We start from the raw sequence: 44,132 nt of genomic DNA, 5'->3' as shown, positions 1-44,132 counted from the left end.
GCCCATCGCCAGCTTCCAGGACCGGCCCTGGCCCTCGAACGTGCAGGCGAAGACGGTCTTCGACTTGAACGGTCACGTCAAGGTCCCGCCCGTATCCAGGAAATTCTCGAATTCCATTTCCTTCCACCGCACGCCCGTGGCGCAATGGGCCGTCCAGGGATCGTCCCCCGCGGCCCGGAGGGTGAACTCGTAGGTTTGCTTGGACTTGCCGCTTTCGAAGCCGATGAAACGCCAGGCCGTGGTCCGGGTCCAGCCCCGGCGGACCTTCTCGACGCGGTAGGTTCCGAAATGAAACGACTCGTCGAAGCTGAAGGTCTTCTTCCCCTCGACCGGCAGGGCGGCCGCCGAGGCCGGCAGGTCGGGCGGCACGGCCATCCGGGCCATGGTGCAACCCGTCCCGCACGCCGCCGCCAGGACACAAGCGGCCGTTGAAATCGATGGGAACCACTTCATGGAATTCTCCTGGTATTTCGGGCCGGGGCGGAGCGGAACTCACCCCTTCAGCAGCGCCATCGCGAGCGCGAAATCGGACGCCGACCGGATGCGCATGTTGCCCGCGGGCGATTCCACGAGGCGCACCTCCGCGCTCACCAAGTCCAGGGCCGAGGCTTCGTCATCCAATTCGACTTTCTTTTTCGCGGCGGCCTTCAGACCCTTCTCCAGCAGGTCCCGCCGAAACGCCTGGGGCGTCTGCGCGATCCAGTACGCGCCGCCCGTGACGGATTTCGCCACCGTCAGTCCCTTGCGCGTTTCCTTGACCGCGTCCGGGATCGGCTGGGCCGCCACGCCGGACCCATACCGCTTGGCGATCTTGATGACTTCCGAAATCAGGTCCGGCTTGGTGAACGGGCGCGAACCTTCGTGAACCACGATCAGGTTCGCTTCTTCATCCAGCGCCTTGAGCGCCGACTGCATGGAAGCCTGCCTCGAACCGAAACCGCCGACCACCTTTTTCACTTTTGACAAACCGAACATCTGGGCCATGCCCTGCACGCTGTCGATCCGCGTTTTGTCCGCGACCACCAGCACACCCATGATGTCGATGCAGTGCTCCAGCGCCGTCAGCGCATGAACAAGAATCGGCTTGCCGCCCAGATTGATGAAAGGCGTGGTGGTTTCCGGCGTGAACTGCTCGTCCTTGCCGCAGGCCAGCACAACACCCCAACTCGTGTATATCATCGATCCATCCCGCGGTTTTTCCAAACCAACTGTTCCAACCGATACTGCAAGGGCGGCAAATTTTCTGCTTGATGATTACCACTCTTCCGCCTGATGTCAAGAATCCTTTTGTTTTCAACCACTTATAGATTATGTTTTGACACAATCAGGAGGCCGACACGACATCATTCCGACTTGATAATCGTATCATATTGATTATGAATATAATATGGATCAAGTTTTACGCATACAGCGAAAACGGAAAGGAACGGGTGTGCCGAAATGGCGCGCTTAAGCCTGCAGCGAAGCCGCTTTGTCACGCAAAAGCGCGATTCTGGACATGATGAGATCGCCAATGGCTTGGTAGGATTCCTTTCCTTCTCCAAGCCCGCTGATCTCGGCAAAGCTGATCGGGCGACCGTAGTAAACGCACACTTTGCCACGCTTGATATGTTTGGCACCTTTGGGAAACGCTTCGAAGGTGCCGCCGACGTAAATCGGCACGACGGGTACGCCGGCCTTGGCGATCAGGAAGCCAATGCCGCCCTTCGCGGGCTTCAACTGGCCGTCCGGCGAGCGCGTGCCTTCCGGAAATAGTCCGAGGACCTCGCCCTCCTTGAGGAGTTGTATTCCCTTGCGGAGCGCCGCCACGTCGCCGCGCGTGCGGTCCAGCGGCACGCACTTGATCCCATGGAAGAACCAATTCCGGAACCGTCCGGCAAAGAGCGTGTCACGGGCCATGAACCGAACGACGCGGTGTTTCAACCCGCAAGCGACGATCGGCGGATCGAGATAGCTGGCGTGATTGGAAGCGAGGACACATCCGCCCGAGGCCGGGACATTTTCCGCGTCGTGTGATTCCAGATGCAGCCAGATCTTCAGCCAGATCCGGGTGGCCCCGCTGACCACCCTGTACATGAAGTATCCGCCTTTCATGCTCCCCGCGCGGCCCGCACCTCGGCCACGATCTGCGCGACCACTTCCTCGATGCTCATGGAGGTGGAATTGATCACGCGGGCGCCCAGGGCGATCTGCAGCGGGGCCGTCTTCCGAGTGCTGTCCTTTTTGTCCCGGCGTTTGAGCGAATCCAACACCTTGTGGACGTCCCCCACCCCTTCCATGCTCTTGAGCTCGAGGCTGCGGCGGCGGGCCCGCTCCTCGGGATCGGCGTCGAGGTAGTATTTGAACGGCGTTTCCGGGAAAACGACGGTCCCGATATCCCGGCCTTCCATGACGATATCCCCGAACCGGACCATTTCCTGCAGCCGAGCGACAAGGAACGCCCGGACTTCCGGGATGGCCGCTATGTCGGCCACGTTTTCGCGGACGGGTTCGGACCGGATCTGCAGGCCCGGATCCTCACCGTCGATGGTGAAGAGGACTATGCAGTTTTCCGCGTAGAACTCGAATTGCATCCGGTTCATCAGGTCGACGACCTGATCGGGCCGCGCGATCTCGACGCCCTCGCGCAGGGCCTTCCAGGTCATGCCCCGGTAGAGCGACCCCGAATCCACGTAGGTGAACTTCAGTTCCTGGGCGACCCGCTTGGACACGGTGGATTTCCCCGACGCGGAAGGCCCGTCAATGGCCACGACGCTGACTGATGGATTATTCGACATGTGCCCCCAATGCAATGAGATGGTCCCAGAACGCCGGATACGAGGTCAAGACGCAGGCGATATTGTGCACGCACACCGGGCCCTCGCCATACAGCCCGAGCACGGCCAGCGACATGGCGATGCGATGGTCGCCGTAGCTCTGGATGCCGGCCACCGGCTGGAGCCGGGCCGGGCCCCGGATGACCATGCCGTCCTCGCGCTCCTCCACGTCCACGCCGAGGATCTTCAGGTTGTTGGCCATGCAGGTGATGCGGTCGGACTCCTTGACCCGGAGCTCGCGGGCATCGCGGATGACCGTTTCGCCCTCGGCCAGCGCGCCCAGGATGGCGACGAGCGGCAGTTCGTCGATGAGTGCCGGGATCTCCTCCCCGCCGACCGTCGTGCCCTTGAGCCGGGCGCCGGACACCGTCACGTCGCCGAACGGCTCGGCCTCGTCGGGCCGGCTGCGGACGGCCACGTCGACGCGGGCGTTCATGCGCCGGAGGACGTCCAGCAAGGCCGTGCGCCGGGGATTGAGCCCGACGTGCGTGACGGTCACGGACGAATCGGGCCGGGCCGCCACGGCGGCCAGCGCGTAGGCGGCGGACGAGAAATCGCCGGGCACCTCCCAGGCCCGCGCCTTCAGCTTCGGGCCCTTGGCCCCGTGGCCCTTCATGCGGACGCGCAGCCCCTCGACTTCCAGGGCGATGCCGGCCATCCGAAAAAGCCGCTCGGTATGGTCCCGCGTGGGCAGGACCTCGGTGATGGTCGTGGTTCCCTCCGCGAAGAGCGTCGCCAGCAGGATGCACGACTTGACCTGGGCGCTGGCCACGGGAATCGCGTAGTCCATGCCTTTCAGACCGCCCCCGCGGACCCGGATGGGCGGACGGCCGCTTTCGCCGAGCAGTTCGACCGAGGCCCCCATCTTTTCCAAGGGCTCCTTGATGCGGTTCATGGGGCGCGAGCGGAGGGATTCGTCCCCTGTGAGCTCGGCGGTGACCGGGAGGCCGGCCAGCAGCCCGGCCAGCAGCCGCATGCCCGTGCCGGAATTGCCAAGGTCCAGCGGGTCCACCGGCTCCAGGAACTTGCCGCCGGTGCCCTGGACGGTCAATTCGCCGTCGTCGGTGAAAAAAGACCGGGCACCGAGCCGCTCCATCGCGTGCAGCGTGTTCAGGCAATCCTCGCTCTGGAGGAAGTTCTGCACCTTCGACGTCCCCTTGGCCAGGGCCGCAAGCATGGCTACGCGGTGGGAGATGCTCTTGTCGCCGGGAACAGCCAGCGTCCCGCCGAGCCGGCTCGCGGGGTTGATCAGGACGGACTGTGATTTCGGGATCATATATCAGCCTTGCGTATCCTCCCCCGCCCGGGCACGCGCCAGGATCCGCCGTCGCTCGCGGGCCTGCGCCAAGAATCGCTTTATGCTGTCGAACTGTCCCTCTTCAATCAAGTTTGAAAGTTGGACCGCTTCGTCCGCAAAGGCCCGCAGTTCGCGGGCCACGTCGGCCGCGTTGGTGCGCAGGATGTCGTGCCAGACCTCGGGCGAGCCCTCCGCGATCCGCGTCGCGTCGCGAAAACCCGTCCCGCAGAACTCGGCCTGGCGGGCGGAATCCTTGTCCCGCCCGACCGTAGAAGCCAGCAGGGCCGCCGCCAGGTGCGGCAGGTGGCTGGTCCGGGCCAGCACCCGGTCGTGCTCCTCCGGATCCAGTACCCGCACCACCCCGCCGACCCCTTCCCAGAACGCCTGCAACGCCCGCAGGGCTTCCGGGGGCGCCTCCGGGCCGGGCGTCAGGACGACCGTGGCTCCCCGATACAAGTCTGCGCGGGCGGCGCCGAGGCCCTGCTGCTCCGAGCCGGCGATCGGGTGGCTGCCGATGAAAACGGAGGTCGTGCCCCGCAGGCGGGAACCGATCTGGGCGGCCAGATAGGCCTTGGTGCTGCCGACATCCGTCAGCAGGCAGCCCGGCGCGAGGTGGGCGCGGGCGTTGCTGACGAGCGGCGGAATAGCGAGGATCGGCGCGCAGAACACCGCTAGGTCCGCGCCCTCCACCGCCACGCCCGCGTCGTCGAAGGCCTCGTCCGCGACGCCCCGCCGCAAGGCCTCGTCGCGGGTCTCCGCCCGGCGCGCGTAGCCGCGGATCTTCCCTGTGAAATTGGCGGCCTTGAGCGCCAAGCCCAGCGAGCCGCCCATCAGGCCCAGGCCTATGACCGCGACCGTCTTCATAGGGTCCGTCCCACGGCCTGCGCGACGGCCCGCAGATCCTTCATCATCTTTTCGAAGGTCTTCGGCAACAGCGCCTGCGGTCCGTCGGAGAGCGCCTGCTCGGGATTCGGGTGCACCTCCACCATGATCCCGTCGGCCCCGGCCGCCACGGAGGCCATCGCCATCGGCGAAACCAGCGGCCAGACTCCCGTGCCGTGGCTCGGGTCCACGAAAACCGGCAGGTGGCTCTCGCGGCGGATCACCGGCACGGCGCTGATGTCCAGCGTGTTGCGCGTCGCCTTTTCAAAGGTCCGGATGCCGCGCTCGCACAGGATCACCTGCCGGTTGCCCTCGCTCAAGATGTACTCCGCGCTCATCAGCAGCTCCTCGATCGTCCCGGCCAGCGCGCGCTTGAGCAGCACGGGCTTGCGGCAGCGGCCGACGGCTTTCAGGAGGTTGAAGTTCTGCATGTTCCGCGCGCCGATCTGGAGAATGTCCGCCACCTCGGCGACCATCTCGACGTCCCGGGTGTCCATCACCTCGGTGATGATCGGCAGCCCGAGTTCGGTCCGGACCTCGGCCAGGTAGCGCAGGCCCTCGACACCCAGGCCCTGGAACGCGTACGGCGAGGTGCGCGGCTTGAAGGCGCCGGCGCGCAGGAGCCCGGCGCCGGCGCGCTGGATCATCGCCGCCATGTCGAAGAGCATCTCGCGGGTTTCCACCGAGCAGGGGCCGGCCACCACCACCACGGACGGACCGCCGATCTCGACCGGTGTCCCGCCCGGCTTGACCGGCGGGATCGTGATCCGCGTGCGCTCCGGCCGGAATTCCAGGCTGGCCAGCTTGTAGGGCTTGAGCACGGCCATGACCGACTCGACGCCGGGGATGGCCTCCAGCGGCTTGGACCGGATCGTCCGCTCGTCGCCGATCACGCCGACGATGGTCCGCTCCGTGCCGCGGCTCAAGTGCGAGTCCAGGCCCCAGGCCTTGATCGTCTCCACCAGGTGGCCGATCTGCTCCTCGGTGGCGTCGCGCCGCAAAACGATGATCATGCCGCTCCCCTTTCGGCCAGGACCGCCTTCAATTCACGCAGGAAGAGCTCGTTCTCGGCCTTCAGGCCCACGGTGACCCGGACGTGATCGGGCAACCCGTAGCCGTCCATCGGCCTGACGATGACCTTCCGTCGCTGGAGGGCGTCGAACACCTCGCGGCCGCGCCCGACCTTGACCAGGATGAAGTTCGCGACCGAGGGCACGTATTCCAGGCCCATGCCGTCGAAGGCGGCCTCGAGTTGCTCGATGCCCTCCCCGACCATCTTCCGGGTGCGCTCCACGTACTCGTCGTCCTCCAGCGCCGCGCGCGCCGCCTCCAGCGCCATGGCGTTGACGTTGAAGGGTTGCCGAACCCGGTGCAGCAACTCGATGCCCTGCTTCGGGGCCACGGCGTAGCCGACGCGCAGGCCGGCCAGCCCGTAGGTCTTCGAGAAGGTCCGCAGCAGGTACACATGGCGCCCCTCCCGGACGTATGTCAACGTGTTCGGCTGCCGCTCCGGCGGCAGCAACTCGATATACGCCTCGTCCAGGCCGACCACGACATGTCCCGGCACGCGCTCCATGAACCGGTCGAGGGCGGCGCCGTCCACCATGGTCCCGGTCGGGTTATTCGGGTTCGCGATGAAGACGATCCGAGTGGCCGGCGTGATGGCCTCCAGCATGGCATCGAGATCGTGCGTGAAACGCCGCATCGGCACGCTGATCGTCTCCGCCTGCAGGGCCGCGGCGATGAGCTTGTAGACCACGAACGCGCGGTCGGCCATGACGATGTTCGAGCCGGGCTGCAGGAAGACGTGACCCATCAGCTCGATGATCTCGTTGCTGCCGTTGCCGACGAGGATCTCGTCCATGTGCACGCCGAGCTTCCGGGAGAGGGCTCGGCGAAGGTAGAAAGCGCTGCCGTCGGGATAGAGGTGCATCCGCGGCGCGGACTGGATCATGGCCTGCACGGCCTTCGGCGACGGGCCCAGCGAGTTCTCGTTCGAGGCGATCTTGACGACCTCCTCGATGTTCGCGAAGCCGAGCTCGCGCGCGACCTCCTCGATCGGGCGCCCGGGCTCGTACGTGCCGAGGCCCTGCACCCACGGATTGGCGATGTGTTTCATGGCGGAGGTGCTCCTATGCATCCGGGCCGGCGGCCCGCGGGTAGGCGCCGAGGACGGTCATCAGCGTGCAATGCTCGCCGAGGTCGGCCAGCGCCTTCTGGACCGGCGGATCGTCCGCGTGCCCCTCGAGGTCGACGAAGAAGTAGTACTCCCACGCCTTCGTCTTGCTCGGACGGCTCTCGATCTTGGTCATGTTGATCTGGTACCGCTTGAACGCCGACAGCGCGTCGTAGAGGGCGCCCACGCGGTGCTTGACGGCAAAGAGCAGCGAGGTCTTGTCCCGGCCCGTGGCCGCCCCGTAGCGCGGGCCGATGACGAGGAAGCGGGTCGTGTTGCCGCCGAGATCCTGGATATCCTGCTCCAGGAGATCCAGCCCGTACAGGTCCGCCGTCAGGGCGCTGGCCAGGGCGCCGCTGCCCGGCTCGCGGGCCGCGGTCTCCGCCGCGCGCGCGGTGCTGGACGAGGAGATCAGTTCGACGCCGGGCATGTTCTCGTGCAGCCACCGCCGGCACTGCCCGAACACCTCGGGCTTGCTGTACAAGCGCTTGATCCCGCCCTTCGGGCACTTCGCCAGCAGGTTGTGCGAGATGGGCAGGTAGATCTCGGCGCAGATCTTCAGCGGCGTGTCCGTGAACTGGTCCAGCGTGTGGGTCACCGCCCCGTCGGTCGAGTTCTCGATCGGCACGACCCCGTAGTCGGCCGACTTCTTTTCGACGGCGGCGAAGACCTCGCCGATGGTCTCGCAGGGGGCGTACTGCACGCTCGCTCCGAACCGGCTCCGCGCGGCCTGGTGCGTGAACGTCGCCGGGGGGCCGAGGTACGCGATCGCCACTTTCCGTTCCAGGGCCAGCGACGCGGACATGATCTCGCGGTAGATGGCCCGCATCGATTCGGCCGGCAGCGGCCCCGCGTTCAGGGTGTCCACCCGGTCCAGCACCGCCTTTTCGCGGGCCGGGACATAGACTTCCTGCGCCCCGGCTTCCTTCACCCTGCCGATTTCCAGCGCGAGGCGCGTCCGCTCGTTCAGGAGGCGAACCAGGTCGGCATCCAGCCCGTCGATTTTCCCGCGGAGATCGTCCAGGCTCATGGCGCCTCCCCCTCTTCCTCCTCGTCGTCGTCCTCTTCGTCCTCGTACTCTTCCTCATCCTCTTCTTCGAATTCTTCCTCGTCTTCTTCTTCCGGCGGCATCCCGTCCGCGGACGATTCTTCGGGGGCGGCCTCCGCGGCGGGGGCGCCCTCCGGTGATTCGCCGGCGGGCGCTTCCGCCGGGGCCGACTTGCGGATCTGCTCGGTCTCCAGGCGCCGCAGTTCCTGCACGCTGGGCAGGTCGTCGACGTCCCGCAGGCCGAAATGCTCCAGGAAGCGCTGGGTGGTGCCGAACAGCCACGGCCGGCCCGGCAACTCGCTGCGCCCGGTGATCCGGATCAACTGCATTTCGAGGAGATTGCGGATGATCTGGTCCACGGCCACGCCGCGGACTTTCTCGATGTCCGCCCGCGTGCAGGGCTGGCGGTACGCGATGATCGCCAGCGTTTCCAGCGCCGGGCGGGACAGGCGGGAGGGCCGCCCCTTTTCCAGGAGGTGGCGCAGCCACGGCCCGCAGAGCGCGTTGTTCTCCATCCGGAACCCGTTGGCTACCTCGTTGATTTCGAGGCCCACCCTTTTTTCGATCAGATCCACCTTGAGCTGCTGCAGCGCCGCGCCCAGGTCGGCCTCGGAGGCCTTCGCGTAATCCTTCGTGATCCCGCCCTGGGTTTCGGCCACCTGGCCCATCACGCGCTTCAGGTCGGCCAGCGTCAGCGGCTGGCGCGCCACGAAGAGCATCGCCCCGATGATTTCCTTGAGTTCGGGCAGTATGTCGACATCGCTCATGGTGTTCCGACCTTTATCACAGGCCCTCGGCCCTCAACAGAACGATTTCCTGGAACGACGACTCCTGCCGGGCGACCAGCTGCCGGAGCCGGATCAGTTCCAGCAGCGCCAGGAAGGTGCAGACGATCTCGTGCCGGGAGGCCATGTGCGCGAACAGGCTCCCGAACGATATCTTTTCCTCGACCTGCAGCCTCCGTACGATCTGCTCCATCTTCTCCGCCACCGTGAAGCGCTCGGAAAAGATCTCCTTCAGTTCCTCCGTCTTCACCCGCTTCAGCACGTCGCCGAACGCCGTAATGAGGTCGAACAGGCTGACGTCGTGCAGGGCGATCTCTGGCGCGGGCCCCAGTTGGACGTGCTCGCCCTCGCGCGCGAAGACGTCCAGCCGCTGCTCCTCCAGCGTCTCGAGGTGCAGGGCGGCGTCCTTGAACTTCTTGTACTCCACGAGCTGGCGGACGAGGTCCCAGCGGGGATCGTCTTCCTCTTCCTCCTCCATTGCGGTCCGTTCCTCGACGGGCAGGAGCATGCGGCTCTTGATCATCATGAGCGTGGCGGCCATGACGATGAAGTCGCCGGCGATGTTCAGGTCCAGCATACGCATCAGGTCCAGGTACTGCATGTACTGGGTCGTGATGCGCTCGATGGGGATGTCGTAGATGTCCAGCTCGTCCTTCTTGATCAGGTAGAGCAGGAGGTCGAGGGGCCCCTCGAAGACATCCAGCCGGACTTTATATTCTTCCTGCGGAGGCATGCGCGTTCCCTCGGGCGGCTATTCCAGACCCACGGCCTGGCGGGCGCGGCGCAGCGTGTCCCGCGCCACGGCGGCGGCGCGCTCCGCGCCGCTCCGCAGCACGGCCTGCACGTGGTCCATGTTCTTCTGCAACTCCGCGCGGCGCTGCCGCAGCGGGGCGAAGTGCGCGTCGAACATCTCGAAGAGTTGCTTCTTCACCTCGCCGTACCCCAGGCCACCCGCCCGGTAGCGCGCCGCCATCTCCTCGCGCTGCGCATCGGAGGCGAACAGCCTGTACAGGGCGAACACGTTGCACTGGTCGGGATCCTTCGGGTCGGCCACGGTCTTGCTGTCCGTGACAATCCGCATGATCTGCGCCCGGGATTCCTTCGGGTCGCCGAATATCTCCACGGTGTTGCTGTACGATTTCGACATCTTCTGCCCGTCCACGCCCGGCACCACCGCCACCTCGTCGCGGATGGACGGATCGGGAAGGGTGAAGACCTCGCCGTAGACGTTGTTGAACTTGATCGCGATGTCCCGGGTGACCTCGACGTGCTGCTTCTGGTCGCGCCCGACGGGGACCACCTGGGAGTGCATGATCAGGATGTCCGCCGCCATCAGCACCGGGTAGGCAAACAGGCCGTGCGTCGCCGGCAGGCCCTTGGCGACCTTGTCCTTGTAGGAGTGGCAGCGCTCCAGCAGGCCCATCGGGGTCACCGTGGACAGCAGCCAGGTCAGTTCCGTCACCTCGGGGATGTCGCTCTGGCGATAGAACAGGGTCTTCTCCGTATCCAGGCCGCAAGCGAGGAAATCCAGGGCTACATCCATCGTGCCCTGGCGCATGGCGCGGGGATCGGTCACCGACGTCAGGGCATGGTAGTCCGCGATGAAGAGGAAGACCTCCCCTTCCTTTTGCAGATCCAGGATGGGCTTCATCATCCCGAAGTAATTCCCCAGGTGCAGCTTCCCCGAGGGCTGTATGCCGGACAGAATTCTCATGGTTCGGTACCTTTTTTCGTGCGCGGCGAGGTTATCGGAACCGCCCCCCGGCATCAAAACAAAATTCGGGGCCCGCCGGGCACGTTTTTCTTGAATAAAGGGGCGGACTGGGCGTCCAATGAATGAAGGAACGCAGTCGGTTTTGCAACCACGGGAGGAACGGACATGAAGAGAATCGTGGGGATGGCGGCGGTGATCCTGGCCCTGGCAGCGGGCGGGGCGCAGGCCAACAATGGCTGGGGCTTGTACGGCGCATGGTGGGAGGGCGGCGACGCGTTCGGGCCGGGTTTCAAGCTCACGTTCGAGCTGGTGCCGGCGCTGCAGTTCGACTTCCATGTCGCGTATTTCAACGACGCGGGCGAAGGCGACACGGGAATCTCGGTGACGCCGCTGGAATTCGGCCTGGCGATGAACCTGCCGGTCTCGGAGAAGTTGAAATTCATGGTGGGCGGCGGGCCCAGCTATAACTTCATCGAGGATGGCGACGACGACGAGATCGGCGGCTACATCGGGGGCGGCTTGGAATTCGCGCCGTACAAGGACGTGGCGCTCTTCCTCGAAGCGCGCTATATCTTCCTCGATGTCGGGGACGAGGACCTCAATGGCCTCGGCCTCAACGCCGGTCTGATGGTGACGTGGTAGCCTGGGCCGCCCCCAGCCCTACAACGTTCAACCACGCCCACGCCGCCGCGGGAACCGGGAGACTCCGGCGGCGGGGCGGCGTCTTCGGGCGGCGTGTCTTGATTCCGCCGGTCGGCCGGACGGCACAGGCGGCCGCCGAGCCGGAAACCAAGCCCCAGCGCTCAAAATCCTCCCGCTCCGGCCCGCCCGCGTCTTGTTCTTCTCGAAGGTACATGACGCTCCTTTCCTTCCATTCGCCCCAAGACTCCGCGTCCTGTGTTGGGCCCCGGTGCGCGGGACGTGAGTTCTGCGTGAAAAAGGATGTTGTGCCCCCCGCCGGCCTGAAATGCTCATGGGGACAAAACAGCAGGCTCGTTGCGCCTGCTGTACCGCGGGGGCTACGAACCCGCTGCGCCAAGGCCTTTCCGCACGGATCATGGCCCCGCCTGCGATGTTGACACGCCACGGCGGCGCGGATAGAAGACTCCCACACACACGGGAGCGCCAACATGCTGGTTACCGGATTCCGCGTAAAACTGTATCTGTATCGGGCTATGCAGGCGGTCTACCGCCTGATCGAAGTGGGTCAGATCCATCCCGTGCGGGAGCTCAAGCTCCGCGCCCTCCAGCGGACCACGGACTACATCGAGAAGAACGCCCTGGACGCCGTCGGGCTCGACACCCAGCGCGACCTCATCGACTACAGCCTGCGCGAGGTCAAGGCCCAGGGGCACTACGTGGAATTCGGCGTGTTCACCGGCGGCACGATCCGGCACATGGCCAAGCAGTTGCCCGCGGGGCAGATCATCCATGGCTTCGACAGCTTCGAGGGGCTTCCCGAGGCGTGGAGCGGGTTTGACCTCGGCAAGGAGACGTTCAACCTCAAGGGCAAGCTGCCGAAGGTGCCCGCCAACGTGACCCTTCACAAGGGCTGGTTCAAGGACACGATCCCCGCGTGGAAAGCCCAACATGCGGGCCCGCTGGCCTTCGTCCACATCGACTGCGACCTGTACTCCTCCACGGTCGACATCCTGGAGGGCCTGGCCGACCGCATGCAGGCGGGCACAGTCGTCCTGTTCGACGACTACTTCAATTATCCCAACTGGGAAAACCACGGCTTCAAGGCCTGGCAGGACTACATCAGGAAAAACGGCGCGCGCTACGAGTATATCGGTTACGCCCGTCAGCAGGCCGCCGTGCGCATACTGGATCCCGGACCGGCGCGGTAACCGCCCCTCCCGCCCGGGCCCCAGGGCAGGAATGGCATGGACCGGACGGCCGCCCGGGGGTAGCATTCCGCCGTGCATGGATGAGAATCCATCCTCGCCGGGGAGGCGCCTATGAAGCGGATTTTGGTTCTTGCAGCCGTCCTGCTGGCCTGCGGGCTCATGCCTTCTCACACCCGGGCAGTCATGCCGCGCGATGGCGCCGGCGGGCCCGTCGCCTTCTCGGAACGGGACCAACCCAACCCGGCGGAGGTCCGCCGCATCCGGGAGAGAGACCGGCTGGTCGACGAACTCCGGCGGCAGCAGCGCTTGCCGGCCGGCCGCGGGCTCGCGGCCCGGGAGGCCGCCCTGCAGGCGGCGATAGACCGGCTGAAACTGGCGGCCGACGACCGGGTGCTGGTGATCCTGGTCGAGTTCGCCGGCACCAACATGTTCCCGTGGACGGCCGGCGTTTCCACGTGGGATCCCCTCGGGCGCTGCGAGCGCACGGAATACGACGGCGTGAATTACGGCAACACCAACGCGTCCGCGTTCTTCGCCGCGAAGTACGGCTATGCCGGCACCAGCAATTTCACCTACTCCGGGCCGCTGCACAACCAGATCCCCCGGCCGCTCTCGGCCGAGGACGCCTCCGGCGAGACGATATGGACCGAGGATTTCTCGCCCGCCTTCTACAGCAACATCATTTTCGGGGCGGGCTGGACCTTCTCCTACCTGCGGGAAGACAACTCCCCGGTGAACGCCGATTTCTCCGGCAAGTCCGTCCGCGACTACTACCTGGATTTTTCCGGCCAGGCCTACGAAATCGCCGGCGACGTGGTCGGCTGGGTACAGGTCACCAACTCCACCTGGTGGTACGGCGCGGACGCGGTGCCCGGGCGCCGGTCCGGCGCCACGAGCGCCGCGAGCAGCGGGGGCATCCCCGGCGCCGGCGATTCGCGGCAACTGGTCATCGACGCCCTGGAAGCCGTCAAGGCCGCCTACCCGGCGTTCGACTGGGCGCCGTACGACACCGACAGCGACGGGATCATCGACCGGCTCTGGATCATCCATGCCGGATACGGCGAGGAGGACGACCAGATCCTGCTGAACCGCACCGCCTACGGGGAGGGCGCGCTCTGGTCGCACTCCTGGTCCCTCGCGACCCCGTACGAAATCACGCCCGGGGTGTCGGCCTCCACGTACATCATGATGCCGGAGAACTGCGGGATCGGGGTTCTGGCCCACGAGTACGCGCACAACCTCGGGGCCATCGACCTGTACACGTACGGCGACGGCAACACATCGGTGGGGTTCTGGTCCCTGATGTCGGACGACTGGACGGGATTCCCCCTCGGGTTCCAGCCTCCCGCCATGGATCCCCTGCATCTCGACCAGTGGGGCTGGCTGGATCCGCTGGTGATCAGCGACACCGCGCAGGTGTACACGGTGACCCTCGGGCAAGCCAGCGGGTTCCCGGGCGGGCCGGACGTCCACAGGGCGGTCAAAATCGAACTGCCCGACCAGGTCGAGGCGCTGCCGGTGCAGCCGCGGGGGCAGTACCAGTGGTGGGGCGGCGCGGACTTTGACGCCAATGCCACGATGATTCTAAGCTCTTCGCTCGCGATCCCGGCGGCGGGGGCCTCCCTGCGCTACGACGCGGCCTACGACACGGAAGCCGGTTATGATTTCTTCTCCGTCTACGTTTCCACGAACAACGGGGCCGGCTGGATCGAGATCGCCAGCTACGACGGGACCAGCGCCGGGTACCCGGCCTACCGCTCATGGACCAACAGCCTCAACGCCTACAGCAACAAGAGCGTCCACCTGGCCTTCCAGTACTGGACGGATTACTCCGTCCTGGGCGATGGGGCGTTCGTGGACGAGGTGCGGGTGGTCTCGGGAGTTTCCACGCTCCTGTACGACAACGCGGAGACCGACACGGGCTACTGGCAGTACACGGCGCCCTGGGCCCGCAACACCGGCGCGCGCATCACACCCCACGGGTACTACCTGCAATGGCGCAACACCTCCGCGTCCGGCGGCTACGACAGCTGCCTGGGCGGGGACGCCTGGCGGTTCGGCCCGGTCGGTTCGGGCCTGCTGGTCTGGTACGACAACCCGCGCTACTCGGACAATGAAATCGCGGACTATCTCGCGGACGGGCCCTCGTTCGGCCCGAAGGGGCGGTTGCTGGTCGTGGATGCCCATCCCGCGCCCTACCACGATCCCTGGTGGCTCCAGCAGGGGTACACCGGGGAACAGGCGAACATCGCCAGCCGCTGCCTGATGCGGGACGCGCCGTTCACCCTGTCGAACACCCCGGCCTTCTGGCTGGAGCCGGCGTTCATCCAGGCGGCCACCGGATTCCCGGGGCGGCCTGCCGTATCCTTGTTCAGCGATGCCCTGGGCTACTATCCCGGCCTGGAAAAGGCCGCCATGGCCGGGGACACCAGCCGCTGGATGACGGCGCAGTGGGATGCCAGCGTGGTCATCCCCTGCGTCAGCAACTACGGGCCCAAGGCCACCGGGTACCCGGGCCACTCCAATTTCTGGTACATCGTCCAGGAGCGTGTGACGGAAGGCACGACGGTCTTTCAGCAGTACACCACCAACCTCGTGAACGGCGGCACCTCGGCGGGCGGCACGGGAAACCCGGGAGCGAGCGCGCCGGCCTACGGATGGAACGTCCGGCTCATCAGCGATGCCGGCACGCAGGCGACGGTGCGGATATGGAACGGCAGTCCCGTGGAGGCCGTGTGCCTGCGCCCGGCGGCCGGATCCCTGCTGGCGGTCTCCTGCGAAGCGGTGGCCGAGCGCACCCTCTCGCTCCAGGCCGCTTCCAACCTGGCCGCCGGCAGCGGGGCGTTTGCGAACGTGACCAACTTCCCCACCGCGAGCAACGTAACGGTGCGAATGGACGGCGCCTTGCAGTTCTATCGGATCGGGATACAGTGAGCGGACACACCTCCATGCGAATCCTGAAGGACATGCTCGACTCGCTTCCGCACCGGGATCATCCGGTCCGTGCGGTCTGGTCCTGCGCGTTCTGGACGCTCGTCACCACGAAGCATTCCGGCCTTTCGTCCACCGTTCGAGGCGAGGACCGCCAGCACAGCGACCACGCCGACATCACCGTCCCCGACGCCGGGCAGCTGCTCGAAAAAACGGCGGGCGAACTCGCCGCCTACGCGCTCTCGGAAGACACGGTGGCCGCCTCCATCGGCATGGCGGCGGTCAACTCCATGCTCGAGGTGGACGAATCGAAGTGCGTCGAGCGCGGCGCGGTGGACCTCTTGATGGAAAAGGGCCGCGGCCGCACGATCGGGGTCGTCGGCCATTTCGGTTTCATTCCGAAACTGCGTGAAGCGGCTAAAAAGGTGTACGTGATCGAGCAGCGGCCCCGGCCCGGCGACCTGCCGGACACACAGGCGGCGGAAATTCTGCCCTCCTGCGATGTCGTTTGCATGACCGCCTCCACGCTCATCAACCACACGATCGAAGCGCTGCTGCCCCTCTGCGCGGAAAGTTACGTGGTCCTGACCGGCCCGACGGCCCCGCTCGCTCCGATCCTTTTCGATCACGGCATTGATGCGATCTGCGGAACGCGCGTGACCGACGCGGAGGCGGTGCTCCGCCACATCAGCCAGGGAGCCTGCTTCAAGCAGGTGCGCGGCCACGGGGTCCGCCTGTTGACGAGGGTCCGGGATTTATGATGGAACGAATGCTGCGGGATACTCTATGGGTGTCGGGCCCGCTCACCGGGGCGGAGTTGCTGGAACGCGCGCGGATGGACGTCCTGCCCCTCTGGCGCGAGTGCCGCCGGATCCCGGCGCTGCGGCGGATCCTCTTCGGCCGCCGGTACCTCCGCCTGGATCGCGCCGTCGACGGCTACGCCCGCCTGTCCCCGTCGATCCGGCGCGAATTCCTGACCTACACGGTCCTGGGGCTCAAGGAGCAAGCCACGCTGGCGGCAAAGAGGGCCGAGGACCTGCGCCGCGCCGCGGCCGCGATCAGCCAGGATAAAATCAGCCTTGCCCGCGAGGTCGCCGTCTCCGCCCTGGCGGAATTGAACGACGACACGCTGGCGGAGCGCTTCTGCTTCCTGATCGCCGGCGATGTCATGTACAACATGGCCCACCGCGTGCCGCGCCCCGAGAAAAGCACCGGCGAGATGGTCCGCGGCTCCGACCTCGACATCGTCGTCGTGGCGTCGGACGACCTGCCCGCGGATGCGATCCAGGCCCTCGACGCCGCCATCTACAGGAAAAAGCATTACCTGCTCGTTCACCCCGACTACCGCGAGGAGGTGGACTACCTCGTAAAGGGCTTCCACCGCGTCCGGGAGCAGACGAACTTCGACACGTTCGAATCGATGGTCGCCTGCAAGATCATGGACGAAAGCCGCCTGCTGTACGGCAGCCGCGCGCTGTTCCAGCAGATCAAGGGCCTGCTGCACGAGCGCCAGGTCCCCCAGCGCCTCGTCCATCTGGAGGCCGCCGCCGTCAAGGAACGCGAGGAGGCCGAGCAGGCCCTCCTTGCGCCGGAGGAACGCTTCAGCGCCGAGCAGTACAACCACCTGTTCTTCACCCAGGAAGAGGGCGAGGAAATCTACTAGCCCATCAACCCGGTCTGCGGATTGCGGAAGAACTTGAGATCCTCGACCCGTCGGGCGGCGACGCCGCTGCTCAAGTCCTCGATCTGCACGCCGCGCGCCCGGATGGCGTCCCTCTGCTCGAACACGCCGGCGGCAGCTTCGCGATCAATGACGTAGATCATCTCGCCGCCGCGTTTCGCGAAGACCTGCCCGTACGAGATCGGCACGGCATCGGTCGGATCCTGCGCCAGCGACGTGGCCACCGGCTCGGACTTGCGCTTGCCCATGGCGATGAGCAGCACCTTGCGCGCCTCGTAGATCAGCTCCGCGCCCATGGAAACCGCGTACCGCGGGCTTTCCTCGATGCGCCGGAAATGCCCGTCGGTGACGGCGTTCTGGATCGTGTTGTCGTCCAGTTTGACGACTAGGACCCGGCTGCCCGCGAACGGGATGCCGGCTTCGTGGAAACCCACGTGGCCGCGCCCGCCCACCCCGACGATGTGCAGGTCAATTCCGCCCATCCGCTTGATCTTGGCCTCGTACGCGTCCAGGATCTCGCGGCGAACCCAGCGCAGGTACTCGGACTTCGCGTCCGCCTTGATGGCGATCGAGCGCCCCTTGTCCTTCCCCTGCTCCGTCCAGTCTCCCGGGTTCGCCTTCAACTCGGCCATGAACTTCTCCTGGTCGATCAGGCAACCCCACGGCACGTTGGTTTCGCGAAACTTCTTCTGAAGGAGCCCGAAGAGCTCCTGGATCATGAAGAAGCTATAGCTCTCCGGGTGCAGGGCGCGCTGCTGCGGATTCTCGCCCGGCAGGCCGATGTACTCGTCCAGGTTGAAGCTCCGTATCCGGGAGCTGTCGAACGCGCCGCCGTTGGCCGTCTTGGCCAAGTCCTTGTACAGGCCCGACGGCGACATGCCCGTGGCCAGGCCGATCACGTATTCCTCCCGCGCGGCCAGCACGTTGCGTATATCCGTCGCCACGCAGCGGGCGGCTACTTCGCTGGCATGATCGAAATCCCGCGTAATGATGACCTTGCAGGGCATGCTCCTTCTCCTTTTTCGAATCAGCCGATGCTCTTCTTGACCTGGTCCGCCAGCGTCTTCGCCAATCGATTGACGGTTTCGTCGTTCGGACCTTCCACCATCACGCGGCACATGGACTGGGTGCCGGAATAGCGGACCAGGACCCGGCCCTTGTCCCCGAGTTCCGCCTCGGCCGTCTTGATCGCGGCCTGCACGTCGGGCAGTTCCTCCAGCGGCGGCTTCTTCGCCACGTCCACGTTGATGGTCTTCTGGGGGAACAATTTCATCAGCGTCGCCAGTTCGGAGAGCTTGCGGTCCTGGTGGCGCATCGCGGTCAGCAGTTGCAGCGCGGACAGGATCCCGTCGCCCGTGGTGTGGTGCTCGAGGAGGATGATGTGGCCGGAGGCCTCGCCGCCGAGCACGGCGCCCTTCTGCTGCATCATCTCGAGCACGTACCGGTCGCCCACCTTGGCCGCCCCGTGCTGGATGCCCAACTCCTTGAGCGCCAGCCCGAACCCGAAATTGCTCATGACCGTCGAGATGACGAGGTTGTTCGTCAGCCGGCCGCTCTCCTTGAGCATCTTGGCGCAGATCGTCAGGATGTGGTCGCCGGTGATCTCCTCGCCGTTCTCGTCCACGGCGATCAGCCGGTCGCCGTCGCCGTCGAACGCCAGGCCGACATCCGCCTTCATCTCCCGCACCTTGGCCGACAGGTCCTGCGTGTGCTGCGAGCCGCAGTTCGCATTGATGTTGGTGCCGTCAGGCTCGCAATGGATGGCCGTGACCTCCGCGCCCAGTTCCCAGAAAATGATCGGCGCGACGCGGTAGGTGGCCCCGTTGGCGCAGTCCAGCACGACCTTCAGCCCGTCCAGGCTCACGTCCTCGGGCACGGTGTTCTTGCAGAAGACAATATACCGCCCCATGGCGTCGTCGATGCGATGGGCCTTGCCGATGTCGTGGGCCGTGGCGCGGATGTTCTTGATCTCGCCCGAGGTGATCAACCGCTCGATCTCGTCCTCCTCGGCGTCGGGCAGCTTGAAGCCATCCCGGGAGAAGATCTTGATGCCGTTGTCCTCGAAGGGATTGTGTGAGGCGGAGATCACCATCCCGGCGTCCGCGCGCATGCTCTGTGTGATGAACGCAATGCCCGGCGTCGGCATGGGCCCGACCAGCAGGACGTCCACGCCCATCGAGGTGATGCCGGCGGTCAGGGCGGTCTCCAGCATGTAGCCGCTGACCCGGGTATCCTTGCCGATCACGATGCGGTGCGGGCCCGTCTTCTTGTGCCGTTTACATACGTAGGCCGTGGCGCGCCCGAGTTCCAGCGCCATTTCCGCCGTCATGGGGTAGACGTTGGCCACCCCGCGCACGCCGTCCGTCCCGAATAGCCTTGCCATGGTCGTTCTCCTGGGTTGGGTCTAGTCTTTCCACAAAGCCGACATCTCGTCCACCAGCGCCTGCAGCCAGGCCGAGCCGGCGCGGCGCGCGTTTTCCGGCAGCGCGGCCACCGCCTTGAGATAGCCCGCGCCCCGATCCGCGGCGCTCCACACCTGCAGGAAGGCATCGCGTTCCGCGGCGCCGGTCCCCTCCCCCGGCCCCCGCTTCAGGACGCCCTCCCACTCCGGCCAGCGCTCCATCAGCTCGCGCTGGCGCGCCAGCACGGGCTCGGGCAAGGAATCCTTCTTCGCCAGTTCCAGCGATTTCGCCATCCGGCCCGCCAGGTCGCCCAGGCGCTTGACGCGCTCCTCCAGCACCTCGTCCAAGCGCGCCACGGCGCCCTCGTAGCAGGCCTGCGCGATCGGGTCGCCGGTCATCCAGGGTTTCCGGACCTGCTCGTACCAGCGCCGCAGCGCCCAGATATTCCCGATGTAGATCATATTATTTCTCACCACGCGGGTGATGCTGCGATACATCTGCGCGCTGTACGGCCGCAGCCCGCCGTCGCCGGAGGCGGGCGCGCCCGCGTAGAGCCGGCTTTCCTCGAGAATGTCCCGCCGGCAGATCTGTCCCGCCGGGATCACCGTGCCGAAGGCGATCCGCACCGGGCCGACCAGCCCGCCCTGCCCGCCCAGGAAGATCGCCGGCCGGTCGAGCATGACGCCGCGCGGCACGTCGCCGATCAGCGACGGCGTGGCCTTGTCCTGGTGCGGCGTGAAGTTGAAATGAATGTACGACGAGCCGATCTCGCTGTGATTCTTCCGGCTGGTGCCGCCCGCCATCAGCGCGTCGCAGAAATTGATCAGGCTGCCGGCCGTGACGTAGGGGAGGAAGATCGTCTGCTTGAGGCCGACCGCGTGGGCGCCGTTGGCCTCTTCCTCCAGCAGCGTGCCCGGCCGGACGTGCGCCGCGCTGCCCATGTTCGCGCCGTCCAGGAACGTCGCGCCCGAGAAATAGCCGCCTTTCAGCGCCACTTTCTTTCCAAGCTGGCAATCCTCCACCGTCGCGGGCGCCTCGCCGCCGATCACCGAGCCGGCGCCGATCGCCGTCTCGGCGCCGCGCACGGCGCTGCCCGCATGAAGCACGACACCCGGAGCAATGCGCTCCGGGTGTACATCGTCGCCGACCTCGACCGCGGCCGGACAGGGCATGACGACGCCGCGTTGCAACAGGTTTTTTACCGCTGGGCTGGGGTCCATGGGGTTCTCCAAAAGTGTGAGTATTTTAAAGGCGGCCGGGCCGGTATCTCAAGCAGAATCATGCCTCCAATCGCCCGAACATTTCCGCCAGGTCCCCGTGCAACACCACGTCTGCCGCGCCGTCCAGCGGGGTCGGATCCCGGTTGACCACGATCAGGGCGGCGTCCGGCCCGCGGTAATCCGGCAGCGAGGCGGCCGGGTACACCGCGAGGCTCGTTCCGATCACCAGGACCAGGTCCGCGCCGCGCATGGCCTCGACCGACCGGTTCCACGCAGCCTCCGGGAGTTGCTCGCCGAAGAACGTGATGTCGGGTTTGAACACCCCGCCGCAGCCGCAGCGCGGCACGCGGCCCGCCATGATCTCGGGGACCAGTTCCGACGTGCGGCGTGCGGCGCCGCATTCAAGGCACGTGCTGGTCTCCACCGTTCCATGAACCGGATAGACGCGGGTCGAACCCGCGCGCTGGTGCAGGTCGTCGATGTTCTGCGTGGCGACATGGACTTCCTTCCCGGCCTGTTCCCAGGCCGCCAGGGCCCGGTGCGCGGTATTGGGTTGCGCCCGCTCCAGCATCGGGTAGAACTCGCGGGCAAAGCGGTAGAAATGCTCCGGGCGGCGGTGGAACTCCCCGATGTCGAACACGTTGGCGTTGCGCTCGTCGGCGTAGAGCCCGTCCGCCGAGCGGAAATCGGGAATGCCGGACGGCGTCGAGATGCCGGCGCCCGTCAGGACCGCGATCCGGCGGGCCCCGCGCACAAGGTCCGCCGCCGCGTGGATGGGATCCGCCGCCGGGTGCATGGATTACTTCAGCAGCACGCCGATCACGACGCCGAGCGCGGTGAAACCGAGGAAGACGAAGGACTTGGCCTGGTTGATGGTCGTGAACAGCAGGTCCACGCTCGTCTTCTCGCGGTTGACGATGAAGATCACAACCGCGACGACCATCAAGACCAAGGCGATAATCATATTCTTGCTCATGCGATCCTCCTGAAAACGGTCCGATTATGCCCGGCCCCGCCGCGGGAGCCAGAGAAAAAAACAGGATACGGGGCTTGACATATTTTTTTCCGCGGCGTCAAACTTTTATAGAGAGGAGGATTGGTACGATGCGCTCGGCATCTCCGGGCGGGGGCGCGGCGCTCGCGGGCCTGCTGGCCTTGATGGCGACGGCCGGGGCGCAGGAACTGTCCCTCACTTCGTTTTCCCACCGCGGCACCCTCAAGTGGAGTTATCCGACCAACCGGATCATCGAATACCGCCTCCAGGGGGCCACCGATCCCGGCGATCAGAACTGGAGCGATATCGGGTGCACCCTGTCGCCGACCGGGACGGTCATGACCGCCCCGGTCCCGATGGCGTTCCGGGTCAAGGCCCGCCTGATGGTCCCCGAGTCCATGGTCCTGATACCCGGCGGGGTCATTTCCGGTACCAATCCGCTGGCCCCGCTGGAGACGACCAACACCTGGTATCCCGAGACGTACAGCCACACCGTGGATTCCTTCTACATGGATCGGTACGAAGTGACCCGGGCCCTGTGGTTCGAGGTTCGCGATTGGGCCGTCAGCAACAGTTATTACATCTATGTACCTCCAGGCCTGCCTGACAAGCCACTGAACCACCCCATGATCGAAGTGTTTTTTTATGACTGCGTGAAATGGTGCAATGCGCGCAGCGAGAAGGCGGGGCTTGATCCGGTCTATTACACAAACGCCTCCTTGACGGCCGTGTTCAGGAGTGTCTGGTGCACAAACCTGTATGTTGACGAATCGGCGAATGGATACCGGTTACCGACCGACGAGGAGTTTCAATACGCTGCGCGGGGCGGGCTGCAAAGCCAGCGGTTTCCCTGGGGCGATGAGATTCAGCATGCACGGGCAAACTACTACAGCACCAACGTGTATCCGTACGATACGAGCCCAACGAGGGGGCTGCACCCAGGCACCAGCGAACCGTCTCCACCCACGTTGCCGGTAGGCAGTTTTGCGCCGAATGCTTACGGCCTGTACGATATGGCAGGCAATGTCAGCGAGCGAGTCTATACCTTTATTCCGGGCACCGGCACACGGCTCCACAGTGTTCGAGGAGGCAGTTGCGTTGATCGCGCCGAATTACTTCGGGTCGGCCACATGACCAGCGGGGATGCGTACACGGCCGACATGGACACGGGTTTCCGCACGGTCCGAAGCGTGCCGTAGTGAACGTGTTGAGGAAATGATCGTGCAGACAGCGTCATTGATTCGAGGCGGGCTTCTGGCCCTTTTCGTGTTCGGGCCAACCGTGGTCCAGGCTACGGAGGAAATCGTTGAGTCGTCCTTCAGCCACGGCACGGTGCGTTGGACCCATGCCACCAACGGTGTCGTGCAGTACCGGATCGAATGGGCCTGCAGTCCAACGTCCTCTGTCTGGTATGACACGGGGTGCGGCCTGGCGCCGACCGGAACCACCATGGCGTCGACCGTGCCGCGCTTCTTCCGGGTCGCAGTCTGTCCCGTGCCTACAAACATGACTCGACTCCCCGGCGGCATGATTTCCGGGACGAACCTGCTGGCGGCGGGCGAATCGCACAGCACGCTTTACCCCGAGACCTACAATCTGACCGTGGAGTCGTTCTGCATGGACCAGTACGAGGTGACGCTGGCCTTGTGGAACGACGTGCGCGCGTGGGCGGTCACGAACGGCTATTCGTTCCGTAGCGGGAGCGGCAAGGCCACCAATCACCCCGTGTACTGGGTGGACTGGTACGATTGCGTGAAGTGGTGCAACGCACGCAGCCAGAAGGAAGGCCGGGAACCGGCCTACTACACAGACGCGGCGTTCACCTGGGTCTACAAGGCCGGCCTGGAACCGGAACCCTTCGTCAAGCCGTCGGCCAACGGGTACCGCCTGCCGACGGCGGACCAGTGGGAGTATGCCGCGCGCGGCGGGCTGTCAAGCCGCCGCTTCCCCTGGGGCGACACCATCCAGCATGCGCGGTCGAACTACAGAAGCAACATGTACGACATCCCCTATGATACCAGCCCGACGTACAAGTATCATCCGGATTACGACAACGATCCCACCCCGTACACGAGTCCCGTGGGGTGTTTCGCGCCGAACGGATACGGACTCTACGATATGGCGGGGAACGTCGAGGAATGGGTCTTCGACTGGCACCCGGACACCGTCGGCATCGGCCGCATGGTACGCGGCGGCCATTGGGGCAGTTACGCCGACCGATGCCGCGTGGGCCATCGCTGGGGCAACTTCATTGACTACGAAGGCAATGACGTGGGACTACGGACCGTGGTGCTTATCAATCCGTAATAAGCTGCCGCGGGACGAGGGCATCCTGTCTTCAAGAACAGCTTACCGGTACTCGTCTTTCCTCCGCCGCAATTCGGCGAAGACCCGCGCCGGTTCCAGGCCGGTCAGTCCCAGCCGTTGGAGAAGCTCGGGGGCGTCCGACCGCAGGAAGGGATTCGTGGCCTTTTCCTCGGCAAGCGTGGACGGCACGGTGGGACGGCCCTCCCGGGCGCGGGCCTGGAGGTCGGTCAGCCGCCGGCGGATCTCCTCGTTGTCGGGCTGCAGTTCCGCCGCGAACTGGAGATTCTCGACCGCGTAATCGTGGCCGCAGAATACCAGCGTATCGTCGGGCAGCAGCGAAAGCGCATGCAACGACCCCCACATGGTCGCGGAGCCGCCCTCGATCAGCCGTCCGCAACCGCCGGTAAAGAGCGTGTCGCCCGTCCACAGGGCCGGGCCCGACGGGAGGTAGTAGCAGAGATGATTCCGGGTATGGCCGGGCGTGCCCACGACCTCGATGGTGAGGGGCCCCAGCGCGAGACGGTCCCCGTCCGCCACGGCCCGATCGAGCGCGGGGATGCGAACGTCGCCGGGCCCCGCCACCCGGCAGCCCGTCCGGGCCTTCAGTTCCTCGTTACCGGCGACGTGGTCGAAATGGTGATGCGTGTTGAGGATCAGGTCCAGCTTCAGGCCCCGAGCCTTCACCTGATCGAGCAACGGGGCGGCATCCGCCGGATCCACCGCCGCGGCCCGGCCGCCTGCGGCGACGAGGTAGCTGAAGTTGTCGCCCAGCACGGGTACGATCACGACGAGCGCGTCGCGCAGCGGATACTCAAAACAGCGCGCCTTCGTCATGGGGATTCCTTTCGCGGGCGATTTCCGCCAGTTCGGGGTATTGTCGCAGAAGATCCGGCGGCACGCGAACTTTCCGGCCGGAGAGCATAGCCTTGAGCTGCAACGCGTTGGCCAGCTCCTTGCCCTGGTAGTGGTTGTTGGCCACGATCGTCAGGGACCGGAACGTCCTGGCCAGCGCGACGGCGCGGGCGCGGATGTCCTCCAATTCTGTTTTGGAATAGAGGTAGTTGTAGGTTTCGTCCCGCCCGGCCTGGCGGTCGAACCACGCCGCGCGGTTGCGTCCGTGCAGGCGCAGATACCCATGCTCACCGACCCGGCATTCGCGCAGGTCGAACGAGTCGCGGCCCGTGGGATAGTCCAGGTTCGCCACGGTCACCCCCAGCCCGGCCAGGAACTCCAGGTTCGCCGGGGCCTGCCAGGATCGGTGCCGCATTTCCATGACCAGGACGGCCGCGCCGCCGAACGATCCGGCAATGGACCGGAGCCGTTTTCGAGCATCCGGCGAGTCCGCGAAATCGTACCGGAACTGGGCGAGGAGGTGCCGGAGCCGGCCGACGTCCGAAATGGGCTTCAGCCCGTCGAGGAACGCGCGGGCCGCGGCTTCCGAGAACCGCCCCTCGTGGGTGAAGTCGCGGTGCAACTTGGCGCTGAAAAAGAAATCCGGGAGGTCCGCGGTCTGCCGCGCCCAGGCGGCCGCCGTCTTCGCGGCGGGCGGGCGGTAGAAGGTGCTGTTGATCTCGATCAGGTCGAGGTAGCCCGCGACGAACCGCAGCTTGTCCTTTTCCCGGCGGGAGTATACATAGCCCTCCCAATCCGGGTAGGACCAGCCGGCCACCCCCACGTGAATGCTGCCCGCGGCCTCGGTCATGCGATCCGAGTATAGGGCGTTCGGCCGGCGGATGCCCGCGAAAAAAGTCTACGGCTCGCACTGGTTGAGCCAGAGCGTGTTGGTCGAGTCGTAGTGGACAAACACGAGGTCCAAGGCGCTCTCGCGGTTGATGTTTCCGACCGCGACGGCCTGCCCCCGCTCGCTGCCAAGGGACTGGCTGCTCCGGGCGAAGTTGGTGCCGTCGAGGCCGAACCAGACGGTGTTGTCCTCCCAGCCGGACATGGCGATATCGAGCCGCAGGTCGCCGTCCAGGTCCGCCACGGCCACGCCCGTGCCGTCGGACGAGTCCGCGCCCAGCGGATACGCCTCCAGCACGCCGTTCGTGCGATTAAGATACACGATGCCGGGACCCGGCCAGGCGTTCGCCACGACCACGTCCCGCCAGCCGTCGCCGTTCAGGTCGGCGATCGCCGTGCCGCGGCTGTCGTCCACGCGGCTGTCCGTCCCCCAGAGGGTGAAGCGGGCGCGGCCGTCGTTCCGGTAGCACCGGTTCGCGACGCTGTTGGCGACGTACGCATCCAGGTCCCCGTCGTTGTCGAGATCCCCCAGCGCCACGCCGTAGCTGCGGTCCAGGATGAACGCCGACTGGTCCACGGGCGCGAATACGCCGGACCGGTTGTTGGTCAGCACCAGGTTCTTGAACCCGAACGCCGCGCTGCCCCGGCAGATGAACAGGTCGTCGTTCGTATCGCCGTTCAGGTCGCCCACCGCGACGGCGGTGCAATAGGTGTTCGTCGCCGCGTACAGGCCGCCGGTGAACACGGCACTGCCGCTGTTGTACCAGATGCGCGCGCCGTCCGGGCCCGCCGTGAGCACGTCCACGCGCGCGTCGCCGTTGAGGTCGGCCGCGGCGGCGCCGTACACCGTGCCGGTACCGAGCCGCTGACCGCTGTCGGTCACAACGGGATAGAAACCCTCGTTGGTCGCCACGAGAAGGATCTGCGCCGGCCCGTTGTAGCCCACGAACATGTCCAGCGTGCCGTCCTCGTTGAAGTCCGCCAGCGCGAGGGCATAACCGCGCTGGTCCCAGAGCGTCGGGAGATAGGCCAGGGCAAACTCGCCGCAGTTGGTGGGGATGATTTCGACCCGCACGCGGTAGTAGGTCGCGTCGGCGGCGAGGTCCAGGTCCCGCACGGTGCAGGTGGCGCCGGCGAGGGACTCGGAATAGGCGAACGAATCGCTCCAGTCGGGGGCCAGCAGGGCCGTGGATCGCAGGACGTCATACGTCCGGCTATCCAGCCGCGGATGATAGAACACGTCGCCTTGCGTGGTCACCTGCTCGATCCGCTCGTTCCACAGCTTAAAGAAGGAACCCTCGTCGTCGGGTTGCGTGCCGGTGACGTACTCGTTCCGGTTGTCCCGCCGGTCGCCATCCGGGTCGGCGTCCGCCAGGCCGTCCGGGTTGTCCGCGCCGAAGTTCTCGACCTGCCACGAATCCTTGATGTCGTCGCCGGCGTAGATTCCGAAGTTGTCCGAATCGGCGTCCATGACCGTCTGCGTCGCGGAACCCGCCAGGCCGAAGTAGAGCCCCGTGACGGCCGTGCGGATATCGGCATAGACGATGGCGGCCACGAGCCGGCCGTCGGGCGTAACACTGGCGAAAGGATAGGCCGGGCTGGCCCACTGGACATCGTTGCTGCCGAGCGGCGAGACCGTATCGTCATCCCAGCGCGCCACCGCGGCCACCTGGCCGGTCGTCCCCTCGTCCATCGGGATCGGCGTCACGCTCACGTTCACGCCGGCCAGGTCCATGAGCTGGCCCGGGTAGCCGCCTTTCAGAACGGTCCCGCTCCCGGCAAGGTCTCCGATGGCTCCCATGCTGGCGTCGTTGACATAGGCCGCGCCCGCCGCGCGCTGTCCGCCGCCGTCCAGCGTGTCGGCGGTCACCGCATAGACGCCGCCCGTGCGCGTGCCGGTCGCCGCGGCGGCGCACAGGAACAGCGCCGCCAGGACGGCCAAGCTCTGTCGCATCGCGATCATGGATTAGCCGAAGGCAACAGCTTCTCCAACTGTTCCACGCGCCGATGAAGTTCCGCGATCTCCCGCTCCTTCGCCTGCAACGCGGCCTCCAGTTTCCGGTTCAAGCCCTGGATGGCGGCGAGGGCGACGCCGTCGGCGTCCACGGTGAAGATGCCCCGCTCGGTATTGCCGAGGCCGAAGGCCGCGTGGAAATCCTGGGCCATCGGGCCCAGGTGCGTGCCGGACGCGTCGTCCTTGAAGTTCCAGGTCGCCATGGGCAGCGCCGAGACACCGTCCAGGATAACCTCCGCGTCCACCGGCCGGAAATTCTCCTTCATCTCGCTGTCGCTGGAGGTGAGGTACGCCGTGGCCTGGACCGTGCCGACCACGTGCAGCTTGTTGGTCGGGTTGGTCGTGCCGATCCCGACGTTGAGCGTGTTCGGCTGGACGACCAGCGCCGCCACCTCCGCCGTCTGGATCATGTAGGTGGAGAAGTGGTAATCGTAATCAACCGAGTAACTGGATCGGCCTCTCGCGTAGACGTTGGTCGAGGCTCTCACCGTCAACTCGGCGGAGTAGTTATGAAAGTAGAAGGTGTACTGGTTGCTGGCAATGAGTGAAACAGGCGATTCGAGGGTGAACGTGCGGGCTTGATTCACGTGGTCGCCGCCGACGGTCTGGGAGCAAAGCACGGCCCCGGTGGCGCCCTCGCCGTTGTAGATGCTTAACGTGGCCGTCCACAGCCCGCCGGTATAGGAATAGACATACGCCTGAACGGCGGCCAAGGTGCCGTTGGTTCCCGCGGTAAAGGATTGCCAGGCGCCCCATCCGCTTAAATACCAGCCGAAGTTCGCGTTCGTCTGGTCCGTCACCCATTTCGAGCCGTACACCTGAAACGGCCCGTCGCCCCAGCTTTGCCCCACGATCATTGTTTTCCCCCACACGTCCAGCGTGCTCACGTTCAGGTTCGTGAGCGCGGAGCCGTCTCCATGAAACGCGGTAGCCGTCACCGTTCCGTTCACGTCGAGGGCCGTGGACGGGTTGGTCTTGTGAATGCCCACGTAGTTGTTGGTCCACACGGCCAGGGCCGAGGCGCCGCCGCCGTTCTGGATGAGCACCTTGCCGCTGTTGTTGCGGATCACGAAGTCGCCGCCCGCGGCGTCCGTGCTGTATTGTCCGCCCGCCGCCGCCTGGCCGAGTTCCCCGTGCACGGTGTCGTTGGTGCTGAAGGAAATGGCCGGGGCGACCCCGGCGCCCGCGCCGTCCACGCGGAGGCCGTCGGCGGCGCTCGTGACCCGGACCTCGAGCCGCTTCTGCGGATTGGTCACGCCAATGCCCACGCTGGAAAGGAAGTGGTTGGCCCCGCTGAAGTTCTGGGCCGCGTTGAGGCGCGGGATGTTGGTGGATAACAGCGCGTCGGTCACCGCGCCCGTCATGTTGGCGAAGTTCAGGTAGTACCAGCCGTGCTGCCCGTCCAACTGGTCCGCGTTCACGCCGGTCACGCTCGCGCCGTTCCCGGCAAAGCCGGCGGCATGGACCGTGCCCGTGAACGTTGGACTGGAGCTTAATTGCGCAAAGGACGCGGCATGCAGGCCATCCACCTGGTCCGCATTCACGCCCGTCAGCGACGCACCGCCGCCCGCGAATCCGGCGGCGTGCACCGTGCCGGTGAACGTCGGGCTGGAAGTCAACTGCGCGAAGGACGCGGCGTGCAGTCCGTCCACCTGGTCGGCGTTCACACCCGTGAGCCCGGCCCCGCTGCCCGCGAAGGCGGTTGCCGTCACGGTGCCGTTGACATCGAGCGGTGTAGCCGGGCTGGTCTTGTGAATGCCGACGTAATTGTTGGTGGCCACCACGAGGCCGGCGGCCCCGGAGCCGCTCAACACCAGCAGCCGGCCGAACCGGAACACCGCGTCGCCGGGCGCCGCGTCCGAGCTGTAGTTGTGGGCGGCGGCCGCCACGCCGAGCTCGCACAGCATGGTTCCGTTGGTGCACCACTGCAGGCCGGCCGGCACGCCGATGCCGTCCACCCGGACCCCGTCCGCCGACGAGGTCGCCCGCACCTCGAGCCGCTTCTGCGGATTCGTCACGCCGATGCCCACGGTGGAAAGGAAGTGGTTCGCGCCGCTGAAGTTCTGGGACGCGTTGAGACGCGGGATATTGGTGGAGAGCCGCGCGTCGTTCACCGTGCCGGTCGTATTCGCGGCGTTCAGGTAATACCAGCCGTGCTGCCCGTCCAATTCGTCGGCGTCCCCGGCCGTCCGGGCGTTATCGGCGTTGGCGGCCACCAGGGCGTAGCCGGACGCGGCGACGCGCTGGTCGGGCGAGAGTAGCTGCGGCGTCGAGCCCTGGGGCGCGAACCAGACGCGCAGGCGCACGTCGGAATTGGTGAAGAGGGCCGCCGTCATGGCGCCCATGTTCGCCTCGTTCGTATCGCCCAGCAGCACCGAGTACAGGCCCTTGGTCACCGTGGTGGTCACGGCATTGACGCCGTTGCTCCAGTACGTGGTCGTCCCGGCGCCGTTCACCAGCGCGAACCGGAACTGGCCCGAGCCGTCGTAATTCGTTCCGCCCACGGCGACCCGGCCCTGGTAGTTCAGGATGGAGGGCGCTTGCGCCCCGGCGGGGGCCGCCGCCCCGAGGAGCAGCGCGGCCATGCAGATGTATGTGCGCGTTTTCAAGGTTGGTTCTCCTGTTTGCTCATTCCCGCTCACCGCGCCTCCAGCCGCTCCACCCACTGCCGGACCTCCCCGCTGTTCTCGGCATGGGACAGCGCGGCGCAGGCCCTCACGAACGTCCGGATGACCTGGTCGTGCCGCGCGGCGTATTCCCGGTTGTCGATCTGTTGCTCCGAAAGCAGGAGGCGCGCTCGCTCGAGCTGGAACGCGGCCTGGTCGAACGCGGGGCGGACGTCGGCCGGGACCAGCGGCCCGTTGAAGAGTTCCCGGACGCGCCGTTGCTCGTTCTCGGCAAGGCTGAAGAGCGGCAGCCGCACCTCCTGCCCGCCCGGGCGCCGGAACAGCACGGTCCGCCCGTCGCACTCGACCGCCTCGGCCTCCAGGATATCGCCCGCCGCGTTGGTCCAGGTGTCCGCGCCGGCCCGGGCCGCGGCCAGCAGGACCGCCAGGCCGATCCCCCATCGCGCCACCGGCCTCATTTCACGACCTCCAGGCGGATCAGTTTCATGTCCTCGCGCGGCTCGACGTAGAAGTACTTCCACCCCGACGACGTGGCCACGTAGCGGTTGCTGTCGCCGCCGGTGCTGACGACCCGGAACGGCGTGGAGGTCCATTGCATCCCCTGCCCCTGGACCTGCGCGGGCGCGGACTTGATTTCGTAGGTGGTGCCCTGGACGGTCAGGAAGCGCACGGCGAGCAGGTTATCCGCCGTCCACATCCACTTGTAGACCTGAAACACGTCGCCCGCGAGTTCCGGGGCCGTCCCGGCGTTGAACTCATCGATATTCGGCACGCCGTCCCCGTCGAAGTCGTCGCCGGGCAGGACCTCGCTGATGTCGGAAAACTGCCCGCCCGAGTTCCAGATGATCAACTGCGTCTCCCACAGGTCCGACATGCCGTCGTGGTCCTCGTCCGTCCCCATGCCCAGGTTGAGGCGCACGGCATCGCCCGCGGCCCCGACCACGGGCACGGAGGACGTGTTCATCAGCGGCTGGAACTCGCCGCCGCGGTAGACGCTGATGGCGGCCGTGTCGCCGGTACGCGCGGCGTACGACGCGTACCGCATGCTCTTCGCGTAGTCCACCGGCACTTCGAGGATATAGTTGATCCCGTCGCCCAGTTGCTCGTTCACCGTGAAGCGCGCGCACTCGTTGGTGTCCACGTCGAGCACGATCTCCACGTCCTTGTCCAGCGTCACCGGCCAGCCGTACTCGTCCGTCAGCAACCCGTAGTACCGGAACGAAGGCAGCGGCGGGATCGCGCCGGAATCCGGCACCAGGGTCGCGATCAGCAGGAATGCAGCGGTTACCAGTTTCATGTTCGCCTCTTCAGTTTCCCGAATACGAGTAGGTTTCGAACAGCAGCTTGATGTCCTTGACCCCTTCGCCGTCGCCGGTCCGGCCGTTGATGAACATCTCCAGCGCCAGGGACCGGTCGCCGTTGAGCGAACCGGCGGGGATGATGAGGTACCACTGGGAGTTCCAGACGGAGCGGCCGATCAACCGGCTGCTGTAGTTGATGCGCGAGTCGCCCCAGACGCCGGTGTCGTCGAACGCGCCGAGGGCGCTGTAGCGGCGGATCTCCGCCAGCGGATCGGGCAGGGAGTCGTAGAGCGGGATCCAGTCGGCCTCGTTGATCTCCGCGCTGCCGATGGTGTACGGCACCGGGATCGCCTGGTCCAGCACCTGCCACGAGCGCAGCGTGTTGCCGGTCAGGTCCGAGGGCGAGCGCATGACGTCCACGCCGACGGGGATCAGGTAGGCCTCCGGCGTGTTCGCCAGGCCCACCGGGTACGACACGTTCGCGGCATAGTTGCTGAACCAGATGCCGACGCTGCGGATCTTGGTCGCGAACTCGGTCGAGCTGAAGGCGTGGTCCCCGCCGGCCAGCACCCGGCCGAAGAAGTTATGGCCGAAATCCACGGTCGTGCTGAACGGGATGACCAGGGCCGGCTCCTTCGCCCGCAGCCCGCCCTCGGCCGCGAACGGGATACAGTACCGGCGGAATTCCGGCACGGCGAACAGGTCGTCCACCTTGTACGAGTTCAGCGCCGTGCGCCACGCGGCGTCGCCCGAGGCGCCCGGCAGGATACGGAACAATTCCGTGCGCAGGGAGAACCACGTCCGTCGCCAGCTCGGATTGTTGAAGCCCAGCCGCCCGTCCAGCACCGTCCAGTTGGCGCTCATGCGGGCCAGGATATCCGCCAGGCCCGGCTCGCCGACGGGCCCGCCGACCTGCGGCTCGCCGTCCACGATCCGGCCGATCGTCCGCGCGCGCACGACGTCGCCGAGGAACCGGCTGCCGGGATCGGTGGCCGACTCCGCGGGCAGGAGGCCCGTCTCGTAGTCGTAGGCCTTCGCGGCAAGGTACGTGTACATCGCCGCCAGCTCGAAGGCCGAACTGTACCGGCTCAAGGCGTCGTTGCGGAAGAGGCGGAACGCCATGTCGCTGTACCGCATCGAGGCCACGCGATTGGCGACCTCCAGCCGGTCCCGCTGGCGGCTCGCCAGCAGGCGCTGCCCTTCCTGCTCGATGGCCAGCGCGTTCTGGCAGGCCTGGAGCAGGCCCTGGTAGGCGACCTTGGTGGCCGCCAGTTGCTGGGACTGCGCCCGGACCAGTTCGCCCAGCTCGGTTTCCTGGTCGATCGCCTCCAGCTTCCACTCGTGCGTCAGCTTGGACAGTTCGGCTCCGTACTCCGTCGTCTCCACGAGCCATTTGTCGGCGATGACGATCATGTCGAGGATGTACTGCTTGACCCCCATGGCCGCTTCGATCGCCTTGCCCGTGCCCACGATAACGGACCGCAACAGGGAGAAGATGTCTCCCCCGCTGGCCACGCCCATGATCTGATTCATGATTTGGGCGCTGATGGAGACCTGGACATTGCCTTTATGAACCTCCTCCTTCCACTTGTGCACGAGCTTCTTGATTTTCGCGATGGACGAGAGCGTGCTGTGGGCCTCCTTCAGTGTTTTCACGGCCACGCTGTTGGCGTAGTCGGCGTCCTTGTACGGCGCGAAGGTCTGCACGTACCAGTCCACCATTTCAATCAGGTACTCGGTTTTGGCTTCGTAGGTCTCCAGCGCCTGGAGATAGGCGAGCCACTGCTTCAGGAACTCCGCGTAGGCGATCTGCAGCCGGCCCTCGGCGCGCCGGGTCCCCGTCCACTCGGTCGGCTTGCACGGCAACCCGTTGTCGGCGTAGTGGAACGTGATCATGTTCGTCACGCCCTCCTCCTCCTCGCCGGGCGGCTCGTTCGTCGCGAACCCGTACACGTTGAGGATGGACTCCGCCCCGTCGCCGATGAACTCGTAGGTCCGCGCGGCGATGGGCTCGACCTCCTCCGTGCTCCAGCCGAGGGCGCTCATGTCCACGTACATGTAGTGGTAAAGGTCCGGGCCGTCGTAACCCTGGGGATAGGTCTTTCCCGTGCCGATGTCGTCGGAGTACGGGTAGCCGTAGATCTCGATGATGCGCCGCGTGTAATCCGCCTCCTGGCTGATGGCGGCGGCCTGGAAGTTGTTGGCGCTCTGCTGCTGCTGCCGAAGCAGGCGGGTGGCGTCCTGGACGCCGTCGAACACGGTCCGGGCGTTGTTCAGCGCGGTCTTGGCGCGAGCGAGGACCTGCTCGAAGTGCGAGCCGCCCGCGTCGATGTCGAGCGGATCGATGTCGAAGGGAATGGACGTCCGGGCCAGGCCGAGCGGGTTCAGGCCGCGGTCGGCGTTGTCCACCGCCGCCTGCGCCGAGCGCAGGTTGGCCGCGAGTTCGCCCAGCGCGCTGACCGTGGAGCGGTCGATCCGCAGGATGCCGGGGTCGTCGTACTCGTTCATCGCGGCCAGGGTGACGACGTCGTTGGTCCAGGACGTCGCCTCCACGGCGTGGGCGTGGCGGCCGCCGGGGGCATGGTCCAGCAGGAGCGTCCCCTCGCCCTCGTTGACCGGCCAGTACGCCACGAGGCCGGGCTCGGCGCCCGTCAGGCGCTGGCGCATGGCGCCCGTGAGCTCCCCGGCGGTGCGGGCCTTGCTCCAGACCCGGAGCTCGCAGAACTGGCCGTGGTAGTTTTCCAGCTCGCTGCCGTCTCCCAGCCCCATGGTGCAGCTCGGGAGCTGGATGGCCGTCGGCGACTCCATGCCGCCCTGCTCCTTCACGAGCAGCCCGTTGATGTAAAGGCGGCCCACGTGCCCGTCCAGCACGCCCGCGATATGCGTCCACACGCCCGTCTCGATGGCGGCGCCGCTGTACAACGCGGACCACGTGTTCGTGACCGCCACGAGAAGGGCCGGCTCCACGCCGGACAGGAGCTTGATTTCCACGTTGTCGCCCCCGAGGTTGGAGAACCGGGCCAGGTCCATCTCGGCCGAGCCGCCGGTGTTCGCCGTCTTGATCCAGAACTCCACGGTGAAGTCGCCGTTGAAATACGCGTTGGTCGGCAGCTGCGCGTAGCCCGCCCCGGCCAGAACCAGCGAGGCCACGTTGGTCTGCCAGTCCGCCGACGCCGGCAGCAGCGAGTTCCCGACCGCCCAGTTGCACAGCGCGCCGACGCCGATCCGGGTCCCCCACTGCCCGACGCCCCAGGCCCGGTTGGTGTTGCTGTCCGCGTAGCCGGGGAACAGTCCGTCCTGGGACTCGTCGTAGCTCTGCCGGTACGTCCGCTGGAGGATGTCCACGCCCGCGCGCGCGAGGGCCGCAGCGGCCTCGGCGAATTTCTTCTCGTCGAAGTAATCGGCGTCGATCGTCACGTCGTTCATCAGCATCGGCGTGATGGACGGCACGCCCCAGTCGAACGTCGGGTGCCGCAGGAGCTTGTAGTAAACCGTCAGCGCGTCGAGGTAGTAGCCCCACGCGTCGCCGTGGCCCTGCGGGAACCGCTGCTTGGCCGTCACCGCGTCGATGATCGCGTTGGTGTGCCCGGTGATGTCGTAGTTGACGGCGTACGCCACCTCGCCGGCCGTGATGCCCTTGGTGAAGTTCCAGAACAGGCGGTTGTACACCGGCGACACGCCCATGCCCGGCGAGAGCGAGGCGTTGGCCCGCCCGCGCAACAGGGCGAGTTCCTCCTCGATCAGCGAGGCGGTCTGGTTGTCGAAGCAGAAGAGTGACGAGGCCAATTCCCCGTAATTCACGTTCAGCGGCGTGCTGTTGTTCACCAGCATGGTGGACCCGAAGCCGATGGTCGGGTCCATCGCGTCGGCGTAGGCCTCGTTGCCGAGCAGCATGTAGAGGTCGTTCAGGCGCGAGGCCGCCAGCAGGAGTTGCTGGTTGGCGGCCGCGTCGTGCAGCCCGGCCATGTCCAGCACCCGCTCCGCGCGGTTGAGCACGGTCTGGTAGAGCTGGATCAGCCCGACGTTGTCGAGGTTCTCCTGGTTCAGCGCCACGTCGCCCTCGTAAGGCGGGCCGGCCTGGCTGATCATGCTGACCTGTGTTTCGACCGGGTTGTTGTACAGGTCGCGCATCCGCTGCTCGAACGGCGTCAGCGCGTTGAGGATCCGCTGCACCCAGCCCTCGGCCAGGCTGAACTCCGTGAACTCGCTCCAGTTCGTGCCGACGACATGCATCACCGTGTTCGACTGCGCGCGGTAGCGGACGGCGAAGAAGCGGTTGATCAGGTCCTCCGGCGCCTGGCCGTTGAGGATGAGGCTGTTGAGGCCCACCCCGTTCGTGTAGATCTCGCAGGCCAGCGGGTCGGTGGGCGTGGTGCCGTCGGCGTTCGGCTCTGTCCAGCGCCACTCGAACACGTAGTTCCCCGGCTCGCCCGCGAAATCGAGGCTCATGAGCAGGCTCATCTGCTCGGAGAGCAGGTTGTACCCGTCCTCGATCGGGATGATCCGGCCCGTGGCGAGGTTGGTCGAGACCCGGATCAGCGACAGGCTGATGGGCGTGCCCTGGCTGACGCCCATCGCCGGGTTGCTGGCATTGTTGAAGGCCAGGCTCACGTACCCGGCCCCGTCGCCCGGCGCGTGCAGGGCGATGCCGGCGAACGGCTCGTTGGCTTCGACTTCCACTGCGTCCGGGGCCAGCAGGCCGATGGCCCGGACCCAGTCGGCGTGGTGCGCGTTGCCGGTGTCCACGAGGTCGACCAGTATCTCGCGCTCGCCGGCGTCGAGTTCGTTGACCAGCAGGTAGCCGCTCCCGGTCAGCGGCGTGACGTACTCGCCGATCAGCACGAGGTTGCTCCGGCTCAAGTTGGGATTGAAATAGAAGCGCTCGCTCAAGTCGGGCGGCAAGCCGTAGAAGTAGTAGTAGCCGTTTCGCATGTAGATCGTCGGCTCCTCCCCGCCCGTTTCGAACCCGAACGACTCGAGCGAGTTGGTCAGGGTCGTCCCGCGCGCGCACACGGGGTCGAAGAGGAAGACGCTGCGGCCGCCGCCGTTGGTGGCGGACTGCTGGTAGACCACGTCCACGCTCAACTGGTTCCAGATGTCCGGCAGGTCGTCCCGGGCCTCGATCAGCGTGTCGCCCGCGTCCAGCACCGGGATGGACTCCGGCCAGGTGATCGTCCAGTCCACCGCGATCGGCATCCCGCTGGTCGGGTAGCTGCTCCGCTGGTAGTCCTGGGCCGTGAGCGCCGGCAGCCAGGGGATCGCCTCGCCTTCCGCGGGCATCCGGTTGGTCGGCACGCCGGGGAACCAGAAGCCGGGCTGCATGGGATAGTAATTGTGCATGATCACGGCGGCGGTATCGGTGGGCCCGAGGCCGCCGGCGAGGGCGAACCAGGTGTTGTCCCGCGCCTTCCAGGCGGGGCCGGACTCGCGGATATCGCGGCCCGTCCAGTGACTCGGCACCCGGTTCAGCGGGGCCGGCCCCTCGAGCGCCTGGCCGGCCTCGGTGGCGTCCGCGAAGGCCGTGTACACCTCGCTGGTCCGCACGACCCGCAGGGCGTCCATCGCCGGCCGCCCGGTCTCGGGATCGATGTAGTTCACCAGGACGAAGGGCTCGGACTGGTGGAACGCGGCGTTCAAGTCGTCGCGGAAGGCATACACAACGTCGCCGCCGTCCTCGCGGTACAGGATCGCGTGTTCCTCGTTCGGGTTGAAGCCCGGCAAGGCGGCGTCGTTCTGGTAATAAAGGGCCGCCTGCTCGGCCTCGCTATAGATCCGCGAGCCCTCCGCCGGGGCGCCCGGCTCCTCGAGCACCGCGTTGTAGACCAGGGCCTTGCGGCCAGTGATTTCTTCCACAATCAGGTTGCCCTTGTAGGCGTCGAACGGGAAATGCAGCGTCAGGTCCTCGGCGTCCAGCCCCGACACGACGTGGTACATCGCGGCGTGCCGCTGGTCCTCGTCGAGCACGGCGGACCACACGCGGACTTCATCGATCTTGCCGTGGAATCGCTCCGCCAGGTCGTCGGACCCGATGTAACAGTTGGTCCGCAGGACGGCGACCGGGACGGGCAGGCCGGGCCGGGTCGCCAGCACCTGGTTGTCGGCGTAGAGCGTGGCCGTGGAACCGTCCAGCGAGGCCAGGACGTATATCCAGCGGCCGGTCGGCGACGGCACGGCCGCGCTGGCGAGCCCGTGCGTCGCGCCGTCGGCGGTGCCCAGGTAGAGGGTGCCGGTCGAGGAGATCGCGAGGTGCACGCGGTCCACGCTGTCCGACGGGCCGTTCCCGAAGGAAAGGATCGGGGCGATCTGCCCGGCGGCCGGCAGGGAATACAGGTACACCCACGCCCCCACGGTGAAATCGCCCTCGAAGTACGTGTCGTGGCGCAGGATCACGCTGCCCGCGGGGCCGTCGTTGGTGAACACCACGCAGGAGCCCTGCTCGTACAGGCCGCCCTGCTGGCTGCCCTGCCCGCTGGCCAGCACGATGTGCGGGCTCTCGTTGGACGCGGGCCAGACGTTCCGGTAGCGCTGCACCCAGTTGGGGATGTAGAAGGGGCTCGGCATGCCCGGGTACTGGATCTTCTCGCTCCACCAGACTTCGACGTCGCTGTTCGTGTTCACGCCGTAGATCGCGGTCTCGGCCGCCGGGTCGGAGACGCTGGCGTAGTGGTAGAGCGACGTGTTGAAGGACGTCCCGAACGACTCGTAGATGTAGCCGTGCGTCTCCGAGTAGGCCGCGGAATCGCTCATGCCGATCGCGCCGACGTCGGGAAGGTAGCACCGGTTGGTCGCCAGGCCGTTGTACCGCCCCGTCAGGTCGTGCAGGTGGGCCAGCGAATCCAGCGCGTTGATCGGGAAGTAGGCCTTCAGGCCCTGGTTCGTCAGGGTGGCCATGTTGTATCCGCGGTGGTTGCCCGCGATGGCCGTCAGCACCTGCGTCGAGTTGAGCCCGATGTCCCACACGCGGATGTTGTCGATGAAGCCGTCGAACGGCGCGCTATTGGTGCCGGTGAGGTTGCCGAGGTAGATCGGCGAGCTGTTGGTCTGGAGGACCCCGTTCGTGCCCAGGGTCGCGCGGCCGCCCAGCGAGCCGTCCACGTACAGGGACAGTGTCCGGCCCTGCAGCGCGAGCGCCAGGTGCGACCACCGGAAGGACTGCACGCGGTTGGTCGAGGTCAACGTCGCGAGCCAGGGCGAGTTGGTCCGGCCCGAGCCCAGGCTCGCCGTCAGCGTGCCGGCCGAGGCGGCGGAGCCGGACTGGATGACCAGGCGGACCTGGTTGCTCCACGCCTGGCCGCCGGGCGTATTCTTGTCGAAGACGGCCATCTCGGTGTTGGTCTGGTCCTCGAGGTTCCCGGGCATGACCCAGCATTCGAGCGTGAAGTTCGTGGCCAGCGGCAGGCCCGACGGCGCCAGGACCGCCTGCGCGCCCTCCCCTTCCGGGAACAGGATGGACCGGGTCGTGGCAAAAGGCTGGATCTCGCGGCTGATCATCCACTCGGTCGGGTTCAAATCGAAGGCCGGGTACTCCCTCGTGATGAGCTCCAGCGGCAGGAACCAGACGTTGTCATCGTCGCCCAGCAGTTGCACCAGGCAGCGGCCCTCGTTGGTGGTCGTGACCAGCGTGGTGGGATCCGACAGCGTCGCGCACCCGTCCTCGGGCTCCTGGTAAGCCATGATCGAGGGCGTCAGGTTCGACGGGAAGTACAGCGCCGCGCCGTAGTCGGGTCCGTCGCCGCGCACGAACTTGCGGCACTCCGGCCATTCCGCGGCGTAGTCGTCGACCTCGTAGAACCACCGCGTCCCCACCAGGTCGGCGACCTTCCAGTAGACCTCGATGCTCCAGGGGTCGTCCACCGACCGCCGGATCGGGAAGAGCCAGTCCTGTTTCGGAACGGGCGAGCCGTCGGACGACGTATGCTGGTAAAGGTACGGGTTCTCGCCCATCAGCCCGGCCGTGATTTCCGGCGTCAGTTCGGCCACGGCCGCCCAGCCGCCCTGCGGGAGCAGGCGCTCCCCGAGCCGGGCGTCCAGGGTCTGGTTGTCCGGCGGCATGACCTCGATCACGATCACGCTGCCCGTGTTGACCTGGTCGTTGTACATGCCGGTCTTGAAGTACTGCATGACGATCATGCCCTGCTGCCCGCCCACGGCGTTCACGCCGCCGGAATCGTCGATGTACAGCCCGGCGAGCACGTTGCTCACGACCACGTTGTTCTCGTTGGTCGTGACGACCCATTGCGGGGCCGTGACCTGGTCGTTGTAGTGGAACCGGACGAACTTGCCGTTCAGGTTGACCTTCGGCGCGCCGCGGTCCGTCCAGTACACGCGGTAGGGCCGCCCGGCGGGCGCCGCCTCGACGATGTACGTCGTGTCCACCTCCGTCCCGTCGTCGAACTTCCAGCGGATCACCACCTCCCCGCCCGCGGCCGCGTAGAGGGTCCGGACCGAGGGCTCGAAGAAGGCGTTTCCGGCCGGCGTGATGAGCGAGGCGTTCGTCATCGCCGACCAGGCCACGGCCGCGCCGGACGTCATTACCGGCGGATTCAGCGCCTGGCCGAGGTAGGCGTCGGGCTTCAGGTGCTCGACGTTGTGGCCGAAGATGGAAGACTTGAGCACCAGGTTGGTCGCCCCGAGGTTGTTCGTGGCCCACACACCGCCCACGTGGCCGCCGGCCTGGACGGGCACGGAGGAGAGGTCCGGCCGGCCGTTGACGAACGGCAGGGCGGCGGGGAACCGGATGGCGTCGTTGCCGGCCACCGTCTGCGCGCGCGCGGGCGCGGCGCAGGCCAGGCCGAGGGCGAGCCCCCACAGGCCGATCCGGGATCGTGGCGAACACCGCGGGATTCGTGTTTTCATGCGTGGCTCCGATCAATAGCCGAAGGGAATCCAGTACACGTCGAACTTGGAGTGCGAGGCGTTTCCGTCCCGGAAGTTCACGGACCAGACGGACCCGCTGGGGATCGGGATGCAGGCGGTGTCCAGGTAGTGGAGGTCGTACGTGATGGCCGCGCCGGACGAGGGCTGGTGCTGCAGCCGGTACTGGTTGGTCTTCACGGTGACCACGAGGTTGGCGCTGTCGCCCCAGCCGTCCGTCTTGAAGTATACCAGGGCAAATCCGTCGCCCGCGGCCGTGCGCGAGGAGAGATTCGTCAGCGTCGTGCCGAGGGCCTGGTAGCCGCCGAGTGCGCGGACCCCGCCCCGGACGCGGGCGCCTTTCTTGAGGATCGGGTCGCGCGCGGAGACGCCGCGGTAGAAGGTGGCGGTGCCGGCCACGGTCCAGGCCGCGTTGACCGTCAGGTTGCTCCTCGCGATCAAGGCGTCCGGCGCCGTGGATTTCACCGACGAGTTGCTGCTGAACGTCGCCGACACGTCGGACTTGCCGTACCCGTCCACCCGCAGGTCCCCGGCCACCGTGATGGAGCCCGCGGGATTCGTCGCGACCAGCCGCCCGACCTCCATGCCCACGTGGGTGCTGTACAGTGCGCCGCTGACCTGGAAATCGCCGGCCGCCTCCTGGGCGTCGTTGGCCTGGAAGACATAGGGCACGGTCAGGAATCGCTGCCGCGGCAGGATGGGCGTCTGCGCGGTGCCGTCGTCGTTCAGCGACTGCAGTTCCAGGTAGCGCTGCTCCACGAGCGTGTCCGAGGCGAAGGCCTCCCGCAGGGTGGCCGCTTCCATGCTCTCGCCCAGCGCCGTGCCGTTTCCAAGTACGACGTTGAACAGCCCGAGGGGCGTCGTGGTCACGGAATGCGTCTCGCCCCAGATCAGGTTGCCGCCCTCCGCCTCGTCGTAGATGCGGAAGCGGACGCCGTTGGTGACGCTCGCCCGCGGGCTGCCGTGCTCGTCGGTCAGGACCGCCTGGTAGTTCAGGCGGTCGGGCACGTGCTGCGCCCCGGCCGCCAGGCCGAGCAGGAGGACGACGCCGGTCATGATGATGGTTTTCATGGGTGATTCATCCCTCCCCGTTGAGCGGAACCCAGTAGCACGTGATGGTGATCTTGTCGGAGTCGGCGGCGTTGACCAGCATGGCCGACCATGTCGAACCCTTGGCCACCGGGAAGGCGGAGCCCTTGTACAGGTTGAGGTCCTGTTTCGACAGGTCCACATCGCAGTACCACTGCAGCTTGAAGGTCAGCGTGTCGATCTTCACGTTGACCCCCGAAGTCTTGTGGTTATCGGTCTTGACCCAGACCATCAGGAAGCCGTCGGCCGGCGCGGTGCCGCTCGTTCCCGCGGCCGCGTAGTTGGTCGAGAGCAGCGTGAAGGCGGAGCGCACCGTCGCGTTGCTCAATACCACCTCGTTGGTGGCGCCGAGGCAGACGACCGTGGCCGTCGTGTTCGTGAACCGTGTTTGGTAGTTCGCCTCGGCCGGTCCGGCGACCGACACGCCGCCGGCGACGTCGAGGGCGGCCCCGAACTCCACGCCGGTCAGGTTGGTGAACACGGCGCCGCGGGCCACGGTGATCGGCACCGCCAGCGTGCCGCCGTTATCCGCGGTCAGCGCGGTCAGGGTGGCGTTGCTGGCGACGTTGAGGTGGCCCCGGACGGTGAAATTGCCCGATGCCGAGGGCAGGTTGCCGGCCTGGAAGGCGTACGGGGCGGTGACGAAGGCCTGCGTAGCCCCGCCGGTCATCACGAAGGACGCGTTGGTGGCGCCCCGGAAGATCGCCGGCAGCGCCGCGTCCGCGATGACGAAATCCGCCAGGCCGTGGTTGTTGGCCGTCACGTTCGTCGTCCGCGTCAGGGCCACGGCCGAGTTGCTGCGGATCGTCACGGTCACGGAGTGCGCCCCCGGCGCGGGGGTGACCCCGTCCGCCTGGAGAAAGACGCCCTGCAGGTAGAGCTGGTTCGGCACCTGGGCGAGCGCCGCGCCGCCGGCCAGCCACACCGCCAGGATCCCGCCGCCTCGTCTCTTGCTATTCATGGTTGCACCTCGCTCCCTAGGGGATGGGCCAGTAGTACAGGTTGAAGCCGATCTTGTCGCCGGCCGCGTTGAGGGACCACGTCGTGCCGCCCTTGACCGGGAACAGCGTCAGGGTCTTCAGGTCCATGTCGTCCGTGAGGCCGGTGTCCCAGTGCGACCGGAACAGCCACGAATCGCCCCCCAGGCTGAAGGTGAGCGTGCCGTTGTCGTTGTCGGTGACGAGCATGTTCACCGACAGGAAGCCGTTGGTCGGGACGACCCCGTTGGTCGAGAAGGAGGAGCCGGCAGCATGGGCGGCCAGGACGCGGCCCGCGCCGAACAGCGTCGTGTGGCCGCGGAAACTGACCCCGTTGCTGAAGACCACCGGGCCGTCGAACTCCACGTTCTCGGTGAAGTCCGCGCTGTTGGAAAAGGCGGCGTTGCCGTGGACGGTCAGCGCGCCCTTGACGGACAGGTGCGAGGCCACCGACACCTTCTGGCTGACCGTCAGGCTGCCGCGCTCCGACAGGGTGCCGTGGAACGCCAGGGCGTTTTCGCCCGCGTCCTGGATGGTCACGGCCCGCTGGAACACGGCGTTCGACGCCACCGTGAGCACGTCGCCCACCGTGAAATCGCCCGCGCTGCCGGCGGCGCTGCCGGCCTGGTAGGCGTAGGGCGCGGCCAGGAACGGCTGGCGCGGCGACATCGCGGAGGACTTGTTGTACTCCACCTCGATCTCGATCCACCGGTTGGCCGCGTTCGTGCCCGTGAACACCTCGAGGATGGACGCGACCCGGTTGGTCGCGCCCGGCACGTTCTCGCCCGCGTCGCCCAGCTCGACGTTGAACACGCCGTTGGAATCCGTGGTCACCATCTGGCGCGTCCCCCAGATCATCGTCCCGCCCCGCACGGCGTCGTAGATGCGGAAGTTGACCGAGACGGTCTGGTTCGTGAACGCGGTCCCCTGGGGATTGGCCAGGACGCCCTGGTAGTTCATGAACGCCGGCACCCCGATGGCCCCCGCCGCGGCGGCCCCGAGGCCGATCGCGGCGGCCAGCCCGGCCGCCCGGATTCGTTGCTTGCGATTGCTCATGTGCTCGCTTCCCTCCCCGGCCGGTACCGGCCGGCGCGCATCATTCCATGACCCCCGTCCGGCTCACGCGCTGCAGCGTGAACCGGCCTTCCACCTCGACGGTCTCGTTCCGCAGCCCGTGCATCGTCTGGACATAGCTCCCCGTCAATTCCTCCTCGGGATTCCACAGGCTCGACGACGGCGAGTACGGCTGGACCGGGTCGAAGACCAGGCTGACGTTGTTGGAAATCGTGTAGCTTTCCTCGCCCTCGGCCAGGGCCAGGCCCGCGGCGCTCACGTTGTCGTGGTTCGGGTTGTACAGGTGCTTGAACGGGTTGACCGCGCTGTTGAAATCGAGGACGTACGACGTCG

At 66.5% G+C, this 44,132-nt stretch carries 35 protein-coding genes (1 of these 35 only partly in view); 7 read left to right on the top strand and 28 right to left on the bottom strand.

Annotated features, from left to right (window positions below):
* Positions 1–72: 72 nt before the first annotated feature.
* The 12 genes from KA248_05410 to trpS all read right to left on the bottom strand — a co-directional run bounded on the left by KA248_05410 (position 73) and on the right by trpS (position 10,718).
* Entirely contained in the window at positions 73–453 is a 381-nt protein-coding gene (locus KA248_05410; protein ID MBP7829334.1) for a hypothetical protein, read from the bottom strand.
* A 39-nt stretch (positions 454–492) separates the two neighbouring features.
* Positions 493–1,155 carry a 2-C-methyl-D-erythritol 4-phosphate cytidylyltransferase gene (locus tag KA248_05405; GenBank protein ID MBP7829333.1) on the bottom strand — a complete coding sequence of 221 codons (663 nt, stop codon included), beginning with the start codon at positions 1,153–1,155 and terminating at the stop codon, positions 493–495.
* A gap of 294 nt (positions 1,156–1,449) precedes the next feature.
* The gene (locus tag KA248_05400; GenBank protein MBP7829332.1) at positions 1,450–2,076 is read right to left on the bottom strand and encodes a 1-acyl-sn-glycerol-3-phosphate acyltransferase; all 627 of its coding nucleotides are present in this window, start codon (positions 2,074–2,076) and stop codon (positions 1,450–1,452) included.
* 14 nt (positions 2,077–2,090) lie between these two features.
* Positions 2,091–2,777 (bottom strand): (d)CMP kinase, encoded by a 687-nt coding sequence (locus KA248_05395; GenBank protein ID MBP7829331.1) that lies wholly within the window; start codon positions 2,775–2,777, stop codon positions 2,091–2,093.
* A complete protein-coding gene (gene aroA / locus KA248_05390; GenBank protein MBP7829330.1) occupies positions 2,767–4,092 on the bottom strand; it encodes a 3-phosphoshikimate 1-carboxyvinyltransferase in 1,326 nt (441 codons plus the stop codon). Before aroA ends, KA248_05395 begins: the two co-directional genes overlap by 11 nt.
* A 3-nt stretch (positions 4,093–4,095) precedes the next feature.
* The gene (locus tag KA248_05385) at positions 4,096–4,977 is read right to left on the bottom strand and encodes a prephenate dehydrogenase/arogenate dehydrogenase family protein (GenBank protein MBP7829329.1); all 882 of its coding nucleotides are present in this window, start codon (positions 4,975–4,977) and stop codon (positions 4,096–4,098) included.
* Entirely contained in the window at positions 4,974–6,008 is a 1,035-nt protein-coding gene (gene aroF / locus KA248_05380) for a 3-deoxy-7-phosphoheptulonate synthase (GenBank protein ID MBP7829328.1), read from the bottom strand. The genes KA248_05385 and aroF overlap by 4 nt, the downstream gene beginning before the upstream one ends.
* Positions 6,005–7,114, bottom strand: coding sequence for a histidinol-phosphate transaminase (locus tag KA248_05375; GenBank protein MBP7829327.1), 1,110 nt, complete (start codon positions 7,112–7,114; stop codon positions 6,005–6,007). The genes aroF and KA248_05375 overlap by 4 nt, the downstream gene beginning before the upstream one ends.
* Positions 7,115–7,127: 13 nt before the next feature.
* On the bottom strand, positions 7,128–8,201 hold the full coding sequence (gene pheA, locus KA248_05370; protein ID MBP7829326.1) for a prephenate dehydratase: 1,074 nt from the start codon (positions 8,199–8,201) through the stop codon (positions 7,128–7,130).
* A complete protein-coding gene (gene scpB, locus KA248_05365) occupies positions 8,198–8,986 on the bottom strand; it encodes an SMC-Scp complex subunit ScpB (GenBank protein MBP7829325.1) in 789 nt (262 codons plus the stop codon). Before scpB ends, pheA begins: the two co-directional genes overlap by 4 nt.
* A gap of 16 nt (positions 8,987–9,002) precedes the next feature.
* A complete protein-coding gene (locus tag KA248_05360) occupies positions 9,003–9,737 on the bottom strand; it encodes a segregation/condensation protein A (protein ID MBP7829324.1) in 735 nt (244 codons plus the stop codon).
* An 18-nt stretch (positions 9,738–9,755) separates the two neighbouring features.
* The gene (trpS, locus tag KA248_05355; GenBank protein MBP7829323.1) at positions 9,756–10,718 is read right to left on the bottom strand and encodes a tryptophan--tRNA ligase; all 963 of its coding nucleotides are present in this window, start codon (positions 10,716–10,718) and stop codon (positions 9,756–9,758) included.
* Between the two features lie 165 nt (positions 10,719–10,883).
* Here trpS and KA248_05350 point away from each other — a divergent pair, with 165 nt between their 5' ends.
* The 5 genes from KA248_05350 to KA248_05330 all read left to right on the top strand — a co-directional run bounded on the left by KA248_05350 (position 10,884) and on the right by KA248_05330 (position 17,162).
* On the top strand, positions 10,884–11,360 hold the full coding sequence (locus KA248_05350) for a hypothetical protein (GenBank protein ID MBP7829322.1): 477 nt from the start codon (positions 10,884–10,886) through the stop codon (positions 11,358–11,360).
* Positions 11,361–11,848: 488 nt separating this feature from the next.
* Positions 11,849–12,568, top strand: coding sequence for a class I SAM-dependent methyltransferase (locus tag KA248_05345; protein ID MBP7829321.1), 720 nt, complete (start codon positions 11,849–11,851; stop codon positions 12,566–12,568).
* Between the two features lie 111 nt (positions 12,569–12,679).
* Positions 12,680–15,502, top strand: a complete 2,823-nt coding sequence (locus KA248_05340) for an immune inhibitor A (protein ID MBP7829320.1) — start codon at positions 12,680–12,682, stop codon at positions 15,500–15,502.
* A 14-nt stretch (positions 15,503–15,516) separates the two neighbouring features.
* Positions 15,517–16,260, top strand: a complete 744-nt coding sequence (locus KA248_05335; protein ID MBP7829319.1) for a DUF364 domain-containing protein — start codon at positions 15,517–15,519, stop codon at positions 16,258–16,260.
* Positions 16,257–17,162: a hypothetical protein gene (locus KA248_05330; GenBank protein ID MBP7829318.1), complete on the top strand. Its 906-nt coding sequence runs from the start codon at positions 16,257–16,259 to the stop codon at positions 17,160–17,162. The genes KA248_05335 and KA248_05330 overlap by 4 nt, the downstream gene beginning before the upstream one ends.
* Here KA248_05330 and KA248_05325 read toward each other — a convergent pair.
* The 5 genes from KA248_05325 to KA248_05305 are packed head-to-tail and all read right to left on the bottom strand — an operon-like array spanning position 17,159 to position 21,778.
* Positions 17,159–18,187, bottom strand: coding sequence for a 6-phosphogluconolactonase (locus KA248_05325; GenBank protein MBP7829317.1), 1,029 nt, complete (start codon positions 18,185–18,187; stop codon positions 17,159–17,161). The two genes, KA248_05330 and KA248_05325, sit on opposite strands and share 4 nt — an antisense overlap.
* Before the next feature lie 20 nt (positions 18,188–18,207).
* On the bottom strand, positions 18,208–19,563 hold the full coding sequence (locus KA248_05320) for a phosphoglucosamine mutase (protein MBP7829316.1): 1,356 nt from the start codon (positions 19,561–19,563) through the stop codon (positions 18,208–18,210).
* Positions 19,564–19,584: 21 nt separating this feature from the next.
* Complete coding sequence (locus KA248_05315; protein MBP7829315.1) at positions 19,585–20,802, bottom strand: UDP-N-acetylglucosamine pyrophosphorylase; 1,218 nt, start codon at positions 20,800–20,802, stop codon at positions 19,585–19,587.
* Positions 20,803–20,860: 58 nt separating this feature from the next.
* Complete coding sequence (locus KA248_05310) at positions 20,861–21,598, bottom strand: Sir2 family NAD-dependent protein deacetylase (protein ID MBP7829314.1); 738 nt, start codon at positions 21,596–21,598, stop codon at positions 20,861–20,863.
* 3 nt (positions 21,599–21,601) lie between these two features.
* Complete coding sequence (locus KA248_05305) at positions 21,602–21,778, bottom strand: hypothetical protein (GenBank protein MBP7829313.1); 177 nt, start codon at positions 21,776–21,778, stop codon at positions 21,602–21,604.
* Positions 21,779–21,906: 128 nt separating this feature from the next.
* Here KA248_05305 and KA248_05300 point away from each other — a divergent pair, with 128 nt between their 5' ends.
* Positions 21,907–22,995, top strand: a complete 1,089-nt coding sequence (locus KA248_05300) for an SUMF1/EgtB/PvdO family nonheme iron enzyme (protein ID MBP7829312.1) — start codon at positions 21,907–21,909, stop codon at positions 22,993–22,995.
* Between the two features lie 22 nt (positions 22,996–23,017).
* The gene (locus tag KA248_05295; protein ID MBP7829311.1) at positions 23,018–24,103 is read left to right on the top strand and encodes a formylglycine-generating enzyme family protein; all 1,086 of its coding nucleotides are present in this window, start codon (positions 23,018–23,020) and stop codon (positions 24,101–24,103) included.
* A gap of 42 nt (positions 24,104–24,145) precedes the next feature.
* Here the strand turns inward: KA248_05295 and gloB are convergent, their stop codons facing one another.
* The 11 genes in view from gloB to KA248_05240 are tightly spaced (at most 48 nt apart) and all read right to left on the bottom strand, a layout consistent with a single transcriptional unit that may run on beyond the window.
* Entirely contained in the window at positions 24,146–24,937 is a 792-nt protein-coding gene (gloB, locus tag KA248_05290; protein ID MBP7829310.1) for a hydroxyacylglutathione hydrolase, read from the bottom strand.
* The gene (locus KA248_05285) at positions 24,915–25,805 is read right to left on the bottom strand and encodes a DUF72 domain-containing protein (GenBank protein MBP7829309.1); all 891 of its coding nucleotides are present in this window, start codon (positions 25,803–25,805) and stop codon (positions 24,915–24,917) included. The genes gloB and KA248_05285 overlap by 23 nt, the downstream gene beginning before the upstream one ends.
* A 48-nt stretch (positions 25,806–25,853) precedes the next feature.
* Positions 25,854–27,806: a VCBS repeat-containing protein gene (locus KA248_05280; protein ID MBP7829308.1), complete on the bottom strand. Its 1,953-nt coding sequence runs from the start codon at positions 27,804–27,806 to the stop codon at positions 25,854–25,856.
* Positions 27,803–30,466, bottom strand: a complete 2,664-nt coding sequence (locus KA248_05275) for a tail fiber domain-containing protein (GenBank protein ID MBP7829307.1) — start codon at positions 30,464–30,466, stop codon at positions 27,803–27,805. The genes KA248_05280 and KA248_05275 overlap by 4 nt, the downstream gene beginning before the upstream one ends.
* 29 nt (positions 30,467–30,495) lie before the next feature.
* Positions 30,496–30,942, bottom strand: a complete 447-nt coding sequence (locus KA248_05270) for a hypothetical protein (protein ID MBP7829306.1) — start codon at positions 30,940–30,942, stop codon at positions 30,496–30,498.
* Complete coding sequence (locus KA248_05265) at positions 30,939–31,781, bottom strand: hypothetical protein (GenBank protein ID MBP7829305.1); 843 nt, start codon at positions 31,779–31,781, stop codon at positions 30,939–30,941. Before KA248_05265 ends, KA248_05270 begins: the two co-directional genes overlap by 4 nt.
* Before the next feature lie 10 nt (positions 31,782–31,791).
* The gene (locus KA248_05260) at positions 31,792–40,641 is read right to left on the bottom strand and encodes a LamG domain-containing protein (protein MBP7829304.1); all 8,850 of its coding nucleotides are present in this window, start codon (positions 40,639–40,641) and stop codon (positions 31,792–31,794) included.
* A 12-nt stretch (positions 40,642–40,653) separates the two neighbouring features.
* Entirely contained in the window at positions 40,654–41,730 is a 1,077-nt protein-coding gene (locus KA248_05255; GenBank protein MBP7829303.1) for a hypothetical protein, read from the bottom strand.
* Positions 41,731–41,737: 7 nt separating this feature from the next.
* A complete protein-coding gene (locus KA248_05250; protein ID MBP7829302.1) occupies positions 41,738–42,709 on the bottom strand; it encodes a hypothetical protein in 972 nt (323 codons plus the stop codon).
* Between the two features lie 16 nt (positions 42,710–42,725).
* Positions 42,726–43,781, bottom strand: a complete 1,056-nt coding sequence (locus tag KA248_05245; protein ID MBP7829301.1) for a hypothetical protein — start codon at positions 43,779–43,781, stop codon at positions 42,726–42,728.
* A 40-nt stretch (positions 43,782–43,821) separates the two neighbouring features.
* Positions 43,822–44,132, bottom strand: partial view of a hypothetical protein gene (locus KA248_05240; protein ID MBP7829300.1) — the 3' portion only. 1,414 nt of this gene lie beyond the right edge of the window; 311 of the gene's 1,725 nt are visible here — the last part of the coding sequence; its start codon lies beyond the right edge, outside the window; the stop codon is at positions 43,822–43,824.

The organism is Kiritimatiellia bacterium (assembly GCA_018001225.1).
GTDB lineage: Bacteria > Verrucomicrobiota > Kiritimatiellia > CAIQIC01 > JAGNIJ01 > JAGNIJ01.
Note: the sequence above shows the minus strand (reverse complement) of the source record. Positions and strands in the feature narration are given on the sequence as shown.

Bases quoted from the DNA above. Each gene is read 5' to 3' on its own strand.
- KA248_05410 (MBP7829334.1), bottom strand. From the start codon at position 453: ATGAAGTGGTTCCCATCGATTTCAACGGCCGCTTGTGTCCTGGCGGCG.
- KA248_05400 (MBP7829332.1), bottom strand. From the start codon at position 2,076: ATGTACAGGGTGGTCAGCGGGGCCACCCGGATCTGGCTGAAGATCTGG.
- KA248_05395 (MBP7829331.1), bottom strand. From the start codon at position 2,777: ATGTCGAATAATCCATCAGTCAGCGTCGTGGCCATTGACGGGCCTTCC.
- aroA (MBP7829330.1), bottom strand. From the start codon at position 4,092: ATGATCCCGAAATCACAGTCCGTCCTGATCAACCCCGCGAGCCGGCTC.
- KA248_05385 (MBP7829329.1), bottom strand. From the start codon at position 4,977: ATGAAGACGGTCGCGGTCATAGGCCTGGGCCTGATGGGCGGCTCGCTG.
- aroF (MBP7829328.1), bottom strand. From the start codon at position 6,008: ATGATCATCGTTTTGCGGCGCGACGCCACCGAGGAGCAGATCGGCCAC.
- KA248_05375 (MBP7829327.1), bottom strand. From the start codon at position 7,114: ATGAAACACATCGCCAATCCGTGGGTGCAGGGCCTCGGCACGTACGAG.
- pheA (MBP7829326.1), bottom strand. From the start codon at position 8,201: ATGAGCCTGGACGATCTCCGCGGGAAAATCGACGGGCTGGATGCCGAC.
- scpB (MBP7829325.1), bottom strand. From the start codon at position 8,986: ATGAGCGATGTCGACATACTGCCCGAACTCAAGGAAATCATCGGGGCG.
- KA248_05360 (MBP7829324.1), bottom strand. From the start codon at position 9,737: ATGCCTCCGCAGGAAGAATATAAAGTCCGGCTGGATGTCTTCGAGGGG.
- trpS (MBP7829323.1), bottom strand. From the start codon at position 10,718: ATGAGAATTCTGTCCGGCATACAGCCCTCGGGGAAGCTGCACCTGGGG.
- KA248_05350 (MBP7829322.1), top strand. From the start codon at position 10,884: ATGAAGAGAATCGTGGGGATGGCGGCGGTGATCCTGGCCCTGGCAGCG.
- KA248_05345 (MBP7829321.1), top strand. From the start codon at position 11,849: ATGCTGGTTACCGGATTCCGCGTAAAACTGTATCTGTATCGGGCTATG.
- KA248_05340 (MBP7829320.1), top strand. From the start codon at position 12,680: ATGAAGCGGATTTTGGTTCTTGCAGCCGTCCTGCTGGCCTGCGGGCTC.
- KA248_05335 (MBP7829319.1), top strand. From the start codon at position 15,517: ATGCGAATCCTGAAGGACATGCTCGACTCGCTTCCGCACCGGGATCAT.
- KA248_05330 (MBP7829318.1), top strand. From the start codon at position 16,257: ATGATGGAACGAATGCTGCGGGATACTCTATGGGTGTCGGGCCCGCTC.
- KA248_05325 (MBP7829317.1), bottom strand. From the start codon at position 18,187: ATGCCCTGCAAGGTCATCATTACGCGGGATTTCGATCATGCCAGCGAA.
- KA248_05320 (MBP7829316.1), bottom strand. From the start codon at position 19,563: ATGGCAAGGCTATTCGGGACGGACGGCGTGCGCGGGGTGGCCAACGTC.
- KA248_05315 (MBP7829315.1), bottom strand. From the start codon at position 20,802: ATGGACCCCAGCCCAGCGGTAAAAAACCTGTTGCAACGCGGCGTCGTC.
- KA248_05310 (MBP7829314.1), bottom strand. From the start codon at position 21,598: ATGCACCCGGCGGCGGATCCCATCCACGCGGCGGCGGACCTTGTGCGC.
- KA248_05305 (MBP7829313.1), bottom strand. From the start codon at position 21,778: ATGAGCAAGAATATGATTATCGCCTTGGTCTTGATGGTCGTCGCGGTT.
- KA248_05300 (MBP7829312.1), top strand. From the start codon at position 21,907: ATGCGCTCGGCATCTCCGGGCGGGGGCGCGGCGCTCGCGGGCCTGCTG.
- gloB (MBP7829310.1), bottom strand. From the start codon at position 24,937: ATGACGAAGGCGCGCTGTTTTGAGTATCCGCTGCGCGACGCGCTCGTC.
- KA248_05285 (MBP7829309.1), bottom strand. From the start codon at position 25,805: ATGACCGAGGCCGCGGGCAGCATTCACGTGGGGGTGGCCGGCTGGTCC.
- KA248_05280 (MBP7829308.1), bottom strand. From the start codon at position 27,806: ATGATCGCGATGCGACAGAGCTTGGCCGTCCTGGCGGCGCTGTTCCTG.
- KA248_05270 (MBP7829306.1), bottom strand. From the start codon at position 30,942: ATGAGGCCGGTGGCGCGATGGGGGATCGGCCTGGCGGTCCTGCTGGCC.
- KA248_05265 (MBP7829305.1), bottom strand. From the start codon at position 31,781: ATGAAACTGGTAACCGCTGCATTCCTGCTGATCGCGACCCTGGTGCCG.
- KA248_05260 (MBP7829304.1), bottom strand. From the start codon at position 40,641: ATGAAAACACGAATCCCGCGGTGTTCGCCACGATCCCGGATCGGCCTG.
- KA248_05255 (MBP7829303.1), bottom strand. From the start codon at position 41,730: ATGAAAACCATCATCATGACCGGCGTCGTCCTCCTGCTCGGCCTGGCG.
- KA248_05250 (MBP7829302.1), bottom strand. From the start codon at position 42,709: ATGAATAGCAAGAGACGAGGCGGCGGGATCCTGGCGGTGTGGCTGGCC.
- KA248_05245 (MBP7829301.1), bottom strand. From the start codon at position 43,781: ATGAGCAATCGCAAGCAACGAATCCGGGCGGCCGGGCTGGCCGCCGCG.